Source organism: Gluconobacter sphaericus NBRC 12467 (genome assembly GCF_006539125.1).
GTDB lineage: Bacteria > Pseudomonadota > Alphaproteobacteria > Acetobacterales > Acetobacteraceae > Gluconobacter > Gluconobacter sphaericus.
Genome location: NZ_BJMK01000001.1, coordinates 341,393 through 399,063 on the forward strand (window position 1 = coordinate 341,393; position 57,671 = coordinate 399,063).

The 57,671-nt window shown below is 61.1% G+C and carries 44 protein-coding genes and 2 pseudogenes (1 of these 46 cut by a window edge); 23 read left to right on the forward strand and 23 right to left on the reverse strand.

Annotated features, from left to right (window positions below; translation table 11 throughout):
* The 3 genes and pseudogenes from GSP01_RS01620 to gltB form a co-directional block, all read left to right on the forward strand.
* Positions 1–755: the 3' portion of a complex I NDUFA9 subunit family protein gene (locus GSP01_RS01620; protein ID WP_228123655.1), read on the forward strand. 271 nt of this gene lie to the left of the window's left edge; 755 of the gene's 1,026 nt are visible here — the last part of the coding sequence; the start codon falls outside the window, past its left edge; the stop codon is at positions 753–755.
* A 152-nt stretch (positions 756–907) separates the two neighbouring features.
* Positions 908–2,348, forward strand: a pseudogene (locus GSP01_RS01625) (NAD(P)-dependent oxidoreductase).
* On the forward strand, positions 2,345–6,865 hold the full coding sequence (gene gltB / locus GSP01_RS01630; protein ID WP_141349938.1) for a glutamate synthase large subunit: 4,521 nt from the start codon (positions 2,345–2,347) through the stop codon (positions 6,863–6,865). The pseudogene GSP01_RS01625 and the gene gltB overlap by 4 nt, the downstream one beginning before the upstream one ends.
* A gap of 23 nt (positions 6,866–6,888) precedes the next feature.
* Here gltB and GSP01_RS01635 read toward each other — a convergent pair whose 3' ends face one another.
* Entirely contained in the window at positions 6,889–8,022 is a 1,134-nt protein-coding gene (locus tag GSP01_RS01635; protein ID WP_141349940.1) for an acyltransferase family protein, read from the reverse strand.
* 112 nt (positions 8,023–8,134) lie between these two features.
* Here GSP01_RS01635 and GSP01_RS01640 point away from each other — a divergent pair, with 112 nt between their 5' ends.
* On the forward strand, positions 8,135–9,943 hold the full coding sequence (locus GSP01_RS01640) for a M3 family oligoendopeptidase (RefSeq protein WP_141349942.1): 1,809 nt from the start codon (positions 8,135–8,137) through the stop codon (positions 9,941–9,943).
* Between the two features lie 8 nt (positions 9,944–9,951).
* Positions 9,952–11,313 carry an ABC1 kinase family protein gene (locus tag GSP01_RS01645; protein WP_141349944.1) on the forward strand — a complete coding sequence of 454 codons (1,362 nt, stop codon included), beginning with the start codon at positions 9,952–9,954 and terminating at the stop codon, positions 11,311–11,313.
* A 113-nt stretch (positions 11,314–11,426) separates the two neighbouring features.
* Here the strand turns inward: GSP01_RS01645 and GSP01_RS15040 are convergent.
* The 3 genes and pseudogenes from GSP01_RS15040 to GSP01_RS01660 form a co-directional block, all read right to left on the reverse strand.
* Positions 11,427–11,582 (reverse strand): annotated as a pseudogene (locus GSP01_RS15040) (IS5/IS1182 family transposase); the annotation flags it as partial.
* A 246-nt stretch (positions 11,583–11,828) separates the two neighbouring features.
* Positions 11,829–14,048, reverse strand: a complete 2,220-nt coding sequence (locus tag GSP01_RS01655) for a TonB-dependent receptor family protein (protein ID WP_228123697.1) — start codon at positions 14,046–14,048, stop codon at positions 11,829–11,831.
* 680 nt (positions 14,049–14,728) lie between these two features.
* A complete protein-coding gene (locus GSP01_RS01660) occupies positions 14,729–15,142 on the reverse strand; it encodes a hypothetical protein (RefSeq protein WP_141349946.1) in 414 nt (137 codons plus the stop codon).
* A 169-nt stretch (positions 15,143–15,311) separates the two neighbouring features.
* Between GSP01_RS01660 and uvrB the strand changes: the two genes are divergently transcribed.
* The 3 genes from uvrB (at position 15,312) to gshB (ending at position 19,430) form a co-directional block, all read left to right on the forward strand.
* A complete protein-coding gene (uvrB, locus tag GSP01_RS01665) occupies positions 15,312–17,522 on the forward strand; it encodes an excinuclease ABC subunit UvrB (protein WP_373320103.1) in 2,211 nt (736 codons plus the stop codon).
* A gap of 104 nt (positions 17,523–17,626) precedes the next feature.
* Complete coding sequence (gene greB / locus GSP01_RS01670; protein WP_141349948.1) at positions 17,627–18,148, forward strand: transcription elongation factor GreB; 522 nt, start codon at positions 17,627–17,629, stop codon at positions 18,146–18,148.
* Positions 18,149–18,452: 304 nt separating this feature from the next.
* Positions 18,453–19,430 carry a glutathione synthase gene (gene gshB, locus GSP01_RS01675; RefSeq protein WP_141349950.1) on the forward strand — a complete coding sequence of 326 codons (978 nt, stop codon included), beginning with the start codon at positions 18,453–18,455 and terminating at the stop codon, positions 19,428–19,430.
* 9 nt (positions 19,431–19,439) lie between these two features.
* On the opposite strand, the gene GSP01_RS01680 is transcribed toward gshB, so the two are convergent.
* Positions 19,440–19,634 carry a hypothetical protein gene (locus GSP01_RS01680; RefSeq protein ID WP_141349952.1) on the reverse strand — a complete coding sequence of 65 codons (195 nt, stop codon included), beginning with the start codon at positions 19,632–19,634 and terminating at the stop codon, positions 19,440–19,442.
* A 164-nt stretch (positions 19,635–19,798) separates the two neighbouring features.
* Between GSP01_RS01680 and GSP01_RS01685 the strand changes: the two genes are divergently transcribed.
* The 3 genes from GSP01_RS01685 to GSP01_RS01695 all read left to right on the forward strand — a co-directional run bounded on the left by GSP01_RS01685 (position 19,799) and on the right by GSP01_RS01695 (position 22,679).
* A complete protein-coding gene (locus GSP01_RS01685) occupies positions 19,799–20,479 on the forward strand; it encodes a class I SAM-dependent methyltransferase (RefSeq protein ID WP_141349954.1) in 681 nt (226 codons plus the stop codon).
* Between the two features lie 86 nt (positions 20,480–20,565).
* The gene (locus GSP01_RS01690; protein WP_141349956.1) at positions 20,566–21,732 is read left to right on the forward strand and encodes a cbb3-type cytochrome c oxidase subunit I; all 1,167 of its coding nucleotides are present in this window, start codon (positions 20,566–20,568) and stop codon (positions 21,730–21,732) included.
* Positions 21,729–22,679 carry a heme o synthase gene (locus tag GSP01_RS01695; RefSeq protein ID WP_141349958.1) on the forward strand — a complete coding sequence of 317 codons (951 nt, stop codon included), beginning with the start codon at positions 21,729–21,731 and terminating at the stop codon, positions 22,677–22,679. Before GSP01_RS01690 ends, GSP01_RS01695 begins: the two co-directional genes overlap by 4 nt.
* A gap of 198 nt (positions 22,680–22,877) precedes the next feature.
* Here GSP01_RS01695 and GSP01_RS01700 read toward each other — a convergent pair whose 3' ends face one another.
* From GSP01_RS01700 to GSP01_RS01720, 5 genes are all read right to left on the reverse strand, one after another.
* A complete protein-coding gene (locus tag GSP01_RS01700; protein ID WP_141349960.1) occupies positions 22,878–23,828 on the reverse strand; it encodes a Tim44 domain-containing protein in 951 nt (316 codons plus the stop codon).
* Positions 23,828–25,159, reverse strand: coding sequence for a TldD/PmbA family protein (locus tag GSP01_RS01705; RefSeq protein ID WP_141349961.1), 1,332 nt, complete (start codon positions 25,157–25,159; stop codon positions 23,828–23,830). The genes GSP01_RS01700 and GSP01_RS01705 overlap by 1 nt, the downstream gene beginning before the upstream one ends.
* Positions 25,156–26,421, reverse strand: a complete 1,266-nt coding sequence (locus GSP01_RS01710; protein WP_141349963.1) for a M16 family metallopeptidase — start codon at positions 26,419–26,421, stop codon at positions 25,156–25,158. The genes GSP01_RS01705 and GSP01_RS01710 overlap by 4 nt, the downstream gene beginning before the upstream one ends.
* Positions 26,422–26,484: 63 nt before the next feature.
* Complete coding sequence (thrC, locus tag GSP01_RS01715; RefSeq protein ID WP_141349965.1) at positions 26,485–27,885, reverse strand: threonine synthase; 1,401 nt, start codon at positions 27,883–27,885, stop codon at positions 26,485–26,487.
* 23 nt (positions 27,886–27,908) lie between these two features.
* The gene (locus GSP01_RS01720; protein ID WP_141349967.1) at positions 27,909–28,892 is read right to left on the reverse strand and encodes a hypothetical protein; all 984 of its coding nucleotides are present in this window, start codon (positions 28,890–28,892) and stop codon (positions 27,909–27,911) included.
* 518 nt (positions 28,893–29,410) lie between these two features.
* Between GSP01_RS01720 and GSP01_RS01730 the strand changes: the two genes are divergently transcribed.
* Positions 29,411–31,090 (forward strand): tetratricopeptide repeat protein, encoded by a 1,680-nt coding sequence (locus GSP01_RS01730; protein ID WP_141349971.1) that lies wholly within the window; start codon positions 29,411–29,413, stop codon positions 31,088–31,090.
* Here GSP01_RS01730 and GSP01_RS01735 read toward each other — a convergent pair.
* The 4 genes from GSP01_RS01735 to GSP01_RS01750 all read right to left on the reverse strand — a co-directional run bounded on the left by GSP01_RS01735 (position 31,071) and on the right by GSP01_RS01750 (position 38,542).
* Entirely contained in the window at positions 31,071–33,920 is a 2,850-nt protein-coding gene (locus GSP01_RS01735; RefSeq protein ID WP_141349973.1) for a [protein-PII] uridylyltransferase, read from the reverse strand. The genes GSP01_RS01730 and GSP01_RS01735 overlap by 20 nt on opposite strands.
* A gap of 8 nt (positions 33,921–33,928) precedes the next feature.
* Positions 33,929–36,568, reverse strand: a complete 2,640-nt coding sequence (mutS, locus tag GSP01_RS01740) for a DNA mismatch repair protein MutS (RefSeq protein WP_141349975.1) — start codon at positions 36,566–36,568, stop codon at positions 33,929–33,931.
* 95 nt (positions 36,569–36,663) lie between these two features.
* Positions 36,664–38,220, reverse strand: a complete 1,557-nt coding sequence (gene murJ, locus GSP01_RS01745) for a murein biosynthesis integral membrane protein MurJ (RefSeq protein ID WP_141349977.1) — start codon at positions 38,218–38,220, stop codon at positions 36,664–36,666.
* Positions 38,221–38,296: 76 nt separating this feature from the next.
* Positions 38,297–38,542, reverse strand: coding sequence for a hypothetical protein (locus tag GSP01_RS01750; protein ID WP_141349979.1), 246 nt, complete (start codon positions 38,540–38,542; stop codon positions 38,297–38,299).
* A gap of 135 nt (positions 38,543–38,677) precedes the next feature.
* Here GSP01_RS01750 and GSP01_RS01755 point away from each other — a divergent pair, with 135 nt between their 5' ends.
* A complete protein-coding gene (locus tag GSP01_RS01755; protein WP_255320844.1) occupies positions 38,678–39,037 on the forward strand; it encodes a DUF4112 domain-containing protein in 360 nt (119 codons plus the stop codon).
* Here the strand turns inward: GSP01_RS01755 and GSP01_RS01760 are convergent.
* On the reverse strand, positions 39,031–39,525 hold the full coding sequence (locus GSP01_RS01760; RefSeq protein WP_141349981.1) for a glutathione peroxidase: 495 nt from the start codon (positions 39,523–39,525) through the stop codon (positions 39,031–39,033). The two genes, GSP01_RS01755 and GSP01_RS01760, sit on opposite strands and share 7 nt — an antisense overlap.
* Before the next feature lie 157 nt (positions 39,526–39,682).
* On the opposite strand from GSP01_RS01760, the gene GSP01_RS01765 reads away from it, so the two are divergent.
* The gene (locus GSP01_RS01765) at positions 39,683–40,888 is read left to right on the forward strand and encodes a NupC/NupG family nucleoside CNT transporter (RefSeq protein WP_141349983.1); all 1,206 of its coding nucleotides are present in this window, start codon (positions 39,683–39,685) and stop codon (positions 40,886–40,888) included.
* A gap of 94 nt (positions 40,889–40,982) precedes the next feature.
* Positions 40,983–41,507: a superoxide dismutase[Cu-Zn] gene (gene sodC, locus GSP01_RS01770; RefSeq protein WP_141349985.1), complete on the forward strand. Its 525-nt coding sequence runs from the start codon at positions 40,983–40,985 to the stop codon at positions 41,505–41,507.
* A gap of 9 nt (positions 41,508–41,516) precedes the next feature.
* Here sodC and GSP01_RS01775 read toward each other — a convergent pair whose 3' ends face one another.
* Genes GSP01_RS01775 through tsaD form a run of 3 tightly spaced genes read right to left on the reverse strand, consistent with a single transcriptional unit; the run spans position 41,517 to position 44,427 of the window.
* On the reverse strand, positions 41,517–42,491 hold the full coding sequence (locus tag GSP01_RS01775) for an NAD(P)H-dependent glycerol-3-phosphate dehydrogenase (protein ID WP_174787511.1): 975 nt from the start codon (positions 42,489–42,491) through the stop codon (positions 41,517–41,519).
* Between the two features lie 2 nt (positions 42,492–42,493).
* Positions 42,494–43,333: a 23S rRNA (adenine(2030)-N(6))-methyltransferase RlmJ gene (locus GSP01_RS01780; protein ID WP_141349989.1), complete on the reverse strand. Its 840-nt coding sequence runs from the start codon at positions 43,331–43,333 to the stop codon at positions 42,494–42,496.
* Positions 43,330–44,427, reverse strand: a complete 1,098-nt coding sequence (gene tsaD / locus GSP01_RS01785) for a tRNA (adenosine(37)-N6)-threonylcarbamoyltransferase complex transferase subunit TsaD (RefSeq protein ID WP_141349991.1) — start codon at positions 44,425–44,427, stop codon at positions 43,330–43,332. The genes GSP01_RS01780 and tsaD overlap by 4 nt, the downstream gene beginning before the upstream one ends.
* A gap of 43 nt (positions 44,428–44,470) precedes the next feature.
* Here tsaD and hemC point away from each other — a divergent pair, with 43 nt between their 5' ends.
* Together hemC and GSP01_RS01795 are read left to right on the forward strand one after the other, a co-directional pair.
* The gene (gene hemC, locus GSP01_RS01790; RefSeq protein WP_141349993.1) at positions 44,471–45,544 is read left to right on the forward strand and encodes a hydroxymethylbilane synthase; all 1,074 of its coding nucleotides are present in this window, start codon (positions 44,471–44,473) and stop codon (positions 45,542–45,544) included.
* 26 nt (positions 45,545–45,570) lie between these two features.
* Positions 45,571–46,227, forward strand: coding sequence for a uroporphyrinogen-III synthase (locus GSP01_RS01795; RefSeq protein WP_141349995.1), 657 nt, complete (start codon positions 45,571–45,573; stop codon positions 46,225–46,227).
* Here GSP01_RS01795 and secB read toward each other — a convergent pair whose 3' ends face one another.
* Positions 46,228–46,749, reverse strand: a complete 522-nt coding sequence (gene secB / locus GSP01_RS01800) for a protein-export chaperone SecB (RefSeq protein WP_141349998.1) — start codon at positions 46,747–46,749, stop codon at positions 46,228–46,230.
* Positions 46,750–46,864: 115 nt separating this feature from the next.
* Here secB and GSP01_RS01805 point away from each other — a divergent pair, with 115 nt between their 5' ends.
* From GSP01_RS01805 to GSP01_RS01825, 5 genes are all read left to right on the forward strand, one after another.
* Positions 46,865–47,740: a Tim44/TimA family putative adaptor protein gene (locus tag GSP01_RS01805; RefSeq protein WP_228123654.1), complete on the forward strand. Its 876-nt coding sequence runs from the start codon at positions 46,865–46,867 to the stop codon at positions 47,738–47,740.
* 12 nt (positions 47,741–47,752) lie between these two features.
* Positions 47,753–48,895 carry a murein transglycosylase A gene (mltA, locus tag GSP01_RS01810; protein WP_141350000.1) on the forward strand — a complete coding sequence of 381 codons (1,143 nt, stop codon included), beginning with the start codon at positions 47,753–47,755 and terminating at the stop codon, positions 48,893–48,895.
* Positions 48,892–49,710 carry a DNA-methyltransferase gene (locus GSP01_RS01815; RefSeq protein ID WP_141350002.1) on the forward strand — a complete coding sequence of 273 codons (819 nt, stop codon included), beginning with the start codon at positions 48,892–48,894 and terminating at the stop codon, positions 49,708–49,710. The genes mltA and GSP01_RS01815 overlap by 4 nt, the downstream gene beginning before the upstream one ends.
* An 81-nt stretch (positions 49,711–49,791) precedes the next feature.
* A complete protein-coding gene (locus tag GSP01_RS01820) occupies positions 49,792–51,282 on the forward strand; it encodes a cytochrome-c peroxidase (RefSeq protein WP_174787512.1) in 1,491 nt (496 codons plus the stop codon).
* 467 nt (positions 51,283–51,749) lie between these two features.
* Positions 51,750–53,258, forward strand: a complete 1,509-nt coding sequence (locus tag GSP01_RS01825) for a glycosyltransferase family 61 protein (RefSeq protein WP_141350006.1) — start codon at positions 51,750–51,752, stop codon at positions 53,256–53,258.
* A gap of 63 nt (positions 53,259–53,321) precedes the next feature.
* Here GSP01_RS01825 and GSP01_RS01830 read toward each other — a convergent pair whose 3' ends face one another.
* Both GSP01_RS01830 and GSP01_RS01835 read right to left on the reverse strand, forming a co-directional pair.
* On the reverse strand, positions 53,322–54,515 hold the full coding sequence (locus GSP01_RS01830) for an alpha/beta hydrolase (protein ID WP_141350008.1): 1,194 nt from the start codon (positions 54,513–54,515) through the stop codon (positions 53,322–53,324).
* A 128-nt stretch (positions 54,516–54,643) separates the two neighbouring features.
* Entirely contained in the window at positions 54,644–54,853 is a 210-nt protein-coding gene (locus GSP01_RS01835) for a hypothetical protein (RefSeq protein ID WP_141350010.1), read from the reverse strand.
* Between the two features lie 161 nt (positions 54,854–55,014).
* Between GSP01_RS01835 and GSP01_RS01840 the strand changes: the two genes are divergently transcribed.
* Positions 55,015–55,578 (forward strand): Smr/MutS family protein, encoded by a 564-nt coding sequence (locus GSP01_RS01840; protein ID WP_255320845.1) that lies wholly within the window; start codon positions 55,015–55,017, stop codon positions 55,576–55,578.
* A gap of 5 nt (positions 55,579–55,583) precedes the next feature.
* Here the strand turns inward: GSP01_RS01840 and GSP01_RS01845 are convergent, their stop codons facing one another.
* Together GSP01_RS01845 and hemF are read right to left on the reverse strand one after the other, a co-directional pair.
* Positions 55,584–56,666 (reverse strand): hypothetical protein, encoded by a 1,083-nt coding sequence (locus GSP01_RS01845; protein ID WP_141350013.1) that lies wholly within the window; start codon positions 56,664–56,666, stop codon positions 55,584–55,586.
* A complete protein-coding gene (hemF, locus tag GSP01_RS01850; protein ID WP_141350015.1) occupies positions 56,663–57,580 on the reverse strand; it encodes an oxygen-dependent coproporphyrinogen oxidase in 918 nt (305 codons plus the stop codon). The genes GSP01_RS01845 and hemF overlap by 4 nt, the downstream gene beginning before the upstream one ends.
* Positions 57,581–57,671 lie beyond the last annotated feature (91 nt).

The window sequence follows — 57,671 nt, forward strand, 5'->3', positions numbered from 1 at the left end:
TGGGTTCGCTGGAGCGTCTGTTCAGTGGAGCTGATGCGGGAATCAATCTTGTGTCGATCATGTCGCCGGATGTGAAGGCGATGCATCGCGTCAATGTGGAGGGTGCGCGTCTGGCGGCGCTTGCGGCGCAGCGCGAGGGCGTAGGGCAGTATATGCACATGTCTGCCATCGGGGCTTCGATACGCTCGCCTGGGAATTATGGGCGGAGCAAGAGGCTGGCCGAGTGTGCGGTGCGGGAGGTGTTTCCGGAATCTGCGCTATTGCGGCCTTCAGTGATTTTTGGGCCCGACGACAGTTTCTTCAACATGTTCGCGTTGATTGCGAAGCTCTCGCCGGTGTTGCCGGTGTTTGCGGCGGGGACGCGGTTCCAGCCGGTCTATGTTGGGGATGTGGCGCGGGCGGCGATGGCGCTGCTGACGCCGGAGCGTGCGGGCATGACAGTCGAGGCGGGTGGGCCGGATGTGCTGACCATGAAAGAGCTGATGGCGTTCGTGCTGGAGGCGTCGGGTCGTCGTCGGTTGCTGTTGCCGGTGCCGGACTGGGTGGCAAAGCTGGAGGCGGAAATCCTTGAGGCGTTGCCGGGGCATCTGCTGACGCGGGATCAGGTCGTGATGATGGGGCTGGATAATGTGGTGCAGCCGGGTGCGGATGATCTCCAGTCGCTCGGGATGAAGCCGACGGCGATGCGGAGTGTGGTGCCGGGTTATTTGAATGGTAGTGTTTGTGAGACTTGGCGGCGGTTTCGGAAATTATAGGTCCGATATGGACCTAAATAAGTGTGTGAAAAATGCCTCAGGAAGGCTGTGGATGGGGTATTTCCAATGAAGGGTCAGCACTGCTGACTATTATTGGATAAAGTGACGGAATAGCTGCATTCTTACTCGCATGTTTGCAGGAGACACGACGCATGGCCGAACGGATGTTGCAGTTCGTCACCCACCCCCAGGTGCTTCCGGAGAAGCGCGATGCGGCTGAACGCCGTCAGGACTTCGGGGAGATTTATCGTGGGTTCGCGCGCAGCCGGGCGGAAGAGCAGGCGTCGCGGTGTTCGCAGTGCGGGATTCCGTTCTGCTCCGTGCATTGTCCGCTGGGGAACAACATTCCCGACTGGCTGAAGCTGACGGCTGAGGACCGGCTTGAGGAAGCGTATGAGATGTCGTCCGCGACGAATACGTTTCCGGAGATCTGCGGGCGGATCTGTCCGCAGGACCGGCTGTGCGAAGGCAACTGCGTCATCAACAAGGGCTTTGAAAGCGTCACCATTGGTGCTGTCGAGCGCTTCATCACGGAAAATGCGTTCGAGCAGGGTTGGGTGAAGCCGGCACTTCCGGATCGTGAACTTGGGCGCAGTGTCGGGGTCGTGGGGTCTGGTCCTGCGGGGCTGGCCTGTGCGGAGCGGCTGCGGGCGCAGGGTTATGAGGTTCATGTCTATGAGCGTCAGGACCGTGTGGGTGGATTGCTGACTTACGGCATTCCGAGCTTCAAGCTGGAAAAACATGTGGTGGCGCGCCGTCATGCGCTGCTGGAAGAGCAGGGGATCGTGTTCCATCTCTCCACGCCTGTTGGTTCGGGCGAGGGGGAGACGGCGCTTGAGGATCTGCGGGCGCGGCATGATGCGGTGTTTCTCGCGACGGGTGTGTATCGCTCGCGCGATGTGAAGGTGCCGGGGGCTGGTCTTGAGGGTGTTGTCGATGCGATCGACTTCCTGACGGCGTCCAACCGTCGTGGCTATGACGAGGATCCGGGCGAGGATGCGGCGCTTCATGCGAAGGGCCGTCGGGTTGTGGTTATTGGCGGTGGTGACACGGCCATGGACTGCGTGCGCACGTCGATCCGTCAGGGTGCCGAGCGTGTGACCTGTGTTTACCGCCGGGACCGGGCGAATATGCCGGGATCGCGGCAGGAAGTTTACAATGCCGAGGAAGAAGGTGCGCAGTTCGAATGGCTGGGCTCGCCTGAGGCATTTCTCGGTGATGGCAGCGTGTCGGGCGTACGGGTTCTGAAGATGCGACTGGGGGCTCCGGATGCGTCGGGGCGCCGGTCTATCGAGGGCACGGGGCAGCATGACGTGATTGAGGGCGATCTGGTCATCAAGGCTCTGGGCTTTGATCCTGAGGATCTGCCGGGGCAGTTCGCGGCTCCTGATCTGGCTGTGACGCGCTGGGGCACGCTAACGGTGCCGCCGGGTGGCTTTGAGACGAGCTTGCCGGGTGTGTTCGCCGGGGGCGATTATCGTGCGCGGAGCGAGCCTTGTCGTCTGGGCGATCAAGGACGGCCGGGATGCGGCCGATGCGATCCATCATCATCTGACTGAAACAGTAACCGGTTCTCTGGAGGCCGCGGAATGACACAGAATAACGATTTCATCCGCGAGTATGCCGAGAATGTCGAGCGTCTGAAGGGGCTGTATGACCCGTCGCAGGAGCGCGATTCCTGTGGTGTGGGTCTGGTCGCGGCGCTGGACGGCAAGCCGTCGCGCAGTGTGGTTCAGGCAGGCATCGAGGCGCTGGGTAATATCTGGCATCGCGGTGCGGTGGATGCAGACGGTAAGACCGGCGATGGCGCGGGTATTCATGTAGAAATTCCGCAGGATTTCTTTGCCGAGGCGATCCATAATAGCTCCAGCGACGATACGATTGATGGTCGTATCGCAGTGGGCATGGTGTTCCTGCCCAAAACCGATCTGGGCGCGCAGGAGCGTGGCCGTCAGATCATTGAGACGGAAATTCTGAACTTCGGTTACGGGATTTATGGCTGGCGTCAGGTGCCGATCGACACGGCGTGCATTGGCGAGAAGGCCAACCAGACGCGGCCGGAGATCGAGCAGATCATGATCCGCAACCGGCTTGGCCGGTCCGAGGACGAGTTCGAGCGTGACCTGTATGTGCTGCGTCGGCGGATCGAGAAGCAGGCGACGGCGCACCAGGTTGATCTGTATGTGTGTTCGATGTCCTGCCGTTCGGTAATCTACAAGGGTATGTTCCTTGCTGAAAACCTGACGGATTTTTATCCGGATCTGCTGGATGAGCGGTTTGTGTCGCGGTTTGCGATCTACCATCAGCGGTATTCGACCAATACGTTCCCGACCTGGAAGCTGGCCCAGCCGTTCCGCAAGGTGGCGCATAACGGCGAGATCAACACGATTTCGGGCAATACGAACTGGATGCGTTCGCATGAGACGCGGCTCGCGCATCCGGATCTGGACCCGTACATGGCGGATCTCAAGCCTGTCGTGCAGGCTGCTGGCTCGGATACGGCAGTGCTGGACAATGTGTTTGAATTGCTGACTTTCGCCGGGCGTGATGCGCCTATGGCGAAGACGATGCTGGTACCGGCATCGGCGGGCGCGAACTCCGCGATGTCCGATGCGGCGCGGTCGTTGTTTCGGTATTGTAATGCGGTGATTGAGCCGTGGGATGGTCCGGCGGCGTTGTGTGCGACGGATGGGCGTTGGGTTGTGGCCGGGCTGGATCGCGCCGGGCTGCGTCCGCTGCGATATAGCATCACGCAGGATGGTCTGCTCATCGTGGGCTCCGAGACGGGGATGGTCCGGGTGCCGGATGCGCGGGTTAAAAGCCGCGGGCGCCTTGGTCCAGGGCAGACGCTTGCGCTGGATCTGAAGGAAGGGCGGCTTTACCAGTCTGAAGAGTTGCTCGAGATGCTGGCGTCACGTCAGGATTTCCAAGGCTGGGTGAAGCGCATCCGCGATATCGAGCCGATCGTGCGCGATGTTGTGGAGCCTGAGGCGCTGGACGCCGATCTGCTGCGGAGGCATCAGGTCGCGGTCAGTCTGACGCATGAGGAGCTGGAGACCATTCTGCACCCGATGGTGGAGAATGCGGCCGAGGCTCTGGGGTCGATGGGCGATGATACGCCGCTTCAGGTGTTGTCCACGATCTATCGCGGGTTGGCGCATTATTTCCGTCAGGGGTTCAGTCAGGTAACGAATCCGCCGATCGACTCCCTGCGCGAGACGCGAGTGATGAGCCTGATTACGCGGCTGGGTAATCTGGGGAACATTCTCGACCAAGCGCCGGAGCAGTGCGATCTGTTGCAGTTGCCGAGCCCGGTTCTGACGATTGGTGAGTTTGACGAACTGCGGAAGGTCTGCGGCGAGAATGCTGGCGTGATCGACTGCACTTTCCCGGCCGAAGAGGGCGAGGAAGGTCTGCGGGCGGCGATTGCCTCCATCCGGGCGCAGGCGGAAGATCATGTTCGCGGCGGATGCACGCATCTGTTCCTGACGGACGACAATACGGATGCAACGCGGGTTGCGATTCCGATGATCCTCGCGACCGCGGCCGTGCATATCCATCTGGTGCGTAATTCGCTGCGGACGTTCACGTCGCTGAACGTGCGGACGTCCGGGGCGATCGACGTGCATGCGATTGCCGTCACGATTGGTGTTGGTGCGACGACGGTGAATCCGGCGCTGGCGCAGTATTGCGTGGCGGACCGGCTGCGGCGCGGGCTGTTCGGGAAGATGTCTCTGCGTGAGGCGATGGAGCGGTATCGCAAGGCCGTGGACAAGGGTCTGCTCAAGATCATGTCCAAGTCGGGCATTTCGATCATCTCGGCCTATCGGGGCGGGTATAATTTCGAGGCAATCGGGTTGTCCCGCGCGCTGGTGGCGGAGTTCTTCCCGGGGATGCCGTCGCGGATTTCGGGGATCGGTCTGCCGGGCATTGCACGCAATATCCTTGGCGCACATGCGGCGGCGTGGAACCGGAAGGTCGAGGCACTTCCGGTCGGCGGACGCTATAAACTGCGCCGTCAGGGTGAGACGCATGCGTTCTCGGGGCAGCTTGTGCACATGCTCCAGAGTGCAGTGACGGCGAATAGTTTCACGCTGTACCGGCGTTATGCGGATGCGGTGCGTCAGATGCCGCCTGTGGCGCTGCGGGATCTGCTGGATTTCAAATCGGCCCATGCGCCGGTTCCGGTGGACGAAGTGGAGAGCATCACGCAGATCCGGCGTCGTCTGGTGGCGCCGGGAATTTCGCTCGGCGCTCTGAGCCCCGAGGCGCATGAGACGCTGGCGATTGCCATGAACCGGATTGGTGCGAAGTCCGATTCCGGTGAGGGTGGCGAGGATGCCGAACGGTCCAAGCCGCGTCCGAACGGGGACAATGCGTCTTCGGCGATCAAGCAGGTGGCGTCCGGGCGTTTTGGCGTGACGGCGCAGTATCTGAATGACTGCCGCGAGATCGAGATCAAGATGGCGCAGGGTGCGAAGCCCGGCGAGGGCGGGCAGCTTCCGGGCTTCAAGGTGACGGAGCTGATCGGGCGTCTGCGTCATGCGACGCCGGGGGTGACGCTGATTTCGCCGCCGCCGCATCACGACATCTATTCGATCGAGGATCTGGCGCAGCTCATTTACGATCTCAAGCAGATCAATCCGACGGCGACCGTCACGGTCAAGCTGGTGGCGCGGACCGGCATTGGTACGATTGCGGCTGGTGTGGCGAAAGCCAAGGCGGATGCGATCCTGATTTCCGGCCATTCTGGCGGGACGGGTGCGAGCCCACAGTCTTCGATCCATTATGCGGGTCTGCCGTGGGAGATGGGGCTGTCCGAAGCGCATCAGGTTCTGATGCTCAACCGGTTGCGTCATCGTCTGGTGCTGCGGACGGATGGTGGCATCAAGACGGGTCGTGACGTTGTCATGGCGGCGATGCTCGGTGCGGAAGAGTTCGGCATTGGTACGGCGGCGCTTGTGGCGATGGGTTGCATCATGGTGCGCCAGTGCCACTCCAACACCTGTCCGGTGGGTGTGTGTGTGCAGGACGAAAAGCTGCGGGAGAAGTTCGGGGGATCGCCTGAGAAGGTTATCAACCTGTTCACGCTGATTGCGGAAGACATTCGGCATATTCTTGCGGAACTGGGCGTGCGATCGCTCGAAGAGGTGATCGGACGTACGGATATGTTGCGTCAGGTGTCGCGTGGCGCGGATTATCTGGATGATCTGGATCTGAACTCCCTGCTGGTTCAGGCCGATCCGGGCGAGCATGCGCGTTACTGCACCCGTGAAGGGCGTAACGAAGTGCCGGAGACGCTGGACGGGCAGATCATTCCCGATGCGACGGCGCTGTTCGAACGTCGGGAAAAGCTGCACCTGCATTACACCGTGCAGAACACCCATCGTGCGATCGGTACGCGGGTTTCTGGGCTGATTACGCGCAAGTTCGGCATGAAGGAGCTTCCGGAAGGGCAGCTCACGCTGTCGCTGCGCGGGTCTGCCGGCCAGTCTCTGGGGGCGTTTGGTGTGCAGGGGCTCAAGATCGAGGTCGAGGGCGATGCCAACGACTATGTCGGCAAGGGGCTGTCGGGGGCGACGATTGTTGTCCGCAAGTCACCGGCGGCGCAGTGGGCATCCGAGCAGAGCGCGATCATTGGCAATACGGTTCTGTACGGGGCGACGGCGGGGACGCTGTTTGCGGCCGGGCAGGCGGGTGAGCGCTTTGCGGTCCGCAACTCGGGGGCGACGGCCGTGGTTGAGGGCTGTGGCTCGAATGGCTGTGAATACATGACGGGTGGGACGGTTGTGATCCTTGGGGAGACGGGCGACAATTTCGGCGCCGGTTTCACGGGGGGCATGGCTTATGTTCTGGACGTGAAGGGTCGGTTCGAGGCGCAGATCAACCCGGATACGGTGATCTGGAGCCGTGTGCCGGCTGGCAGTCGCTGGGATCAGGAGCTTCGGGCACTTGTGGAGCGGCATGTGGCGGAGACGGGCAGCACTTATGCTGCGGATCTGCTGCATTGCTGGGAGCAGACGCTGGAGCGGTTCTGGCATGTTGTGCCGCGCGATTATGCGCGGATTATCGGCTACGTTCAGGAAGACCTGTCCCAGCTTTCGGCCTGAACAAACGTTTTACCCCTGTCTGGTTACCTCTGTCTGGGACGGAGTTTCAGGCAGGGGCGTTCCACAAGGTGCCATGACAGGATCGCGCCGCCGAGGGTGGTGAGGATCGTGAGGAGCAGGGCGTATCTGCGTTCGAGGCCGTAGCGGGTCTGAAGGTCGCTCGCCATCATCACTAGCGGGAGATGGCACAGATAGAGCGCGTAGCTGTGGGTGCTGATGCTGCGGACTGCCGGGCCGATCAGGGGCGGCAGGGTTCGCAGGCGCATCATGGCGGGCATGCACAGGGCATAGCCCAGTCCCATGACATCAAATGAAGCCATGGCGCTGAAGCGCGGGGGCCAGAGTGCACCATCTCCGGTATTGCGCCACCAGACGGTGAGCACGATCGCCGTGCCTGCGGTGGCGAGCAGTGTGCTGTAGCGGGTGACGGCGGGTCTGTACCTGTAAAGCCAGGCGGCGGCGATGCCCCATGCAATTGAGTCGAAGCGGCAGGGGACGATTTTGCTGGTGACTTCGTCCCAGTTGACGTCCGTGGGGAGCGACAGGCGCCAGCAGAGCGGGACGATGAAAAAGGCCGCGAGTGTGGTTCCGAAGGCTGTGGAGGGTTTGATCCGACAGGCGAGGAGCGTCAGTAGCAGGGCGGGGAAGGCGATGTAGAACCATTCCTCCACGCAGAGCGACCAGGTGGCGCCGTACCAGTTCGAGACCATGGGCCAGCCGAGATTTTGTGTCAGGGTCAGGAACCAGGGCAGGGCGTGGCGGGCTTCGTCCCATGGCACGCCGTAAGGGCCGAAATACGCGAGTGGGATGAGTAGCGCGAATAGCCAGAAATAATAGGCGGGCAGGGTGCGCAGCCAGCGGCGGAGCAGGAAGATGCCCCAGCCTTTCACGGATGTTCTGCGTTCCAGCAGGTCCAGCATGATCGTGCCGATCAGGAAGCCGCTGAGGACGAAGAACAGCATGACGCCGTAGAAGCCGAGCACGGCCAGGTGAAACGGGAGGGGCTGGTGCCACCATGCACAGAACAGGCTTCCGTCATGGCAGATCAGGACATCGAGAATGGCGACCGTGCGGACCAGGTCGGGGCCTGCGATTCGTTCGCGCAGGTTTTCAAAGGATGTCAGCGGAACGGATGCCTGAGGAGGGTATATTTGCATGAAGTGGCGGGAGATCCGGAGTTGCGGGCTTTGCGGCGGTTTTACACTACGGTTTTGTCATCAACATCCCGTTTGACGGGGGGGATTGTGGCTTTAAGGTCAGGATATGACCATGCTCTTTTCTGCCGTTGATGGCACATCGAATGCGTCCTCCGGGGAGCAGATGCCTCCCCGTTGGGATCTCTCTGATCTTTATGTGTCGCCGGAAGATCCGGTGCTGGCTTCGGATTTCGATCGCTGGGCCGGGGCGGCGCGCAGTTTCTGCGAAACGTACAAGGGGCGCCTGGAGACGCTGAAGGGTGCGGAGCTGGCGAAGGCGTTTGCGGAATACGAAGCGATCGAGGAGGGCTTGGGGAAGATTGGGTCTTTTTCCAGCCTTGGCTTTGCGGCGCATACGACTGATCCGGTCTGGGGGCGGTTTGCACAGGGTGTGCAGGAGCGGATGACGGAGGTGGCCTCCGATCTGATGTTCTTCACGCTGGAGCTGAACCGCATCCCTGACGAGACGCTGGCGCTGATCTGCGAGGCGCCGGAGATGCGTAAATGGGATGCGTATCTGCGGGATCTGCGGATGTACCGGCCGTATCAGCTTTCCGATGAGGTCGAGCAGGTGCTGATGGACAAGTCGGTGACGGGGCGTAATGCCTGGAACCGGCTGTTCGATGAGACCATGGCGACGCTAAGTGTCACAATTGACGGTGAGGAAAAGCCTCTGGGCGAGGCGTTCAATCTGCTGACGAATGCAGATCGTGCGAAGCGCGAGGCTGCGGCGCAGCAGATCAGTGCCGTGCTGGGCGAAAATTCGCGCCTGCTGACGATGATTACCAATACGCTCGCCAAGGACAAGGCGATCGGGGACAAGCTGCGGGGTTATCCGCGTCCGACGAGTTCGCGCAATCTGGCGAATATGGTCGAGGACGAGGTTGTTGATGCGCTGGTTGGCGCGGTGGACGAGGCTTATCCCCGGTTGGCGCACCGGTATTATGCGCTCAAGGCGAAGTGGCTCGGACTGGAAAAGCTGGAGCACTGGGACCGCAATGCGCCGCTTCCGGGTGTGGATGTGCGGAAGATCGACTGGGAGCAGGGCAAGGAGATCGTACGGAACGCCTATGCCGGGTTTGATCCTGCGCTGGGTGAGATCGTGCAGAAGTTCCTGACGCATCCGTGGATTGATGCGGCTCCGGTCGCGGGGAAATCTTCGGGGGCCTTTTCCCATTCCTGTGTGCCTTCGGTTCATCCCTATATTCTGATGAACTATCGCGAGCAGCCGCGTGACGTCATGACGCTAGCGCATGAGCTGGGGCATGGCGTGCATCAGACGCTCGCTGGGAAGGCGCAGGGCTATCTGAACGCGTCTACGCCGCTGACGCTGGCGGAGACGGCCTCGGTGTTCGGCGAGATGCTGACGTTCCAGTCGCTGCTGGATGCGGAGAGCGATCCGAAGCGTCGCCGTCACATGCTGGCGGCGAAGGTCGAGGATATGCTGAACACGGTTGTCCGGCAGATCGCGTTCTACCAGTTCGAAGTGAAGGTTCATGACGAGCGGGCGAAGGGCGAGCTTTCGCCGGAGCGTCTGGGAGAAATCTGGCGTGAGGTTCAGGTGCGGAGTCTCGGACCCGTATTCCACTTCACACCGGATTATGATCTCTACTGGTCCTATATCCCGCATTTCGTGCATTCGCCGTTCTATGTTTATGCGTATGCTTTCGGGGATTGTCTGGTGAATGCGCTTTATGGCGTTTATCAGGAACAACCTGAGGGTTTTGCTGCGAAATACCGCACCATGCTCGAAGCGGGCGGGACGTTGCGGCACAAGGAACTGCTTGCGCCGTTCGGACTTGATGCGACAGATCCGGGTTTCTGGCGTAAAGGACTGGATGTGATCTCGGGGCTGATTGATCAGCTCGAGCAGGAGGACTGAGGAGCATCATGGCGAGGGATCTCGACAACACCGGCCTTATGGGGGAGCTGCGTCGTATGGCGCGGACCTCCGGCGCGGTCGGCGGTATTGCGGCACGGATGGCGGGTAACCGTCTGGGCTTCAAGACGGACAAGGGCGTTCATGCAGAGGGCCTGAAGTCGGCGTTGGGAAACCTCAAGGGGCCACTGATGAAGGCGGCCCAGCTTCTCTCGACTATCCCTGGTGCGTTGCCGGATGAGTATGCCGAAGAGCTGGCGCATCTGCAGTCCAATGCGCCGCCGATGGGCTGGAGCTTCGTACGTCGTCGCATGCAGGCTGAGCTTGGCGCTGGTTGGGAAAAGCATTTCCGCTCCTTCAGCCATGAGGCCGTGGCGGCGGCGTCGCTTGGGCAGGTGCACCGGGCGCGTCTGGTTGATGGGCGCGAGGTGGCGTGCAAATTGCAGTATCCGGACATGCAGGCGGCGGTGGATTCAGATCTGCGGCAGTTCCGGGCCGCGTTGGGTCTTTATAAGCAGTTCGAGACGACGATCCGGCAGGACGAGGTTTATACAGAACTTGCGGACCGGCTGCGCGAAGAGTTGGATTACCGTCGGGAAGCGAGCCATTTGCGGCTGTATCGGGACATGCTTTCCGAGACGCCTGAGGTGACGGTTCCGGCGCCGGTTGAGGAACTGTCCACCGGGCGGCTGCTGACGATGGACTGGGTGAGCGGGCGCAGCATGCGGACCGTTCTGGGTGAGAACCTGCCGCTGGAGGGTCGCAATGCGATGGCTACGGCGCTGTTCAAGGCCTGGTACACGCCGGTCTATCGTTATGGTGTCATTCACGGCGATCCGCATATGGGCAATTTCACCGTGCGGGATGATTATGGTCTGAACCTGCTGGATTTCGGGGCTGTTCGGATTTTCTCGCCGCGTTTTGTGGAGGGGATTATTGATCTGTTCAAGGCGCTGAGGGAGAATAACGAGGAACTGGCGTTCCACGCTTACAGCAAGTGGGGATTTGTTGGGATTTCGCGTGAGACGGCGAGTGTCCTGAATGAATGGGCGCGGTTCTTCTACCGGCCGCTGATGACGGATCGTGTGTGTTCCATGCAGGAGAGCAATGATCCGGCTGAGGCGCGTCAGGTTCTGGAGAAGGTCTATGACGGGCTGAAGCGGACGGGCGGTGTGAAGCTGCCGCGTGAGTTCGTGCTGATGGATCGTTCGGCGATCGGGCTGGGGAGTGCGTTCCTGCGTCTGGAGGCGCGTCTGAACTGGCATAAGATGTTCGAGGAGCTGATCGAGGGCTTCGACGTGAACGTGCTGGCAGCGCGTCAGAAAGAGGCTCTGGTGAAGGCGAAGGTGCCGCCGGCGCTATCTTCGCTCTGAGGGTTTGGGGTTCATGGAATAAAGGGCGCTTTCTTTGTGGGAAGCGCCCTTATATTATTGATGTCATGGCTTGGGGATGTGCTTGGGACGTTGGGGGGATCGAATGGTGGTCACCTGCCTTTGCTTCCGTCAGAATACGCCAGAGCTTGGTTCAGATCCGGACGGAAGACTTCACAACCCACAGTTCGTGAAAACGCTGCGAGTTGGTCGCGCAGTCCATTCAGCTGAATAAGTTTCTCTTCAATATCAAGAAAATTGGATTGCTTTATTATCTATTCTTCTAATTAACTCAGAAAAAATGTACTTACAAATTGGGTATAAATTGGGTTTAAATACTTGGATAAATGCGATATATGGCACGTGTGTTTTTGTGTTAAATAGAACATCATAATGAGCAGCAATAATGGGGTGAGGAATAGCATCGCAATATATATGTGAGCTGTTTTGATGCAGAGGGTTGTGTTTGCAGGACAAAGTCTGGCGCCCATGAAGGTCGCCAGACTTTGATGACTGGATTAGAACTGTGCTGCGACGGTTCCGAAGAATTCGCGCGGGGCTGCGACGAACAGGTTGGCGTTGTCGTCACCCGCTACGGATGCTGCGCCATAGACGCCACCGATATAGTTCTGGTTGTACAGGTTGGTGATTCCGAAGGAGGTCTTCAGGCTCTGGGCGAAGCCGACCTTGCCGAAATCGTAAGCAACGTTGAGGTTTGATGTCCAGTAAGCCGGGATCTGCTCATCGTTGGTGTAGGTCATCTGACGTGCGCTTGTGTACGTCGTGTTGAAGTTGAAGGTCGCGTGGTGCCACGTGTAGCTCACGTCAGCCTTGTACATGAACTTCGGGTAGTAGACCTGCTGCTTGCCTTTGATGTTAACGTAACCGCCGTTATACGGCAGATGCGTGTCTTCGTAGGTGGCATCGTTCCAGCTGAAGCTGTTGGTGATGGCCAGACCGGGCAGTGGACGGAACGTACCGGCGACGTCTGCGCCGTTCATGGTTTCACGACCTACATTCATGAATGAACTGTAGGTGTTGCCAGTTGAGCCGCTGGTGATGGCAGCAAGGCGGTTATAGTAATCGGTGTGGTAAAAATCGGCACTTCCGGAGAAGAAGTGGGAGTTGAACCGGTATCCGACCACGTAATTCCAAGTACGCTCGGGGCGCAGGGATTTTTTGTTTTCGTCAAAGACCGTCTGTGCGGGGTTGGAGGCGCTTCCGAGGCCGGACCAGGGTGAGCCGCTGGAGCTCTGGGCCGAGTAGTCATAGGCGCGCATGTTTTCAGCGATATCGAAATAAACTTCGTGCTGATTGAGGAAGTGGTAGTCAAAGTTGAAATGCGGGAGGAATGCGTTCGCGGCTGTCAGGTTGCCGGAAGCAGGGTGGCTGTAATAGACGCCCCATGAAGAGAGCGTGCTGGTGTTATCGACGCTGGTTCCACCATGTGTTGTCTGCAGCAGGGAGCGGAAGCCTGCTTCAACGGTCATGCCCGGAATGATCTGGTATGTGTCCTGCAGATAGAACTGGAACGTGTTGGTGTTGAAGGAATCCGCCCACCAGGTCGTGCCGTTTTTGAAGTCGGCGATGGAAGAATGCGGTGTATTGACGCCGTCTTCATACATCATCATCGGGTAGTTGAAGCGATCGTTCTCGTACCAGATGCCGGTCTTGATATCGTTGTGATGACCGGCATGGATGTCGAAGTTCTGGACGAAACCTAGACGGCGGACGTCGGGATGACCGGTTTCCATCGCCATCGGGACCTGTGAGGTCGGCGAGATCAGGAACGGGTTGGTGGCGCTGTAATCACCGTTCGAGACATGCGCGTAGGCGATTGTCTTGGATGTCACGTTGGGGAAGAGCTGGAATTCGCCCGTGATGGCTGAGAGGTAGTTTCTCTGGGTCTGAGTGCCGTCATAGGCGTAATCGCCGATTTCGTCGTTCGACAGAACGCCTTCAAGACCAGCGGGGACACCGCCATTCTGGGCGTAATAGGCGTATTCCTTGGCGAGGGCGTAATTGGGTTTCAGATAGGTCGTGTTGCGTCCCATCTTCTGCCACATGTTCTTCGTCAGGCTGAGGTAGTTGTACTGCTCGAAATTCGAGTAGTCGAAGACAGCTGTGATCTTGCCGCGGTCACCGACGGGCTGGACCAGTTTGAAATTGGCCTGCTGCTCCTGCTGGTCCCCGTATCCTTTCCAAAGATCCTGATCCGTGCGGGCATAGGCGGCGTAGAATTTGGTGCCGCTGGCGTTCAGCTTGCCACTGTCGACCCGGCCGAAGGTTCTGAAGCCGTTATAGCTGCCGAAGAGCTGGCTGATCTGACCGCCGGCTTTGTCGGACGGATCCGCTGAGGTGAAGGTGATGGCGCCGCCAAGGGTCTGTGCCGAGGGTGTGTCCAGAGCGCCTGCGCCCTGGGACATGGTCAGGCTGCTGATGTTTTCCTGGATTTCCATCTGGTCGACACCGAGGCCGTTCCAGTTATGGAAGCCCTGGCCGCCCATCGGGATGCCGTCGAGCGAGACGCCGAGCTGGGTCTGGTTGAAGCCGCGGACATAGAGAGTGTTGGCGACCGTATCGAGACCGAAAGCGTCATCGGAGGCGAAGTTCGCGCCGGGTGTTGTGAGGGCGAGGATCTGCATCGGGCTGGTGCCGGCGACGAAGTGATCCATTGTTTCTCGTGTGACGACTTCCACCGCGCTGTGAGAGCCTCTGCGCTGTGCATGAATGGTCATGTCTTCGGAGCCGGACGCCACTTCTACGTGTTTGTGGGTACGGGCAGGCTGCGTGCGGTGTGCGGGCGCTGTGGTCCGGCTGTGATTCGAACGATGCGGATGCGTTGTATGACTGGTAGTTGCGGCGTGAGTCGGGCTGATCAGAAGGCCGATCAACGCGACACCGGATAAGAGATATCGTCCCAAGTCTGAATGCACGGGTTGGTCCCAATTCTTGTCCAAGTAAATCCTGAAAGTCACGCTACGTCATAAAAATGAAATATCACAAGATATTTGCCGAAAAAATCGTGCAGTTTTTCCGTTATGTTTCATAAATACATCACCTTCCGTCTCAGTTCAGTAGGAAGGAGGGGCGTTGTTTTTTATGAATACAGTTAAATATATAGTCGGTATTCAAGTGGAATGATTTTTATTAATTTCATTATTAAAAACAAATTCTTGAAAGAATTTTAATTTATACCAGCACGAATGGCGTCGGTTTGTAATGAGAGCGTTCTATTTTCGTATACGATTTCTTGGGAGCTCTTTGAAATCCGCTCTGGGAGACGGTTTTTTCTGTGGAATGAAGTCTGACGCGGGGAGAAGACTTGACCCGGTGATCAGCCGGGTCGGGATTGGGTGCCTGTGGGGGTACCGGGTAGGGGTACTGAAAAAATCAGTTCAGAAATATCAAGCGAAAATCAGAAGATTTCCTTGATCAGATCGTTGCCGATGCTGAATCCGGCACCGGCTTCGACAGAACGGGCGAATCCGGAATTGAGGATGTTCGAAATGAAATTGTTGTCCGGTACGGACTGGACCGGCTGGACAGGGGCCTGCTCTGTCGGGGCCTGATAGGTGGGCTGTGTACTGTAGTCCGGTTGGGCATTGGCGAGGGCGGCGTGGAGCTGTTGCAGGAGGTTTGTGACCTGCTGCTGTTCGGCCTGGAAGGCGAGGGCGAGTTCGCGCAGGTCGAGGGACCATTCGCGGGCCTGCATGTCGCCGGTCTGGGCTGCGGCCTGCATTTTGGACCCCAGGGCCTGAAGGGCCTGGGCGGACTGCTGTGCCTGTTGCTGGAGTTGGTTGTAGGTCTGCTCGATTGTCTGGACGTCCATGACGGTTCTTCCTTCAGAGATGCGGGAGTGTTGATACCTCTGGGGAACGAGTCTCTCCATCCCTTTCAGCAATAAGTTGTCATAAAGATACGCAGGTGGAATGCTGTCTTTATGGAAGAGGGTAGGGAAGGCTCTTGCTGTCCGTGATGCGCTTTCCCATCTTGGCATGATGGCCATAAAAGAATCCTCGTCCGTCCGTAATGCGACTGCAATGCCGATGACCCAGTTTTTGCCGGAGCGGCAGCCTGCGAAAGCGAAGACGCGTAAATTCGTTGTTAAATCGGATTACGAGCCCGCGGGCGATCAGCCGACGGCGATTGCGGAGCTTGTGCGGGGCGTTGAGGGCGGTGAGCGGGACCAGGTCCTGCTTGGCGTTACGGGCTCGGGCAAGACGTTCAGTATGGCGAAAGTCATTGAGGCGACGCAGAAGCCGACGCTGATTCTGGCGCCGAACAAGACACTTGCGGCGCAGCTTTACGGGGAGATGAAGCAGTTCTTCCCGGATAATGCGGTCGAGTATTTCGTATCTTACTACGATTACTACCAGCCGGAGGCGTATGTGCCGCGGTCGGACACGTATATCGAGAAGGACAGCCAGATCAACGAGCAGATCGACCGGATGCGCCATGCCGCCACGCAGGCTCTGCTGGAGCGTAATGACGTTATTATCGTGGCGTCCGTCTCCTGTATTTACGGTATTGGCTCGGTCGAGACGTATTCGAAGATGGTGGTGCGGCTTGAGGTTGGCGGGTCCATTGACCGAGAGCGGCTGATCAAGGCGCTGGTGGAGTTGCAGTACCGGCGCAATGACGCGGCGTTCGAGCGCGGGACGTTCCGGGTGCGGGGCGAGCAGATCGACATCTTCCCGGTGCAGAACGAGGACCGGGCCTGGCGCGTGTCGCTGTTTGGAGACGAGATCGATCAGATTGTGGAGTTCGATCCGCTGACGGGGAACAAGACGGCGGATCTGGCGGAAATCAGCGTTTATGCGAACTCGCATTACGTGACGCCGCGGCCGACGCTCAATCAGGCGATGATCGGGATCAAGAACGAGCTTCGGCAGCGTTTGGCGCAGTTTACCGAAGACGGAAAACTGTTGGAGGCGGAGCGTCTGTCGCAGCGGACCGCTTTCGATCTGGAAATGATCGAGACGACCGGGGCGTGCAAGGGGATCGAGAACTACTCGCGCTATCTGTCGGGGCGTGGGCCAGGGGATCCGCCGCCGACGTTGTTTGAATACCTACCGGAAGATGCACTGCTGATCGTGGATGAAAGTCACGTCACGGTACCGCAGATTGGTGGCATGGAGCGTGGGGACAGGGCGCGGAAAAGCGTGCTGTCGGATTATGGGTTCCGTCTGCCGTCTTGCATCGATAACCGTCCTTTGGCCTTCGGGGAGTGGAATGCGTTTCGGCCACAGTCGATTTTCGTGTCGGCGACGCCGGGGCCGTGGGAAATGGAGCAGACAGGCGGTGTGTTTGCCGAGCAGATCATCCGTCCAACGGGGCTGATTGATCCGGTGACGGATGTACGGCCTGTCGAAGGTCAGGTCGATGATCTGCTGCATGAATGTCGGGATGCGATCAGCAAGGGTGGGCGCGTTCTGGTCACGACGCTGACCAAGCGGATGGCCGAGGATCTGACGGACTATCTGGGCGAAGCCGGCATCAAGGTCCGGTATCTGCATTCGGATGTGGATACGCTGGAGCGGATTGAGATTATTCGTGATCTGCGGCTTGGGGCGTTTGACGTTCTGGTGGGGATCAACCTGCTGCGTGAGGGGCTGGATATTCCGGAATGTTCGGTCGTGGCCATTCTCGACGCCGACAAGGAAGGGTTCCTGCGGTCCAAGACATCGCTGATCCAGACGATCGGGCGTGCAGCGCGCAACGTCGATGGGCGTGTGCTGCTCTATGCGGACAAGATGACGGACAGTCTGAAATACGCGATCGAGGAGACGGCGCGGCGTCGGGCCAAGCAGACGGAATGGAATGAGGCGCACGGGATTACGCCGATGACGGTGCGCTCGAAGATTGGCGATGCGCTGTCGTCGGTGTTCGAGCAGGACTACGTGACGGTGGCGCCGGACGGGTCTGGTGATACGGAGCAGTTTGTTGGCAAGTCGCTGCCGGCGACGATCCAGGATCTGGAAAAGCGGATGCGGGAGGCTGCGGCCAATCTTGACTTTGAACAGGCTGCGCGTCTGCGCGACGAGGTCAAGCGTCTGGAGGCGATCGATATGGGGCTGGAGCCGCCACCGATTGCCTCCTCGACTGCCGGGCGGCCGGGAGCGCGGAAGGCGCCGAAGACGCCTGTGCCGCTGGGGCCTGGTGGGGGCGGCTACGATCCGGCGAAGAAGAAGCGTGGCCGGGGGCGCTGATCCGGGCCATACGGTCTTTTCGTTTTTTGGACGTGGTTGGTTTTTTCAGGATCTGAACATGGGTTTTTCGTTGCGGGTTCCTTCGTTTTTGGCAGGTTGGGCGCATGGCTGAGAAGACGCCGCTGTCGCATTATCTGTCGCCGAAGGGGGCTGCCGTTATGCGCGCTGAGCTGAAAGAGCTGGCGCAGAAGGAGCGGCCGCGGATTGTGGAGATCGTGTCCTGGGCGGCGGGGAATGGCGATCGCTCAGAAAATGCGGACTATCAGTACGGCAAGCGCCGGTTGCGGGAGATCGACCGGCGGATGCGGTTTCTGGGCAAGCGGTTGGAAAATGCGGTGATCGTGGATCCTGCGGCCCAGACGACGCGGGATCGTGTGTTTTTCGGGGCGACCGTGACGTATGTGGACGAGGATGACGTCGAGCATACCGTGACGATCCTTGGCGTGGACGAGTCCGATCTGGTGCGCGGGGAGGTCAGTTTGGTGTCGCCTGTTGCGCGGGCGCTGATGCGGACGCGTGTGGGCGATGTTGCGATGTTGCAGACCCCGCGTGGGCCGGTCGAGATCGAGATTCTGAAGATTGTTTATCCGGTGGCTGCGGCGTCTTCTGACGAGAGCCATGCTTAATCGTATGCTCGGTCGCGAGGGGCAGGGGCTGCCTGGTGGCGCGGACTGTAACGGGAATATAGGCGTGTCTGCGGAGAGAGCGCTTTCTGCTTGTATTTCGAATTTTGCAGTCTGATGGGATGTTTTTTCGGCTGCGAGAGGTTGCTTCCTGTCGGAATCGCTACGCCGGACGGAGGGCTTGGAATATGGCGTGTCTTGAGGCGGTCAGGGGTGGGAATTTCGCAGAAGAGGGATTTTGAAAAACCGGGGCATGCGGTTACAGAGGACTGGACCACTCCTCTTTTCTCCCTGCCGGAGTTTTCCGATGTCCCGTTCTCTTCGCGTTGCTGTTCAGATGGATCCTCTGGAGTACGTCAATATTGATGGTGACTCCACGTTTGCGATGATGCTTGAGGCGCAGGCACGCGGCTATGAGCTGTGGGTTTATCCGGTGACGACGCTGAGCCTTGTCGAGGGGCAAGATAAAGGTGGGCGTGTGCAGGCCCGCGCGCGTCGTGTCGAGGTGCGGCGCGAGCGGGGCAATCATGCGACGTTCGGTGAGGAGCAGGTGCTGGACCTGGGGCAGACGGATGTGATCCTGATGCGCCAGGATCCGCCGTTCGACATGGGCTACATTACGGCTACGCATATACTTGAGCATGTGCATGGCGTGGGTGAGGGGCGGTCGCTGGTGGTGAATGATCCGGTGGCCGTGCGCAATGCGCCAGAAAAGCTGCTGGTGACGCATTTTCCACATCTGATGCCGCCGACGCTCGTGACATGGGATACGCGTGAAATTCTGGCGTTCCGCGAGAAGTATCAGGACATCATCGTCAAGCCGCTTTATGGCAATGGCGGATCGGGGATTTTCCGGATCAAGCCGGATGATGAGAATCTTGGTGCGTTGCTGGAGATGCATTTCGCGCGTTCGCGTGAGCCGCTCATGATCCAGCGTTACGAACCGGCCGTGCGTCAGGGGGACAAGCGCATCATCCTGGTGGATGGCGAGGCGATTGGCGCGATCAACCGGGTTCCAGCGACGGGTGAGGCACGGTCGAACATGCATGTGGGCGGTCGGGCCATGAGCGTGGAACTGACGCCGCGGGACAGGGAAATCTGTGAGTCGATCGGGCCGTATCTGCGCGATCATGGCCTGATTTTCACAGGGATCGACGTGATTGGTAACTGGCTGACGGAAATCAACGTCACATCGCCGACCGGCCTGCAGGAGCTGGACCGTTTTGATGGGATCAACAGCGCCGGGCTAATCTGGGATGCGATCGAGCGGCGTGTTCTGGCCTAAGGCGCGCGGTCAGGATTGATCGTCTTTGGGCGGGGGCGTGTAGCTGAACGGAAGCTGGTCTTCGGATGCATTGTCCTCGACGGGGACGGGGCGGTCTTTCCCGAGACGGTTGCTCAACCAGGCGATAACCTGCTGGCGGAAATACAGGAAATAAATCCCTGTCCAGATGATGAATGTGATCCCTACGAGGGAATAAATCAGCACTATTGTTCTCCTCGGGCCTGTCTGAAGCACCGCTTTGAAACGTCTTGCGCACTGCGTGTCTTGCCAGATGCATATCCGGGAGGGCAAGAAGGTGCCAATTGAACATGTTCCGGACAGCTCTGGCCTGCTGAGGGCCGGGCGGACAAAGAAGGTCGCATATCATCATGTCCTCAACCCTTTCCCCGCGTTCGGCACTGGACGCGGAAGCCGTCAAGACGGCTTATCGTCGATGGGCCCGCGTTTATGATACTGTTTTTGGCGGTATTTCGGGGTACGGACGTAAGAGAGCAGTGGCTGCGGTCAATGCCCTGCCAGGCGAGAGGGTTCTGGAAGTCGGCGTTGGAACGGGGCTGGCCCTGCCGTCCTATTCCCGCGACAAGCGGATCACGGGAATCGATCTTTCCGAAGACATGCTGGAGCGTGCACGCATCCGCGTTCTGCAGGACCATCTGACGAATGTGGATGACCTGCTGGAAATGGATGCAGAAGCCACGACGTTCGAGGACGACAGCTTCGATATTGCCGTTGCAATGTTCGTCGCCTCTGTCGTGCCGCATCCGGACCGGTTGCTGGCCGAGCTCAAGCGTGTCGTGAAGCCGGGTGGGCATATCCTGTTCGTCAACCACTTCCTGGCGACGGGCGGTCTGCGTCTTTCGGTCGAGCGGGGTATGGCCCGCGCGTCGCGTTCGCTGGGCTGGCATCCGGATTTTGCCATTGAATCGCTGCTGCCGCCGGAAGATCTGCGCCGCGCCACGCTGATGCCGGTTCCGCCGGCGGGGTTGTTTACACTCGTGACATTGCCGCAATGCGAGAGTAAAAGCGACGCAGCAGCCCTGGTCGCCTGATCGGCGTTTGGTTCCGCACCTGTGTCGGCGCCGAGTATTCCGACGCTCGCTGCGGTATTCCTAGTTCAGGGACCGACTACGAGATCATGACTTATCAGGCCGTCGATACTGCCCCAGCCCGTTCTAGCCGCCGAGTCGGAACGTCTTTCATTCTGCTGGCACTTTTTGCCGGTTTGCTGGGCGGGTCGTTGGCTCTGCCAATGCTTCAGACACATCCCACGAGTGGTCAGGCGTTTTGCCACGGTATTCTCATGACGTTCTTCGTCATGTGCCCTGCCGCGCTGGGTGGTTTTGGCCAGTGGCTTCTACCGTCTGCGCTGGGGATTAACCGGACGGTGCTTCGGGGCCTGACGATGGCCGGGTTCGGGTTTCTGTCTTCCGGGGTCGTGCTGCTTCCGGTTCTGCCGTTCGTAGCTCTGCTGTTGTGGTCGGTCGGGATCCTGGCTGTAGCGATTGATGTGATCACTACCTGTGTTGAGGGACGGACCTGCCGTTTCCGCGACATGTCGCCGCTGGCCTGGTCGCTGTTGGCGACCGCTTGCAGCGTTGTTCTCGTGGCGCCGGTTCTGGCAGCGGTTGTGACGCGCGGCATGATGGACGGGATTACAACCACGGCCCTGATCGAGACGCTGCATCTTCCGGAAACTGCTCTGATGCTGACGCCGGCTCTGGGGCTGGTGGCGTCAGCGCTGCTGTCGCGTTCGTCCGATGGGGGCGCTTCCTGGGTAGTGGCGCCTTATGTTTTTGGCATCATGGGTATTGGTGGTCCGCTGCTGTGGATGGACGGGCTTTATGGCTCGCTTCCCGCTGGCGTGACGGCCAGCCTTGTTGTTGTGACGCAGATCGTGCCGTCGATGGTACTGATTTGTGCGCTGTGCCGGGATGTGTGGCAGCAGAAGCGGGATCTGGATGGTGCCGCACTCTGGGCGATTGGCAGCATTCTGCTTTTCACGGCGGGATGGCTGTCTGACTGGCTGCCGGGACATTCGGGCGATCATACGGCTGTGGCGTTCGGTGGTATCATGGCGCTTTGCGGCGGCTTCTATGCTTGGGTTGAGATGCTTCTGCCCCGTCGGATCCCCGTGATGATGAGCCGGCTGCACGCCGGGCTGATGTTGGTCGGGGCGTTCTGTTCGATCGTGCCGGGCGTTATGATCTATGGTGAGGTTCTTATGGGGATCAGTCTTCTGGCCTTTGGGCTGGTCGGGCTGTTCCTGCTGAGGGAGACCGGGCGTGCCCGGGTCTCGGCATGAGCGATATGGCGACACCTTTGGCCCCTTCGGGGGTTTTTTCCGTTCCGGGCAAGGATGGTGATCCGTCCCTGCGTGAATGGTTGGCGCTTCTCAAGCCGCGCGTGATTTCACTGGTGGTGTTTACGGGCGCTGCGGGCATGGCTGTGGCGCCGCGCTGGCCGTCCATTCCCATCGGACTGATTACTATTCTGTGCATCTGCATCGGGGCAGGCGCCGCGGGTGCGATCAACATGTGGTATGATCGCGACATTGACGCGATTATGAAACGGACGGTCGTGCGGCCCATTCCCGACGGGCGGATGCCGGAGCAGGCTGCGCTGGTTTATGGCGTTGTGCTGTCGGCTCTGTCCGTGGTTGTGCTGTGGCTGGCGACGAATGCACTGGCGGCCGGCATCCTCGCATTCTCGATTTTCTTTTACAGCGTCATCTACACGATGTGGCTCAAGCGGAGCACGCCGCAGAACATTGTGATTGGTGGGGCTGCGGGTGCGTTCCCGCCGATGATCGGCTGGGCGGCGACCATGAATTCCATGGCTGTGCTGCCGGTGGCGATGTTTGCGATCGTCTTTCTGTGGACCCCGCCGCATTTCTGGTCGCTGTCACTTTATGCGTGCAAGGATTACGGCAAGGCGGGCATTCCGATGCTGCCGGTCGTGAAGGGTGCGCGTCATACGCGGTGGCAGATCCTGATATACACGTTCATTCTTACGGCCGTCTCACTGGTGCCGAGTTTCGTGCATGAGGTTGGGCTGACCTATACGGTTGTGACCAGTCTGCTGGATTTGGGATTTATTCTGTGTGCGTTCCGGGTCCTGATGGATCAGCAGGATGCGGAAGGGGTGAGCCTTACGGCAGACAAGCCGGCGCGTTTCGCGTTTCGGTATTCGCTGGCCTATCTTTTCCTGCTGTTCTGTGGGCTACTGGTTGACCGGGTTCTGATCGGATGAGCATGACCACTGATATTGATCTTGCCCGCAAGCGGCGTCTGAGCAGGATTACGGGGATTGTTGGCGGTGTGGTACTACTGGCTGTCATCTTTTACGTGATTACGCTGACGCGGCTGTAATAGCCGGGATTTTGCTGCTTATTCAGGCAATAAAAAAGGCCCGGGGATTTCCCGGGCCTTTTTCTGTTTTGGGGTTTGCTCAGCCAGCTTGCTGGATGGCGGAGAGGATCCAGTTGCCGCGACCATCGGCGCGGACGAAGGTCCAGAGTTCGGTCACGGTGACGGGCTCGGTAGAGCTGCCGTCGATGACGTTGCCCATGGAGTCCGTGGTGACGTCCGTCATGGAGTAGCGCATGGCGACTGTGGCGTAGGTCAGGCTACCTTCGCGCCAGGCTTCGGAAAGGTCGCCTCGTTGGAACTGAACGTTGGAGACGATGTTGCGTGCGCCACGGCTCGCGAGATCGGAAAGCTGGGCGTTGAAATAGCCCGTCATTTCCGGGGTCGCCATGCTGGCGAGGGCGCGCATGTTCTGTGCGCTCCAGGCGGCCTGGATGTCGAGCAGAAGGCGCTGGAAGCTCAGGTAGTCGTCATTGGTCAGTGTCACAGGTGTGCTGCCGCCTGCGTTGCCGAAGGGGGATGCGCCTGCGGAAGAGGGCATGCCTAGCGGGCTGCGCTGACCACGGTTACCGAACATGCGCAGGACGAAGGCGATCAGGCCGCCAATGATGAGAACCTGTAACAGGAAGCCGAAGAAAGACGTGCCGCCGGTCATGCCGCCCATAACGCCGTGGCCGCTCAGCAGACCGAACAGGCCTGCGCCCAGGAAGCCGCCTGCAAATCCGCTTAGGAACGGATGGCGGACAGGGTAGGAGGGTCTGTAGGCGGGGGTGCCGTAACCGGGCATCGGGCGGCCTGGAAAGCCATAGCCCGGTGAGCCATAATTGGGCGACGGACGTGGGGTGGCGGACTGGTCCATCGGGCGGGCCCAGCCGGGCGTGATGGATGTGCGCGGCGGGGCGCTCCAGGTGTGGGAGCCGCGGCTTCCGATGGAGCTGCCGCCGCCCGGGCGCGCATCCGCTGTTCCCAGCGCGCCGAGGCTGACAGCGCAGAGGAGGGCGAGGGCGGTCGTAGAAAGTCGGAATTTACGCATCAAAGTCCTGCAATGTTCATGCCGTCGATCCGGATGCTTGGCGCGTTAACGCTCTGCCGGAACATTAGATCACTGCCCGGAATCATGCGGGCAAACATGTCTTTCAGGTTGCCCGCGACCGTGAGTTCGGCGACGGGTTCGGCAACTTCGCCGTTGCGGATCATGAAGCCTGAAGCGCCACGGCTGTAATCGCCGGTCAGCATGTTGACCGACGAGCCCATGAGCTCCGTGATCAGGATCCCTTCACTGATATCGGAACGCAGTGCCTCGGAAGAAAGGGTTCCAGGTGCGAGATGAAGATTTGTCACACTTGGGGAGGGCGGCGAGGCGACGCCACGGCTGGCGCGGCCGTTCGTGGGCATGTTCAGCTGGCGACCGCTGCGGGAGTCGAGCAGCCAGGTCTGGAGGATGCCGTTCGTGATCAGGTCCAGCGGCAGGGCAGCGCAGCCTTCGGCGTCGAAAGGACGGGAGGCGGCGCCGCGGATACGGCGGGGGTCGTCATGGACGGTCAGGCCTGCAGAGAGGATCTGCTTGCCGAGGCTGTCCTTGAGGAAGGATGTGCCCCGTGCGATGGCGGCCCCGTTGATGGCGCCGACCAGATGGCCGAGCAGCGTGGCGGAGACACGCGGGTCGTAGATCACGCTGTAGGTGCCGGTGCGGGGACGGCCGGGATTGACGCGCGCCAGCACCCGTTCGGCGGCTTCGCGGCCGATGATGGTCGCGCTTTCGAGGTCTTCGAGATGTACGGCGCTGCGATAGGCGTAGTCGCGCTGCATCGTGGCCCCCTCACCGGCGAGGACGCTGGCGCTGGTGGAGTGTGCGGTGCGGCTGTAGGCGCCGAAGAAGCCTGCCGAGGTGCCGAGTGCGACCGAGGTGCGGCCGTGACCGGCGGAGGCGCCGTTGGTGTTGGTGATGCCTTCGAAGGACAGGGCGGTGTCTTCGGCTTCGCGGGCGCGGGCGAGGAGGTCGTCCATGCTCGGCGAGGAACTGCATTCGAGGTCCAGTCCGGCGGCGTCGAAATGGCCCTGAAGGGCAGATTCGGCGAGGCCGGCATACTGGTCTTCGGGGACGACCAGGGCCATTGCGCAGGCCTGTTCGGCCAGACGGTCGAACTCGGCCTTGTTCAGAACGCTCGTCGAAACCGTGGCCGCGCGCTTGCCACGGAAGACGCGCAGGCCGAGGGCAACGCTCTCGGAACGCTCGATGCCTTCGGGGACGCCCTTGCGGACGAGCGCGGATTCAGACTCGTCGCGGACGAGAATAGCGTCCGCGCGGTCTGCGCCATGGCGGCGGGCTGCGGCGAGGAGGGCTTCGACGGGCGTTGCGGTCATGCGGCGAGCCTTGCTGTGATATCCTCGAGCGAGGGCATGTTGCCGACGGGGCCGATGGCGGTGAAGGTCGGTGTGCCGGAGAAAATGGTGCGGGCGACGCGCAGGATGTCGGCTTCCGTCACGGCATCGATTTTCGCAACGGTTTCGGACGTCGGGACCGGGCGGTTATGGACCTGGATCTGGCGGGCGAGCTGTTCACAGCGGCTGCCGGTGCTTTCCAGCGACATCAGGAGCGAGGATTTGAGCTGGGCACGGGCGCGGGAGAGCTCCGCTTCGCTCAGGCCGTCCTGAAGGCGCTTGAGTTCGTCGATCATGACGGGGACGAGTTCGGCAGCCTGCTCCTCGCCCGTGCCGGCGTAGAGCCCGAACAGGCCGCTGTCGCTGAAGGGAGAGGCGAAGGAATAGACGCTGTAGACCAGGCCGCGGCGCTCACGGATTTCCTGGAACAGGCGTGAGGACATGCCGCCGCCGAGGAGCGTCGAGAGGATCATGACCGCGTAATGGTCGGGGTGCATGTAGCTGACCGACGGGAAACCCATGACGAGATGGGCCTGATCCAGTTCGCGGGTCGTGCGCAGTTCGCCGCCCTCATATGCGGCCGCGCGGGGGCGGGGCGTCTGATGGGTGGGGAGGTCGCGGAAGTGTTCCTTCACCAGATCGACGACCTGCTGATGATGCAGGTTTCCGGCGGCGGCGATGGTGACGTTGTGGGTCGTGTAATGCTCACGCATGTAGGACATGAGCGTGTCACGCGTCATGGTCGAGACGAGGTCTTCGGTGCCCAGTGTGGGGCGGCCCATGGGCTGTTCCGGGAAGGCACGTTCCTGGAACTGGTCGAAGATGATGTCATCGGGCGTGTCGTTGGCCTGACCGATTTCCTGAAGGATCACGCCGCGTTCACGCTCGATTTCAGCGTCCAGAAACGTGCTGTGGGTCAGGATATCGCCGATGATGTCGACACCGAGCGCGAGGTCGTTCTTCAGCAGCTTGACGTAATAGGCTGTGGTTTCGCGGGCGGTATAGGCGTTGATGTAGCCGCCGACATTTTCGATGTCTTCCGCGATCTGCGCGGCCGAGCGACGCTCGGTGCCCTTGAAGGCCATGTGTTCGAGGAAGTGGGAGACGCCATTATTGGCGGCGGTCTCGTCGCGGGTGCCGATGGAGACATAGGCTCCGAAAGACACGGTTTCAACGCGGTCCATCTGTTCGGTGATGATGGTCAGGCCGTTATCGAGTCTGGTGACTTCAATCGTATCGGGCATGAGGTTCCGTATTGTCGCAGGAAGGCAGGCCCCCCGGTTGGGGAGCCTGTATTATTCTGAGGATCAGCCGCGCTTGATATGGGCGCGGACGGCGTCCTGAAGGCCGGCAATCTGGCTGTCCATGCACTCGTAACGTTCGGTGCGCTCGAACAGGTCGGACAGGTGCGGCGGAAGTTTGGGGTGGATGCCGGTGGCCGCGACCACGGCGTCCGGGAACTTGGCGGGGTGGGCTGTGGCGGCCGCGACCATGGGGATGCCGGGTTCCTGGAAGCGTTTGCCGACGGCGAGGCCGATCGCGCTGTGCGGGTCCGCGAGGTAGAGGCTTTCGTTATAGAACAGGCGCATGGCTTCGCTGGTCTGTTCGTCGGTGAGGGTCATGCCCTCGAAGAGCTCGTTCATGCGGGTCCAGGCGTCATGCGGGACGGCCATGCGGCCGGTTTCGCGGAACTCCCGCATGATGGCGGCGCAGCGTGTGGCGTTGCGGTCCAGCAGTTCGAACAGCAGGCGTTCGAAGTTGGATGACACCTGAATGTCCATCGATGGCGAGAGGCTGGGTTCGACAGTACGGACGCTCATGTCGTTGTCGATGACGAAGCGCGTGAGGATGTCGTTGCGGTTGGAGCCGATGCAAAGCTTTTTGATGGGTAGGCCCATCTGCTTTGCTGCCCAGGCAGCGAGGACGTTGCCGAAATTTCCGGTCGGGACCGAGAAGGAGACTTCGCGGTCCGGTGCGCCGAGGGCGAGGGCTGCGCGGACGTAATACGGGATCTGGGCTGCGATGCGGGCCCAGTTGATGGAATTGACAGCTGAGAGCGAGACCTCGTCGCGGAAAGCGTGGTCGGCGAACATCGCCTTGACTAGATCCTGACAGGTATCGAAATCGCCCTCGACGGCGATGTTGAGGATGTTGTCATCCTGAACGGTCGTCATCTGGCGGCGCTGGACGTCAGAAGTGCGGCCCTTGGGATGCAGGATGACGACGGAGAGGCGTTCGCGGCCACGGCAGGCCTCGATGGCGGCCGAGCCAGTGTCGCCGGAGGTCGCGCCGACGATCGTGACATGGCGGTTGCGCTGGGTCAGGACATGATCGAACAGGCGGCCGAGCATCTGCATCGCCATGTCCTTGAAGGCGAGCGTCGGGCCGTGAAACAGTTCGAGGGAATAGAGATCCTGCTCGACTTCGACCAGTGGAACCACGGCGGCGTGGTCGAAATCCGCGTAGGCGTCACGCGTCATCCCGCGCAGGGTTTCGACGTCGATCGCGCCTTCGGTGAACAGGGCGATGACTTCGGCGGCGAGGTCCGGATAGGAGAGCGTACGCCACTCGCGCAGGGTCTGCGGGCTGATCTTTGGCCAGCTCTCCGGCATGTAGAGACCACCATCTCCCGCGAGGCCGGCGAGAAGGATGTCAGAGAAGTTCGGGGCGTCGGCGGTCAGCTCGCCGCGGGTCGATCGGTAGCGCATGGGGGATTTTATATCACGTCCTGTCAGAGCAAGGCGATGCGGAGAATGTGGGTTGTGCCATCTTCCGTGACCAGAACGGCCATCTGATGGCTGTCGGAGATGGCGGGCGCGCCCGCATCGAAGAGGCGCGGGTCCTTCAGGATCCGCAGCGGGATACGGTCAGGGCCGAATTTCAGGATGCTGCCGATGGTGATGTCGGACAGGTAGAAGACGTTGTCTGGCGTCAGGGTTGCGCCGCCGAGACTGGGTGTGGTTCGCCATTCGGTGATGCCGTCGAGCTGTTCGACTGCGGTGAAGTCCGTGTCGGTCAGGAGTGCGGTATCGATGCGGGACATGGGGCCGCAGGCGGGCTGGTAGAACAGCCACTGGCCTTTCGCGTCCAGCATAAGGAAGCGCACATTGCCGCCGGCCATGGGATGTCCGTCGGGGCCCATGCGCGGCTGGTTGTTGCGCAGGAGCGGGTGGCGGCCGGTGAGGGACATGTCATAGGGCAGGAAGCGGGTGGCCTTGCCGGTCTGGAGGTTTGCCACGACGAGGGCGGGTTTGCCTTCGTCAGCCAGATAGGCGTGGGTATCGTGGATCTGAAGGGCGATCAGATTGCTGCCCTGGACCGTGGCGCCACTCAGGGGAATACGGGACAGGACCGATCCGTCCTGCGACATCCGGAGGAGGGCCGGCTGTGCACCGGCTGTCAGGCCCCACAGATCAGTGCCGGACCGGGTCAGTGTGACCAGGTGGTCCGTGAGCTGATTGGGGCCGGGAAGGGGAGAGGCCGTATTGGTGGCGTCGATCCGGACGGGATGTCCGTTGGCGTCGAGGGCCAGATAGGTTCCGTTTTCGGCGGCGAGCAGCGTTGTGGGCTGTAGGCCCGGGATCGTTGCGTCTGCTGTGATGGACGCCTGAACGGGAGCGTCCTGCCAGGGATGATCCGCTCTGGCGGGGGTGGCCATGACGGCCAGTGCCGCAAGGCCAGTAGTGGCGGCGACGTGCAGGAGACGGGTTTTCATGCTTCTGACATTGCTCTGCTAACCGTCTTTGGCAAGTCAGAAGTGCAGTCAGGAGTCCACTTTTGACTTGGATGGGGCGCTGATTTGCGGTTCCTGGCCTTCAGTAATCGGACTTTTAATGGAGCTCGGGATGTGATTGACCGCGAAAGGTGCGGGCCTTGGGTTGGAAAGCCAGGGTGCAAGTTCATGCTCGACCGGAAAAAGGACGGCAGCGTGCATCAAGAGGGCGGCTTCGACGGTCAGGCACTCGATTGACCATCGGTTATCAGGCATGCGGGAGATGTAATGACCTGAAGCAGTCCGCCGCACCTCGATGGGGAATGTCCGGGTGGTCATTCCCTGTCGGACCGTCGCGTACACCAGACCCGGTACCGGACCTGTTCTCTGTTCAAGATGCATCGTCTGAAAACCTCTGGCATGGTACTTGGATTTACGATTTGACCAAATAACTGTGAAAACTTCGTTAACGTCTGTCTATCTGGATTTTGTGGCAATTTCTGAGCACAAAGAGTTAATTAATGTCTCTGTTTTCTGCCGATCCGACCGAAGCCGCCTTTGTCCGCTTCCGTGCAGGAGACCTCGTCGGCGCGGAGGAAGGTTTTCGTAATATCCTGGCCAGGGAGCCGGGGCAGCCCGACGCCCTGCATGGGATGGCCTGTCTGGCGCGTGCGCGCGGGCAGGATGCTACGGCTATCGCGCTGGTGGGGCTGGCGTTGCAGAAAAATGGCATCTCTCCTGATCGGAAGGCCAGGATGCATATTACGCTGGGGCTTGCGCTTATAGCTCAGGGGCATGCCGAAGCGGCGCGCGCGGCATTGAATGTATCAGTAATTCTGCAGCCGTCCGATCCGCGTGCGCATGCGGCTCTGGGGGAGGCTTTTGAAAGGCTGGGGCGTCGGGGCGAGGCGCGTGCGGCGCTAGAAAAAGCAGTTGCTCTCTCAGCAGATGACACTGTCGTGAGAACGCGTCTCGGAGCGTTATTCCTGGATGACGGGCTGGCGGAGCAGGCAATCGGACAGTTCCGGAAAGTCGTGCAACACAGGCCGCAGGATGGGCACGCGCTGGCTAATCTGGGGGCGGCGTTATTCGTCAGAAATGCGTTCGACGAAGCGGTGACAGTCCTGTCAAAGGCCTGTGAGCAGGGTGCGCGAACTGCGGAGACCCTCAACAGTCTGGGGCTGGTGAAGATGGCGCTGGGCGATCTTTGCGCGGCCTGTGAGACGTTGCAGGAGGCACTGCAACTCCGGCCTTCGGATGGGCGGATCGCCAACAGTCTCGGGACAGTGCTGATGGAAATCGGACGTCTGGAAGAGGCCGAGGCGCTTTTCGGGGCGATTGTGATGCGCGAGAGCGGAGAGGAGGCAGATCGGGCGCGCTTCAACCGTGCGACCATTCTGCTGGGACAAGGGAAGTTTGCGGAAGGTTGGCGGGATTTCGAGAGTCGCCGGTCCCTGCTGCGTCTGGTTTCGGATGTTCCGCAATGGGACGGCTCGACGGGAGAGGAGCCTGTGGCTGTTGTGGGGGAGCAGGGGCTGGGCGATGAGGTGCAGTTTTTGCGCTTTCTGACACTGGCGGCAAAGAGGCGTCCGTTGCGGCTGAGGTTACGGGCTGCTGCGCTGGCGGAACTGATGCCGGAGCTGGATCAGGGGCGGATTTTGCCAGCCGAAGGGCCGGTGGTGGCAGAGGTTAGTCTGCTGAGTTTGCCGGCGGTGCTTGGGATGGATGATGTGCCGTCAACGGAACCGTATCTGGCGGTTTCGGAAAAGCCGGAGGCCAGGCGGATCGGGGTCTGCTGGTCGGGGAATCTGTCCTATCGGTTTGATCGCCGGCGGTCGGTTCCGGTTGGGTGTCTGGACGCGTTGCAGCAGGTTCGTGACGTACGGTTCGTGGCGCTTCAGCCGGGCGATGCGCCGGGCTGGATGGAGCGGGTGTCACTGGAGGCGCCTATGGATCTGGCGCGGGAGGTGGGGCGGTGTGCGCTGGTGGTCAGCGTGGATACGTTGGTGGCGCATGTCGCGGGTGCGCTGGGACGGCCGTTATGGTTGCTCAATCGCGAGGGGGGCGACTGGCGGTGGAAGGATGTGGATTGGTACGGGGGTGTCCGGCAGTTCCGGCCACCCTCCGGCGCGGCGGTTACCGCGGGATGGGAGGCCGTGCTGCGGGAGGTTGCGCAAGCGCTCAGTTCGCGGGTGCAGTGACCGGAGAGCTTGTGAGAGAGGCGAGCAGGGTTTCGCGCAGGCCGGCGAGGCGGACCGGATCGGTGATCTTTATGCCCAGAAGGTCCCGCACATAGAATACGTCCACGGCGCGCATGCCGTAGGTCGTGATATGGGCCGAGGAAATCTGGAGTGACGCGCTGCTGAGGGCGGAGGTGACGTCGTGCAGCAGGCCGGGACGGTCGCGGCCGTTGACTTCGATAACCGTGTGACGGTCTGAAGCCGTATTGTCGATGACGACGCGGGGCGGCACGTGGATCGCGCGCATTCGGCGTGATGTGCTGTGATGGTTGGCGTCTTCGATGCCTTTGCGGATGTCGAGGCGACCTGAGAGGGCCTGTTCCACGAGATGGTTCAGGCGGCCGAGCTGGTGTGGTTCCTCGAAGGAGCAGCCTTCGCCGTCCTGCACCCAGAACGTGTCGAGCGCCATGCCGTCGCTCAGTGTGTGAATGCGGGCGTCGACGATGGATGCGCCTGCTACGGCGAGAGCGCCCGCAATCTGGGAGAACAGGCCCGGATGATCGGCGCAGAGCACTGTGAGTTCGGTGACGCCGCGTTCGGGAATGGGGTAGGCTTCGACCGTGACCGGAGAACGGTAGCGGTCTGAGTCATGGACCATGCGGGCGTGGCGCATCTGCGTGTCGGTGTCGAAGCCGAGCCAGTAGCTCGGATAGCCAAGGTCCAGAAAACGGTCGATGCTGCTTTCTGGCAGGGTGCCCGTAAGGCCGTCACGGGCAAGTTCGCGGGCATGGTTGACGCGGCTGTCGCGTTCGGTGGCGGCCAGTCCGCCCTCCAGTACCTCGGCGACGCGGGAGAAGAGCTCGCGCAGGAGGGTGGCTTTCCAGGCGTTCCAGACCTTCGGGCTGACGGCGCGTATGTCGGCGATGGTGAGGAGCAGGAGGAGACGCAGACGTTCGGGGGACTGGATGGTGTCGGCGAGGTCGAGGATCGTGCGGGGATCGTCGATGTCGCGGGTGAAGGCAGTCTGGGAGAGGAGAAGGTGATGCAGGACCAGCCAGGAGACGGTATCGGTTTCTTCGGGATCAAGGCCGAGCTGCGGACAGATCGTGAGCGCGAGGTCGGCGCCGATTTCGGAATGGTCGCCGCCGCGTCCCTTGCCGATATCGTGCAGCAGGACGGCGACGTAAAGCGCACGTCGGGACCGCAGGTCGCTGGCCAGTGTGTAGGCCAGGGGGATTTCGTCCGCCATGCGACCGGCTTCGATCTGGCCCATCATGCGCACGGCTTCGACGATGTGCTCATCAACCGTATAGATATGATAGCTGTCGAATTGCATCTGCCCGACAACGCGGGACCAGTCCGGTAGGAGGCGGCCGAGAAGGCCGGTTTCGTTCAGGATCGGGAGCCAGAACGGAACGGCTTTGGTTTCGTCTGCACTCGGCTCGCAGAGCAGATCCAGAAAGATTTTCGCGGTTTCGGGATCGTCGCGCAGGGCAACGGCGTGGCGTTCGTTGCGGATAATCTGCTGCATCGCGATGGGATGCAGGGGCAGGTCGTGGCGGCGGCCGCAGTCGAGCAGGCGGAACATCTCGCGGGGCTGCGATGCGAAGGTCACGGGCTCGATGGGGGAGACGCGGCCGGCAATGGTCTGGAACTCTTCGGGGCCGGGGATGATTTTGGGCGGCTCGCCGGTGGTCTGGTCCTGAAGATGCATCAGCACAACGGGTTGCAGCACGCTGGTGAGGCGCACGACATCACGGGCCGTCAGAAAATAGTGCCGCATGAATCGCTCGACGCCGCGCTGGCGGCCGTGCGTGGCATAGCCCATGCGGCCGCCGATGACGGGCTGGACGTCGAAGGTCAGTCGTTCCTCTGCGCGACCGGTGATGTAGTGCAGGTGCAGGCGGACCGTCCACAGGAAGTCCCATGAGCGGCGGGCGCGCAGGGATTCGCGGTCTGTCAGTAGACCGAAGGAGGCGAAGGACGGTGTCTGTGGGGCTTCGGCGGGCTGGCCATTGCGGTCCGGGGTGGAGACGGCGCAACCCAGGGCAGCACGGCCCATCCAGTTCAGGGTTTGCAGGTCGCGCAGGCCGCCGCGGCCTTCCTTGATATTAGGTTCGACCATGTAAGGATTGTCGCCAAATCGGCGGTGACGCTGTTCGCGTTCGGCGATCTTGCCCATGACGAACTCGCAGAGCCGATCGTTTTGCAGATCGATGCCCAAGGCGCAGCGCAGATCGCGGGCGAGGTCGCGATCACCGTGCAGGAAGCGCAGATCGAGAAGGGCGGTGCGGATGGTGAGGTCGCTGTCGGCGTCGCGGACGCATTCGGCGATGGAGCGTGTGGCGTGGCCGACGCGCAGGCCGAGATCCCACAGGGCGTAGAGGATAAATTCGATCCGGGCGGTCATGGCCGGGGTCGGATCACCGGGGATCAGGAAGAGGATGTCGATGTCGCTGAAGGGGGCGAGAAGTCCTGCACCGTACCCGCCGGTGGCGCAGAGACAGAGGGTCTCGCCGGGAGCATCGTGTTTCTGTGCGGCGAGTTCGGCCAGCGCGCAGACTATGTCGTCGGCCTGATGGGCGAGGGCGCGGGCGGCGTCGATTCCCGACATTCTGCGCTTTTCGAACTCGCGACGGACAGTGGCGTTACCGCTGCCGAGATGCCGCCGCAGGATCGAGAGGACGTTCTCGCGGGTCGTTTGCCCCTGTGCCGCAGCCGCGTCGAGAGCGGTTTGCAGGGAGGATGCCGGGTCGCACGAGGGGGGGGCGGTTCGGTCAGACAGGGGCTTATCCGTATCGTCAGCGAAGGAGAGGGAGGGAGTTTCGCCCCAGAAAGAGGTTTCTTTCAAGTGCCGTTTCATAAGGCGAGGCGTTTCAGTTCGTATAGCGCATCCAGCGCGTCCCGGGGAGAGAGTTCATCGGGGTTCAGAGCCCGGAGCGCGTCTTCCAGCGGGGTGGGTGCGGGGGGCGTTATGGTGTCGGTCTGAAGGGGTGTTTCTGGGGGCGTCACGGCTTCGAAAAGCGGCAGCGACGAGCGGGAATCGGCCTGTTCGCGCTCGAACTGGGTGAGGAGGCGGCTGGCGCGGTTAACGACGGCTTGAGGGATTCCGGCCAGTTTTGCGACATGCAGGCCCCAGCTCTTGCGGGCGGCACCGGGGCGGACCTCGTGCTGGAAGATCACTTCGCCACGCCATTCTTTCACGGCCATCGTGTAGGGGGAGAGGCGGGGTAGAAATTCGGTCAGGGCCCCGAGTTCATGGAAATGCGTTGCAAAGATTGTTCGTGAGCCGAGCTGTGTGTGCAGGGCTTCGAGTGTGGCCCATGCGATGGACAGGCCGTCGAGGGTTGCAGTGCCACGCCCGATTTCGTCCACGACGACGAGGGATTTTGGACCGGCCTGATTGAGAATCGCGGCTGTCTCGGTCATTTCGACCATGAAGGTCGAGCGGCCCCGGGCGAGGTCGTCCGCGCCGCCGACGCGTGAGAACAGGCGGTCCACGACGCCGATCTGGGCGGATTTTGCCGGAACGGGAAGACCGGCCTGTGCAAGAATGACGGCAAGAGCGGTCTGACGCAGGAATGTCGATTTGCCCGCCATGTTCGGGCCCGTGAGCAGCATGGCACGGTGTTCGGGCGGCAGGGCGCAGTCATTGGGGATGAAACGGGCATCCGCGCTTCCCGATTCGGCCAGTGCGGCTTCGACGACCGGGTGGCGGCAGGCGACGAGGTTGAATTCCGTGCCGTCCGTGACGGTGGGGCGGCACCATGAGCCGCCTTCCGCGAGCAGGCCGCAGGAGCGCAGGACGTCTGCGAGAGCCAGAAATTCCGCGACATCATCGAGGGCCGGGGTTTGCAGGATACGGGCGCAGAGCTCGGCGAAGATGCGGCGTTCGAGTGCAGAGGCTTTGTCGGCGGCTTCGAGGATGGCGCGGTCCAGGCCGGCGAGTTCTTCTGTCGAGAAGCGGGCAAGACTGGCTGTGCCCTGACGGAAGGACAGCTCCGGGTTGTCGCGGAGTTTTGTGCCGGCTGCGGACGGGACTTCGATGACGTAGCCGAGCTGCGCGTGGTGTTTGATCTTGAGGTTTGAGACGCCGAATTTTTCGGACAGGTCACCCTGCATGTTGGCGATGATGCGGCGGCTTTCGTCACGAAGGCCGCGATAGCGGTCCAGTTCCGTGTTGTAGCCGGGGGCGATGAAGCCACCGTCTTCAATGCGCGCGGGAAGTGTTTCGGCGACGGCAGCCTGAAGCTGTTCCAGCAGGGTGTCGGCGCGGCCGTACAGGCCTGCGGTGAGGGTGCGGATCAGCGTGGGGGTGTTCTGGTCGCAGACGGGCTGGAACAGGGCGGTGATGTCGTTGGCGGCGATTAGCGTGTCGCGGATGGCGGCGAGATCACGCGGCTGGCCGCGACCGGCCGAGATGCGGCCCAGGGCGCGGGCGGGGTCTGGCGTGCGGCGCAGGATGTCGCCGAGTGCGCCGGACAGGCCGGGAATGGATTGGAGCCAGAGCCAGCCGTTCTGGCGGTCCGTGATTGCGGTAGCGTCAGTTAGGGGCGAGGCGAGCCACTGGGCGAGGAGGCGGGAGCCTGCGGCTGTGGCGGTGCGGGTGACGGCGCCGAGGAGGCTGTGTTTCGTCTCTCCGTCGCGGGTGCGCAGGATATCGAGGCTGGCGCGGGTGGCGGGGTCGATGCCCAGGACGCCGTCCGTGCCCTGCGGGATGGGGCGGGAGAGACGCGGGAGTGCTCCGGCCTGACTGCGCTGGACGTAGTTCAGGGCCATGGCGCAGGCGATGGCCTGTTCGGGCGGGAAGTCCCCCAGGGCGTCGATCTGGGCGACGCCATAGGCGCGAGCGACGAGGGTGCGGGCGCTGTCGAGTGTCGGCGGGACGGCGACGGGGGCCAGGCGGGACGCGTAGTCCGGCGGGATCAGGTCGGGTTCGGACAGGATCTCGGCGGCGTCGAGCCGGGCCATCAGTTCCGGCAGGGCGGTTTCGGGGACCGAAGCGGTTTCGAAGGCGCCGGTAGAGATGTCGATCCACGCCGCGCCGATTGTTTTCGTGCGTTTTTCGGGGCTGCGGGCAATGGCGAGGAGCAGGTTGGCGCGTCCGGCTTCGAGCAGTTCGTCTTCGGTCAGGGTGCCGGGGGTGACGACGCGGACGATGGCGCGGGACAGCGGGCCTTTCTGCGGTTTTTCGCCTTTTTTCGGGGGTGTCTGGGTCTGTTCGGCGACGGCGACGCGGAAGCCACGACGGATCAGGCGCGACAGATAGGCCGGGGCGGCGGCGACGGGCACGCCGCACATGGGGATTGGTTCGCCTTGGTGGGTGCCTCGGGCGGTCAGCGCAATATCGAGCGCCATGGCGGCGGCCTGCGCATCGGAGAAGAACAGCTCGTAGAAATCGCCCATGCGGAAGAACAGGAGCGCATCAGGTTCCTGATGTTTGAGGTCGAACCACTGGGCCATCGCGGGGCTGGCATTTTCGGCGGTGGGCAGGGGCATGAAGGTGCCGATGGGTCCGGCCTCCGGGCTGTTACTTCGGGAAGGGGGTGGGAAAATAACGTCTCACCGCCGGTGTGTGAACCGGCGGGATGGGGTCAGCGGGTGCGTCGGCGGTTCAGGCGTGACTGGAAAGCCACGGTGATGTCGCGCAGGTGCACCACTTTGAGGGCGTCGAGCATCACGGCATAGACGAGCATGCCGAAGAGGATCAGGGCTGTCAGCATGCCCAAACGCCAGACGCCGTGCCAGTAGGGGAGGCCCGGGGCGGCGAGTTTTTCGGCGGCGGCGACCCACAGGGCCATCATGATGCCGGCACCGGTGATGCGCAGGGCGCGTCCTTTCAGGAGCGGATCGGCGATGAAGAGTCCGCGCCGGTGCAGGATGACGGCGAGCAGCGTGCAGTTGACGAAGGCGGCGATTGTGCTGGCCAGCGGCGGTCCGATATGGCCGAGTGGGCGATAGAGCAAAAGGTTGAGGACGAGGTTCAGTCCCAGCGTGAAGAAGCCAATGCGGACGGGGGTGACGGTGTCACCTTCGGCGAAAAAGGCCGGGGAGAGGACCTTGATGAGGACGAAAGCAGGCAGGCCGAGCGCGTAGGCCTGGAGGCATTGTCCGGAGAGGATGGCGTCGCTGACGGTGAAATGGCCGTAGCCGAAGAGGGCGGCCATGATGGGAGAGGACAGAACGATCATGCCGATCATGGCAGGGAGCGTCAGGAGCAGCGTGTAGTCGATGGCACGGTTGAGGCTCGAATGGACGGCGGCGCGGTCTTTATTGGCGATGTGGCGCGTTAGAAGCGGCAGGAGAGCCGTGCCGGCTGCCGAGCCCAGAACACCGAGCGGGAGCTGGTTGATGCGATCGGCGAAATACAGAATCGAAGGTGTGCCAACGGGTAGGTGTGTGGCGATGATGGTGTCGACGGTCAGGTTGATCTGGGTGACGCCGGAGCCGACGAGGCCGGGGCCCATGCGGCGCAGGAGGGCGCGCATGTCGGCTGACAGGCTCGGCCATGTCAGATGTGGGGCCATGCCAGCACGTCGGGCGGCCCAGTACAGTGCAGCGAGCTGGACGATGCCGGAAAGCGTCACCCCCCAGGCGCTGACGACGGCGGTGTTGTGCCAGACCAGTGCGCCGAGCAGGATGGCGGCGATGCCGATAATGTTGAAGGTGACATAGGCAGCGGCTGCTGCGGTGAACTTGCCGAGGCCGTTCAGCACGCCGGAGACGAGCGCTGCGCCGCAGATCAGCAGCATGTAAGGGAACGTGATTCGCGACAGGTGCACTGCGGTTTCGAAACGGGTGCCGGTGAGGCCCGAGCCGATGCATTCCACGACCAGCGGCATGAAGATTTCAGCCAGGATGGTCAGTAAAGCGAGCCAGAGCATCAGTCCGGACAAAGCCTGTCCCGCGAAGCGCAGGGCGGACTGATGGCCTTTTGTTTCGTAGCGCTCGGTGAACATCGGCACGAAGGCGGCGTTGAATGCGCCTTCGCCGAAGAGGCGCCGGAACATGTTGGGTAGCCGAAGCGCGATCAGGTAAGCGTCCTGAACGGGGCCGGCACCCAGGAACGCGGCGAGAAGCTGGTCACGAACGAGGCCGAGGACACGCGAAAGCATTGTCCAGCTGCCGACTGTCAGGAAATTGCGAAGCATTTCCTGATCCTAGCCGATCATTCAGCGTCGCGACATATCCTCTGTTCCACGAAAAGTGCGGTGGGACGGATGGGATTTAGCGCAGGACCGTCTCGCGGCTACGCAGGGTCGTTTCGGCTCTGGCGGGCTGTTGGATCGTGGGGCGGATCGCGGCGAGGCCGATGCAGAGCAGCGTGACTTCAAGCATTAGCATGGCGCTGGCCCAGAAGAGGCCGGACAGGCCGAGAAAGGTCGTGACGTGATGAGCCACGGCCGGGGTCAGTGCGCCGAGGGCGGCGACGACCAGAAGGGGCAGGATGGGGCGGAGCGGTGAGTCCTTCATAAATGTCTCCTGTCACATTTCTGACTTGAAGTGTGGCGGCTTTCGATACGGTTGTTCAAGGAAAAAAGACGAACTTTCCTGTCGTTGTTGTGTGATAGGGGGTGCCATGATCGATTTTCAACGATTGCCCTGCCTGTGAGTGTTGCCGAGCTTCGCATGCGGCTGGAGCGGATTCGACGTCTGGCTTGGTTTCTGAACGCTGCCTCGCGGATTCCGGGGCTTCGATTGCGCGTGGGGTTGGATACGCTGCTGGGGCTTCTGCCCGGAGGCGGCGCGCTGATCGGGACGGCGCTGTCGCTTTATATTGTCTGGGAGGGGCGGCGAATGGGTGTCGACCGCCAGACCGTGCAGCGGATGTTGGGCAATGTGGCGATCGAGGCCGTGGTGGGCCTCGTACCGCTGGCGGGGGATCTGTTTGATACGGTCTTCAAGGCCGATCTGCGGAATATTGCGCTGATCGAAGCCGCGCTTGCGGGGCGGCTTGGGGGTCAGTGATCCAGCAGGACCTTGCGGATGGCTTCCTCGACGCGGTTTGATGCGGGTTTGGCCAAGGGTGTGAACCAGTTGGCCAGGTTGCCGTCACGGTCGGTCAGGTATTTGTAGAAATTCCAGCGCGGGCGGGCCAGGAAGCCGCCCTGCTTGTCCAGCCACTGGAACAGCGGCGCGGTTTCAGGGCCGCGCACATGCTGGCGGGCGGTCATGGGGAAACTTACGCCATAATTGCGGTGACAGAAGTTCTTGATCTCTTCGGAGGAGCCGGGTTCCTGCTGGCCGAAATCGTTGGACGGTACGCCGATGATCATCAGGCCTTCGGGATAATCGCGGCCGTAGCGGGACCAGAGATGCTGGAGGTCTTCATACTGTGGCGTGAAGCCGCATTTCGACGCTGTGTTGACGATCAGCAGTGGCCGTCCGCGATAGGCCGAGAGGTCGATCGTGTTGCCGGACAGGCCGGGGAGGCTGAAATCATAGGCACAGGTCATGGGGCTTCTCCCTATCAGTCGGCGGCATCCTAGCGGCTCGGGGGCGTTCAGGCGAGAGAGGAGGGGTGGACAGAACGTGACATGATGGACAGGTTCAGGTCGTTCCGGGTCCGGTTGCGGGTGCGTTGTTCTGTTTTTTGGTGAGGAGTTTGCCTGCGTGATCCTGCGCGTCCTTGTCGGCATGGCCGGTCTTTTGATTCTGGGTGTGCTGCTGTCCACCAACCGCCGGGCCATCGACTGGCCGCTTGTCGGGCGGGCGCTGCTGTTGCAGGTGCTGATTGCGGCTGTGGTGCTGTGGGTGCCTGCGGGGGCGCACGGGCTGCATGTGGTGTCGGACGCGGTGACGAAGGTTCTGTCCTTTGGTGACGTGGGCAGTGCGTTCCTGTTCGGCGGTCTTGTTGGGCCGAAGATGAACGGGCTGTTTGGTAATGACAGTTTCGTTTTTGCGCTGAAGGTCCTACCCGAGATCGTCTATGTCGCAGCGCTTCTGGGGCTGTTGCAGCACTGGGGCGTGTTGCAGTTTCTCTCGCGGATCATTGGCGGGGCGCTGTCGCGGGTTCTAGGGACGACGGGGCTCGAATCGTTCTCGGCGGTGCTGACGATCTTTCTGGGGCAGAGTGAGATGCCGATCGCGCTTCAGACCTGTCTGGCGGAAATGTCGGAAGGGGAACTGGCGACGGTGCTGTGCAGCGGGACGTCGTCGATCGCGGGATCTGTGCTGGCGGGATATGCGTCGCTCGGTGTGCCGATGGAGAACCTGCTGGCGGCGTCTTTTATGGCGATACCGGGCGGTTTGCTGTTTTCGCGCATTCTGTTTCCGGGGCCGCGCCGCTCCGATGCGCAGATTGCAGGCGCAGATCACGGGCATCACAGTATGTTCGAGGCCATTGCGGATGGGGCGATGAATGGTGCGAAGATCGCGGTGGCGGTTGGGTCTGTGCTGATTGCGTTCGTGGGGTTGATTGCTCTGGCAAACGGGCTTCTTGGTGCGGTGGGGCTGTCTTTGGCGTGGATTCTGGGGATGGTGTTTGCGCCGTTTGCGTGGCTGCTTGGGGTGCCGTGGAATGAGTGTGTAGTGGCGGGTGGTCTGCTGGGGCAAAAGATCGCGTTCAATGAATTCGTGGCTTATGTGAACCTGTCGCCGTTGATCCACGCGCATGCGCTGTCGCAGCGGACGATCACGATCCTGTCCTTCGCGCTGTGCGGGTTTGCGAATATCTCGACGATCGGGATCCTGATCGGGGCGTTCGGGAGTGCGGAACCGCGTCGGCGGACGGATGTGGCGTCTCTGGCGGTGCGGGCCGTGGTGGCGGGGACGCTGTCCAATGCGATGAGTGCGGTGATTGCAGGGCTGTTCGTCTGATGTGCGGGCGTGTTCACGAATCTCTGATCGATGGGTTGGCGCGACCCGGATAAGATGCGAATGGTTATCATCTTTTCCTGAAGTGAGCTTCTCCATGCGTTGTTCCGGTTTTCTGACCCTTCTTCTGGCCTCTGTGATGGCTGTTCCCGCTCTGGCCTGTGCAGCGGATCATGTGAGCGGGGAGTTGAAGGGGGCGGACGGCGCCACGCATGGGATTGTGGATGTGACGGGGGCGCCGAAGGGCGTTCTGCTGCGTCTTCAGGTGCAGGGGCTGACGCCGGGCTGGCACGGAATTCACTTCCACGAAAAGGGAAGTTGTGCGGCTCCGAAATTCACCAGTGCGGGGGCGCATGTCCATACGGTGAAGCCGGTTGTGCATGGTCTGTTGAAGGCGGATGCGAATGATGCCGGGGATCTGCCGAACCTGTATGTCGCGGCGGATGGAACGGCGACAGTGGAGCTTTATTCCACGCTGGTGTCACTGAAGGGTGAAAATGGTCTGCCAGCGCTGATGGATGCGGATGGGGCGTCCGTGATCATTCACGCCAAGCCGGACGACTATCAGACCCAGCCGATCGGCGGTTCGGGAGACCGGGTAGCCTGCGCCGTTCTGCACTGAAGCGCGTCGTTATTCCCGGGTCGGGGGGCGGTCCAGGAGAAGGTGGCGCGCTTCCTCGATCGAGACGCCGTCGTTGAGAAGGCGGGTGACGGTTTCGATGATCGGCACCCGCACATTGTGTCTGCGGGCGAGGGCAAGCATGGCCGGCGCGGTCAGAACGCCTTCTGCGACCGTTGTGCGTGAGGCGAGGATGTCTGCCAGCGGGCGGCCTTCGCCAAGTTCCAGTCCGACACTGTAATTCCGGGAGCCGCGTCCCGTGCAGGTCAGGATGAGGTCGCCCATGCCTGCGAGGCCTGCGAGGGTGCTGGCGCGGCCGCCTGTGGCTTCGGCGAGGCGCCCGATTTCAGCGACGGCGCGGGTAATGAGGGCGGCGCGGGCGTTTTCGCCCAGGCCCGCGCCAATTGTGATCCCTGCGCCGATGGCGATGACGTTTTTTGCAGCACCTGCGAGCTGGACGCCTGCGGCGTCATCGCTGGCGTAGAGGCGGAAGCTGGATGTGTTGAGAAGCGCCGTGAGTTTCTGCGCCAGCGTGAGGTCTGCGCAAGCCAGCGTTGCGGCGGCGGGGAGGCCTTTCGCGATTTCGATGGCGAAGTTGGGGCCGGAGAGAACGCCGGTCGGGCGGTTTGGCATGGTCTGCGCGAGGACGTCGAGCGGCAGGAGGGATGTGGCCTGTTCCAGCCCCTTGCAGCAGGTTACGACGGGGACTGCGGGATCAAGCTCGGTCTGAAGGCGGGTGGAGACGTCGCGGGCGGTCTGGACCGGGGTGACGAGCAGGACGACGTCTGCGCTGCGGGGAAAGTCACCTGTGATGGTGACGTTTTCGGGCAGGGTGATGTCGGGTAGGCGGGGGAGGCTGCGGGTTCCGGGGGGGGCGGGATTACGCATCCAGAGGGTCACGTCCGCGCCTGTTGCTGCTGTGGCGCAGGCCAGCGCCGTGCCCCAGGCTCCGGCGCCGATGACGGCAATGTGCGGACGTGTGGTCATGGTTATTCTTCCGCCAGTCGTTCGATGTTGATCTGGATATTTTCGGCGTCGGGGGAACGCAGGCCGGTGGCGAGGGCTTGCAGAATATTGCGGGCGTCGTCTTCGAAGCCGAAGGGGGCGTTGACGACCAGCAGGCCGCAGCCGTTCAGGCGTGACGGATCGACGGGCGGCCGCAGCAGCAACTCGCAGGCGAGCATGTCCCGGATGCCCGCGTCCTGAAGGGCTGTGTAGAACGCACGAACGGGTGTGCGGTGTTTGATTGGGTACCAGACGGCGACGATCCCGGCGCGGAACCGGGTGCGGATCAGGGTGATGGCCTTGGCGCAGCGGGCGAAATCGTCCGGTTTTTCAAACGGCGGATCAATGAGAACGAGACCGCGCTTGAAATCCTTCGGCGGAAGGAGCGCACGCAGCGCCTCGTAGCCGTCACGGTGATGGACGGCGGCTTGCGGGTCTGCATGGAAAAGGCGGCGAAGGGGCCGGACGTCTTCAGGGTGCAGTTCGCAGGCGATGAGCTGGTCTTGCGGGCGCAGTTCGGCGCGGGCGAAGGCTGGGGAGCCGGGGTAGCGGTGCCGGTCCTGCACGTTGGGGCGGACGGCGTCGAGGTAGTCCGTAAGGGGTGCAGGGGCTGGCTGTTCCAGAAGCTGGCCGATGCCTGCGTGCCATTCGCCCGTCTTTTCGGCTTCTTCGGATGACAGGTCGTAACGGCCGCATCCGGCGTGGGTGTCGAGGACGACGAAGCCTGCGGGTTTGCGTTTGAGTGCCTTGATGAGGGCAAGAAGCAGAGCGTGCTTCATGCAGTCGGCGAAGTTTCCGGCGTGGTAGATGTGACGGTAGTTCAAGAGATGTGTTCCGGGGTGGCGGGGGTGCGTTCAGACAGGGGCCAGCGGGGGCGCGCTGCGGTGTCGATTTCGTTGGGTGTCTCGCCCGCATGGAGGCGTTCGAGGGCGGCCCAGGCGACCATCACCGCGTTGTCAGTGCACAGGCGCAGGGGGGGAGCGAAAAAGGGGATGCCGTAATTTGCGGCGACCTGTTCGAGGGCGTGGCGCAGGGTTTTGTTGGCAGCGACGCCGCCCGCAACGACGAGGGCGGTGGCATTCGGAGTGAGGGCGAGGGCGTGCTCGGCGCGGTCGGCCATCACGTCGGCGACGGCGCGCTGGAAGGATGCGGCGACGTCTGCGGCGAATTGACGCGGAAGGGCATCGCGGCTGCCGGTCGGATCCTGTGTGTCGATCAGACGGCTGACGGCGGTTTTCAGGCCCGAGAACGAGAAATCGCAGCCTTCGCGGCCCTTGAGGGGGCGAGGAAGCGCATAGGCATCGTCCCGGCCTTCGGTGGCGAGTTTTTCCAGCGCGGGGCCGCCGGGCCAGCCGAGGCCGAGCATCTTGGCGACCTTGTCAAAGGCTTCTCCGGCAGCATCATCGATTGTGCCGCCGAGACGGACATAACGGCCGGTTTCTTCGACCGAAACGCACTGGCAGTGGCCGCCCGAGACCAGCATTGTCAGATAAGGGAAGTGCAGATCCGCGCCGAGGCTGGGGAGGCGCGGGGTGAGGATATGGGCCTCGATATGGTTCACGGCCATGAAGGGGCGGTGCAGCGCCATGGCCAGTCCCTTGGCGTAGGAGCTACCGACGATCAGGCCGCCGATCAGGCCGGGGCCGGTCGTACCCGCGAAAGTGTCGATATCGGCCAGCGTCAGGGAGGCTTTTTTCAGCACTTCCGCCACCAGCGTGGGCAGGGCGTCCAGATGGGCTCGGGCTGCGATTTCCGGGACAACGCCGCCGAGAATGGCGTGGTCGGTCTGGGAGAGGACGCCTTCGGCCAGGATCGTGCCGTCGTAAGCGAGAATGGCGCAGGCCGTATCATCGCAGGAGGTTTCGATGGCCAGAAGGGGGCGTGTGGGCATGGACGGACGTGTTGCGGGGGCTGACATGGGGCTTATTATGGCCGAGTCTGTCATATCATGACAGTCCTGTATGAATGGGCTAAAGCTGCCGCTCATGAACGCTCCCGTCCTGCCTTCCGAGGCGCTCCAGAGAGTCGCCGCGGAAGCCGTCCGCCGCTCCCATGCCGCTGAGCCGCCTACCGGCCGCAAGCTCCCTCTTCGTGTCGGGTCGCGGGCGTCTCCGCTGGCGCTGGTCCAGACACGGAATTTTCTGACGCGACTGACGCGCTTCTGCCCCGTCCTGCGCGATATGGGGGCGTTTCAGGAATACCAGATCAGTACTGAGGGCGATCGCAATCAGGTGCAGCGTCTGGCGGAAATCGGTGGCAAGGGGCTCTTTGCCAAGGAAATCCATGAGGCGCTGGTGGCCGGGCGGATTGATTTCGCGGTGCACAGCCTCAAGGATCTGGAGACCAATCTGCCACCGGGTCTGGTACTGGCGTGCACGCTCAAGCGCGAAGATGCGCGCGATGCGCTGATTCTGCGGGATCGTGATGTGGTAGTTGATCCGCAGCGTCCTTATGACTGTCTGCCGGAGGGGGCACTGATTGGCTGTGCGTCGGTGCGTCGTCAGGCGCAGATGCTGCATGTGCGGCCCGATCTGCGGTTCTGCCTGTTGCGCGGAAATGTTCAGACGCGGCTGGACAAACTGCGGGCCGGAGCCTGTGAGGCGACGCTTCTGGCACTGGCCGGGCTGCGGCGTCTGGGCATGGAAGACCGTGTGGATGTCGTGCTGGAGCCTGACCAGATGCTGCCAGCTTCGGGTCAGGGTATTGTGGGCGTGACGGTTCGTGAGAGCGATCTGGAACTGCGCGAACTGCTGTCCGCGATCGAAGATCCGGAAGCGCGGGCCGTTTCGACAGCCGAGCGTGCGCTTCTGGCGGAACTCGATGGGTCGTGCCGGACGCCGATTGGTGGTTATGCCCGGATCGAGAACGGTGTGCTCAAGCTGAGCGGCATGATTGCGAGCGAGGACGGGACTTTCCTGCTCCATCGCGAGATCGAGGGTGCGCCGCTTGAAGCGGCCCGTCTGGGTACCGAACTTGCCGACGAACTTCGTCGCGATACGCCAGCCCATATCTTTGATGAAATGAGACGTCCCTGACGTTTACCCGTCCTGAACCGGGTCGCATGGTTCTGGTGACCCGGCCGGAGCCCGGACTGTCCGCTACGATGGCGGAGGTCCGGGCACTCGGCTGGGAGGCTGTGGCGTGTCCGATGCTGGACATCACGACATTTGAACCTGTTGCGCCGGGTGAGTTCCGGGCCGTACTGGTGACGAGTGCCAATGCGTTACCTGCGCTGCGGGACTGGCCTCGGGACCGTCTTGTTGTGGCGGTGGGCGCGCGGACGGCGGTACGGGCGCGCAAAGCCGGGTTTATGAATGTCGAGGCGGCGGACGGGGATGCGCTGGCTCTGGCGGCGTTCTGCCGGGCGCGGGGCGTTGTGGGCGCGGATGTATTGCTGGCCAGTGGCGAGGGCTATGGCGTGGAAATGGCGCGGGATCTGGGTGTGCAGCGGATCGAGGTCTATGCGGCATCCATGTGTGTCTCTCTGCCGGAGACGGCGCGGGATGCGCTACGGAACAGACGCGTTGAGGCGGTGTTGCTGTATTCGGGAAAGACGGCCGACGCGTTCAGGGGAGCGCTGGGGGCCGAAGACGTCACGGCGCTGTCTGCCGTGCGGGCGCTCTGTCTGTCAGAGGCCATTGCCGCGCGCCTGAACCCGAAGGAATGGCGCGCGGTGATGTGGCCCGATCCGCTGGAGCAGCTCGGGCCGGTAGTCTGATCAGGCTTCGCCGGCGGGTTCCGGGAACTGCTGGGCGCGCTTGGCCTGCCACAGGGCAACGAAGTCGATCGGCTGCAGCACGACGGGCGGGAAGCCGCCGTCACGTGTGACATCGCTGACGATGGAGCGGACATACGGGAAGATCAGGCGGGGAACTTCAACCAGCAGGATCGGTTCGATGAGCTCCTGCGGCGGGTTGTTCAGCGTCACGACGGCGGCGTAGGTCAGTTCGGTGATGAACACCGTGCGACCGGCCTGGCCACCTTCCTGCGCCGGCGGCTCGGCGGCTTCGGCGCGGACAGCCAGGGCGACTTCATAGACGGCCTGATCTTCTTCCAGGCGGTTGGCCTGGACGTCGATGTTGACGGAAATCTGCGGAGCAGAGCGCAGTGTTGCGAAAATGGAAGCGCCAGCCGGCACTTCGAAGGACAGGTCCTTCGTGTACTGCAGGTTGATGGCCAGCGGCATGGCCGGCACGTTTTCCTGGCCCAGGGTAGCGTTGTCGGTGGTGTTCTCTGACATACAGTCTCCGGTTCCGCAGGGGCTGGGCCCATGGCGGACATCGATTGGAACGATTGCGATTTCTCGGCGGTAGCATGATGTCCGCTGTCCGCCAAGACACGGTTCTGGCGGACAGATGGTTGAGATCGGACGGATTGCACCCTATCTACAGGTCAACGGATCTTTAACCGAACACTGCGAAACACAGGCCTTCATGTCTTCTGACGACATCCATCTCCCCGCCGGCCTCATGGCTCATGCGGGTCATTATTTTCCCTGGGACCTTGTGGTCCTGTTCGTGCTCGCCGTGGCGCTGGGGGTGAGGTTGTACCGTGTTCTTGGCCGGCGTGTCGGGATGCAGGGGGTGCGGCAGGAACGTCCAAGGGGCGGGTTTGGTCCGGGTGTGCAGAAGGGTGTGGCTCCGGATGCCGCACGTCCGGGCGTTCCGCCGCCGCTGCCCGGGCAGTTTGCAGGGAAGCCGGGGGCTGCTCCCGGGGTGTTTGATCAGGCTGTGCCGGATGTTGCGTATGAAATTCCTGCGCCTGCCACGCGGGTCGGGACGGTTCTGGGTGAGATCGGGTCCGTTTTTCCAGGATTTTCGCCTGATGGTTTCCTGAAGGAAGCCGAAGAAACATTCCGTCAGGTGGTTCCGGCTTTTGCGGTCGGTGACCGTACGACGCTGGAAAAGCTGCTGACGCCAGCCTCCGTGGACTCTTTTTCCGCGGCGATTGATGCGCGGGTGCAGGCGGGCGAGACGCAGCGGAGTGATCTGCGCGGGATTGAGAGCCTGTCCATTCTGGATGCGATGCTTGTGTCTGCGGAAGACGGGACGCGGGTCGGCCGAATCGAAGTGAAGATCGTGTCGCGTCAGGTGAATATCCTCACGGATCGTGAGGGTGAGCCACTGGTCGGAACCGAGGCCGTGACAGAGTTCCATGATTTATGGTTGTTCGAGCGTGTGGCGGGGCAGTCCGATGCACGGTGGCGTCTGGCGGCGTCGCGTCCGGCCTGATCGCGTTATCCTATGAAAAAACTGCTGACTCTGCTGACGCTTGGCGCGCTGTGTGGATGCACGCCCCAGAATGCGCCGTCGTCGCTTTCGCTCTCTCCTGTTGGATATGATTCGCTTGCCGGATGGGAGCAGGAGGATTTCACCTCCCTGATGCCACTATTGCGGGATGAGTGTCATCGTCTGTCGCAATTGCCACCCGAGACGCTGCTCGGCGGGAGCGAGGCCATAACCTATGGGCGTCATGCTGCCGATTGGAGCAATGCCTGTGCGGCGCTGGAGACGGCTTCGGATGCACGGACTTATCTGGAGACGTGGTTCCAGCCTTACGAGGTGGGGACGGAGGCGTTCTATACGGGGTATTTTGAACCCCAGATCCAGGCTTCCCTGACGCGGGGTGGTGCGTATCAGACGCCGGTTTACGGGCATCCGCGTGATCTGGTCCGGGCGAAGGCGACCAATGGGCAGATGGTCAGCGGGCGCTGGGTTAACGGGCAGTTTGCGCCGTATTATGACCGTGCCGCGATTGATGGCGGAGCACTGGCGGGGCAGGGGCTTGAGATCGCCTGGCTGAAAAGTCCGGTAGATCTGTTTTTCCTTCAGATTCAGGGTTCGGGACGCCTCATCCTGCCGGATGGCGGGCAGGTGCGTGTGAGCTATGACGGTCGCAACGGGCAGGCTTATGTGCCGCTCGGGCGTGTTCTGGTGCAGGACGGGGAACTGCCGGCGGATGGTGTCAGCATGGACAGCATCCGGAACTGGCTGGAGGCGCATCCGGACCGGATGATGTCCGTTATGGAGCGTAATCCGAATTATGTGTTTTTCCGTCGCGATGACGGCAATCTGGCTCAAGGGCCGAAGGGAGCGTTCGGGATGCCGCTGACGGCTGGACGTTCCGTGGCGGTCGATCGGTCCATGGTGCCGTTTGCGATGCCGCTGTGGGTCGAGACGAAGCTGCCTTATGGGACGGGTCAGCCGGTGACCTGGGATCATCTGGTATTTGCGCAGGATATTGGGACGGACATCAAGGGTGCCGGACGGGCTGATCTGTTCACGGGCTGGGGGGCGACCGCACAGTCCGTGGCGGGGAATCTGCATGCTCCTGGCCGGATGATGATCTTTCTTCCGCGACCGCCTGCGGATTCTGCGGCGCAATGATCCGCAGTCGCCGGGAGAAGCTCGGTGTTCATACGCTGATCCGGGGGGACTGTACGACGGTTCTCAAGCGGATGCCGTCGCAGAGTGTGGACGTGGTGGTGACCTCGCCGCCGTATAATCTGGGGGTGCCGTACCGGACGTATCAGGACAGGCTGCCGGAGGATGCGTATCTGGACTGGCTGGAGGATGTCTGCACCAGTCTGTGCCGGGTGATGAAGGATGACGGCTCGTTCTTTCTGAACATTGCGGGGTCATCCTCGCAGCCCTGGCTGCCGTTCGAGTTGATGACGCGGCTGCGCAAGCTGTTCGTACTTCAGAACCACATCACCTGGATCAAGTCGATTTCGGTGGGTGAGATTACTTACGGGCATTTCAAGCCGCTGAATTCGGCGCGCTTCGTCAATCGCAACCATGAGCATGTGTTCCATCTGACGAAGACGGGGAACGTGCCGGTGCAGCGGCTGGATGCAGGTGTGCCATTTACGGACAAGAGCAATATCGTGCGGCGGCAGCACATCACGGACCGGCGGTGCCGGGGTGATACCTGGTTTATTCCTTATGAGACGGTGCGCAGCCGTAAAGAGAAGTTCAGCCATCCGGGAACGTTTCCGGTGGCACTTCCCGAAGCCTGCATCCGGTTGCATGGGCTGCGGCCGGGTGGGGTGCTGCTGGATCCGTTCATGGGATCGGGCACGACGCTGGTGGCGGCGGAACGGATGGGCTGTGTGGGGATCGGGATTGATACCGATACGTCTTATGTGAACGTGGCGCGCAAGCGGGTGCGGGCTGCGATCGATTATGAGGACGAGGATTAATCGACAGCACCTGTTTTTCTGACAGGTTCAATCACTTTGACTTGCAATGCCATTTTCCCACATTGTCACGACACCGTGAGTATGAGGAGAAAAGTGGTGCGTTCCAGCGTGATTACAAAGGGAATTGCCGGTTTGATGGCGCTGGGCGTTGTCGCCTGGGGCGGGACTGTCACTTATCTTGAGCATTTCGATCATGCTGGAGCACCGCAGCTTCCTGCCAGCAGCCCGACGCGTCAGGACCCGACGGCCATGGCGGCGTTCACGGCTCTGCGCGAAGTGCGCTGCGATTACTGCCATACGCAGAATGCGAACCTGCCGTTCTATTTCAGTCTGCCGCTGGCCAATCAGATCATGAAGCGCGATCTGGTGCAGGGGCAGCGCCATTTCGAATATGCGCCGGTGCTGGCTGCATTGCAGCAGGGCAAGCCGCCTTCGGTTGAGCAGCTTTCCCGTATTGAGGAAGTCATCACTCAGAACCGGATGCCGCCGGCGGCCTATCTGCTAATGCATCCGCATGCGCATCTGAACGAGAAGCAGCGCGCGGACATTCTGAACTGGGTGCGTGAACAGCGTGAGCGTTACTATGCGACGCCGGGTGTGGCGGCCCAGTTCCGTGGTGAGCCGATCCAGCCAATTCCCGAGAGCGTGAACGTGGATTGGAAGAAGGCCGAGCTTGGCCGGGCACTGTTCTTCGACAAGAGGCTGTCCGGTGATGGCACACTTAACTGTGCGAGCTGCCATGGTTTGAACAAGGGCGGCGTGGACAATCTGACGACGGCAACGGGCATTGGGGGCCAGAAGGGGCCGATCAATGTGCCTAGTGTCTATAATTCTGTGTTCAGCATGGCGCAGTTCTGGAATGGTCGCGCTAAGGATCTGGCGGAGCAGGCGGCTGGTCCGGTCATGAATCCGCTCGAAATGGGTTCGCATGACTGGGCGACGGTGGCCGAACACGTTCGCAGCACGCCTGCCTATGCCGGGCAGTTTGAAGCAGCTTTTGGCTCTGATGTGATCGACAAGAACACGATTACGGCGGCCATTGCAGAGTACGAAAAGACGCTGATTACGCCCGACAGTCGTTTTGACCTGTATCTGAAGGGCGATGCGAAGGCGATTACGGCACAGGAAAAGCGCGGCTATGAGCGGTTCAAGGAAATCGGCTGTTCTGGCTGCCATAGCGGTATTGCCGTGGGGGGCGACGCCTATGAGATCCTTGGTTTGGAAGGGCCGTATTTTGAGAACCGTCATACGAAGCTGACGGATGCTGATGAAGGCCGTGTGGCTGTGACGCATAAGGAAATTGACCGTGAGCGCTTCAAGGTTCCAAACCTGCGCAATGTCGAGCTGACGGGGCCTTGGCTGCATGATGGCTCGGCGACTACGCTGGAGCAGGTCGTGCGGGAGATGGCACGTTATGAAACGCCGGATCATGACATTGCTGATCAGGATGTCACGGATATCGTGGCGTTCCTCAAGACGCTGACGGGTAAGTATGAGGGCGTTCCGCTGAAGGATGTGTCGGCTGACCAGCCATTGCAGGCTCCTATGTCGGGTTCTAATGCCCCGAACTGACGTTTTAGGATTTTAGTACTACAGTTACATTTTTCTGAGAGTTCTGAATCTGTGGATAACCCTGATTCAGAACGAGATGAATGGCACGATGTCAGCGGAGCGTTTTGGGGCAACGAGCCGCGCAAGAGCAGTTGAATGTGGGCGGAAGCGGTAGGAGACCGGGGGCGTGGCGCTAGCAGGTGCTGCTGGGCCGGGCTTCCGAGGGGGCCGTTAGGTTCAGGTATACCTCTTGCGTATCAAAATAAAAACGTAAATGTGGTGCTAGTAAAAATCCGGAGGAAGGCAAATACTCCGGATTTTTTTGTATATACAGAACCGTTAATATGGATGACGATTGTATAAAGTGGTTTTTATTGTGAATTAAATTTTTTGGTTACTTCTTTGTGGGTTTTAATAAGCGATATGGACAGCGGGGAATAGCTTCGCTATCGGTTTGAAACAGAACTATTTTCAGAACAGGATATGATATGAGCGATTATATCAAGGATTGCATCAAATATGATATTTCCGGTTCTGTTTTAGAGGGTTTTCCGGAAGCTTTTGAGCGACGCAATGTTCTGTACGTGCCGCGACGAGAGGGCGGTTTGGACAAGGACTTTGGGTTATTTGATGAAACAGGCCGACAGATCCTAGGAAATGCTCTTTTTTCAAGTTATCCGCCTGTATTGAAAACACAGGCTCTGACGACGCAGAAAAAGGGAGAGGCAGCCTCCTACCAGGACAGGCCTGTTGTGTATGGGGGGTGTATTGGCGACCATTACGGCCATTTCATCACGGAATGTCTGAACACACTCTGGTATTTTTCAAGGGAATGCTCACCGGAAACGCTGGTGCTTTTCCATAGTGACATGACCGTTGAAGAGATTTTTTCCAGACCATGGATGGTCGATCTGCTTCGTTATGCAGGGGTCCGAAAAGAACAGATTATTATTCCTCGTGTAGCATTGAGATTTTCTTCCATTACCATACCGGGGCAGGCTTTTTCTGAAGATGGTTTTGTTTACACGGGCTATGCAAAATATCTGAAATCGCTGTCGTTGAAGGCGGTCCAGGAAAGCAGTTTTGATTTCCAGGGGATGGTGTATCTCTCGAGGGCTAACCCTCTCTACGATAGTCGGCTGCCCTGTAACGAAGAGGATCTCTGTGCCGAACTTTCGGGGCGTGGAGTAAAAGTTGTTCGACCTGAAGACCTGTCTGTTGCCGATCAGATCAAGATATTTAACGCCAATATTGTCATAGGGCCTATTGGTTCGGCTTTTCATACATCGATCTTTGCGGGGGTGCCGAAAGGCATAGCCATCTGCCCGCAAGAGCGGCCTATTGCGCGTTCATACGAATTGATGGATGCGGCGCATGATGCCGAGATACGCTATGTATACAGTGAGGATAAAGTAGATCCTTCCACGCTTGCGGAAGTTCTGGTGAATGCTGCGGGGTTACAGGCATATTGGAAAAAAATAATAGAAAAATTGAGGCTGGGATTTCTAGAGCGAAAAAACAGAGGAAATATTTTCTTTGTAGGCCATGAGAATATTCTTTTTTCGAGAGATGCGAAGGAATCCGGGGATTATGACGTTCTTGTAGCCACCGTGGGTAACAGGTCATTTATTTTTGCAAATCAGCCTTCTTTGCCCCCCTTTTTCATTGAAAAAGAATTAAGCGAGACGAGAGTTATCTCCTATCTGAGATTCGAAGAAGAAAGCGGTATCGGATTCCAAAATCCGGTAAATAAGAAATGGCTGAAAGCAATTCCGTCGGAATTAAAGAAACATCTTCATTGCGATGCGGACCACGTTAATGATTGGGAACTGTTCCGACTGAAATCTGTGGAGCATCCGGATTTCTCCGGTGATCTGAAAGTTCTTCTGGAAGCGTTATCTTATCTTTCTGACACGGGAGATGTGGCTGGGTGCCTGACGATTGCGCCCTTTCTTGAGGATGCGCTTCAGCGGTTTGAAAGCTCCGATTGTCAGTAGAGTTTTCTCTTCTGACAATCGTGCCGCCTGCGGGGATTGAAGAGAGGCTTTATTTACCTTGGTTTATTGAGGAACAGGATTGCACTGCGGGGTGACGGGCTGGCCTGTCATGACGGCTGTTGTGAAGAGGGCGGAGTCCGGCAGGGAGGCGTTGACTGTCTGGCTGTGGTCCAGCCCCTTGTAGATATGGGCCTGTACGGTTGAGCCCGCGGCGCAGGCGGCTTTGACCAGACCCAGCTGAAGGGCGGGGGGCACGTCGCGGTCGTCCGTTCCGGTCCCGGTGAAGAGGGGCTGGGCCAGTTTGAGGGTCGGGAACGTCATGGCTTTCAGGGCCGGGCTCATGGCCTTGAGGAAGGTTGGCTGCAGGCTGTTCTGAAGGGTCAGGCCTGCGTCTTTTGCCTGTTGGGACAGGGAGGTCAGGCATTCATGGGCGGCGTTGCGATAGACGGGCAGCGCCTTGGCCGTGAAGGCTTCTTCCGGACGGAAATGGGGATCGCGTCCTTCCAGTCCGGCGGCGAGATAGAGGACGTAATTGATTAGTGGGCTGTAGCCCGCGTCGGGCTGTGAAGCGGCCTTGAGAAGGCCTCCGAGGAGGTCGGGTGTTACATAAGGCGCACCGGTTGCAACGGTGCCGCGGATGTTGAGTTCAGGCGCGTAGGTTGGCGCATAGGCGGCCGTGGCGACGGCGGCAGCGCCCCCCTGTGACTGGCCGACGATCATGATCTGGTTTTTAAGATCCGGGACGTTGGTGAGTGCCGCGCGGACACTGTCGAGAACGCTGTAGGCTTCGACGCGGGTATCCAGATAAGCGTGGGTGCCAGGTGTGCCGAGACCCTGATAATCCGTGGCAACGATGGCGAAACCGCGCTTCATCCATGTGGAGAGATAGACGCTGTTGCGGTCGCTGTAGGGATTGAGCGACGGGGCGCAGCTGTCATCGACGCCAACGGTGCCGTGGGCCCACGCAACGATCGGCCAGCCGCCCTGCGGGGCCGGTCCGGCGGGCAGGATGATTTCGGCGGTGACGGGCACGAGACCTTTATCGGTGATGCCGTTCGTCGAGAGATAGGTAATGCGCAGGGCGCGTCCGGCGTCCGGAAGGCTGAGAGCAGCGGCCAGAGGGGCTGAGGCCGTGATGGTGCCTGGCTTGTGGGCTGTTGCCGGTGCTGCGGCATGGGCGCCGGGGGCAAGAGTACAAACGCAGAGGGTCGTGCTTGCAAGAAGAGGCAGGATCTTGCGCAGAAGTGGCCGGGACATGGGAAATCCTTTTGTCAGTCTCGCTTCACGGAGCCGGTGAAGGTTACATCGGACGAGAGCGAGACTGACGGCATGTCCTAGAACGTCAAGTGAATTTACGAGTTTCAGGGTGGATTGGCTGTCTTGGCTCAGTCGTCCCGGGCAAGGCGCTGGTCAGCGGCTTGGTCGATCCGGTCGCGTTCCTCCATTGTGAGGAGGCCGCGCTTGTATTCCTGTGTGGCGCGCGCCTTGGCGTTGCGGGCGCGGGCGCGGGTGTCGATCGGGTAGGCACGTTTTTCGGTGAGGCCGAAGGCGCTGTCGGGCAGGGCGTTGCGTTCTTCCTGTGTGAGATGGCTCATTGTCTTCTCTTCCGGAAATGAAACCTGACACTCACCGTATCAGTGCGATGCAGGGTCTGAAATCCTGAAAGAACATTGTTCAATGATACCGGAACCCGTTACATGCTCGGGACCTGAATTCCCTGTCGGGAGAGGCAGGTTGGACAGCAAGCGGGGGTGGTGTGGCGAAGCGGGATTTGAGGGAGGACGAGGCGACGTTGTGGCGGATGGTTGTCCGTGACATCAAACCGTTGCGTTCTCCGCGTGCGCCGCGCCGTGCAGCGCCTGCGGCGAAGATCGAGCCGCCTGCGCCTATGCCTGAGGCTGCGCGGTCTGTGCCTGTTGTGACGCGCCGGTCGTTTGTGCCCGCGCCGTCTGTGAAACCTGCGCCGCGACCAGTGGAGTTATCTGTTGGCGTGCGTGCTCCGGGGTTGGATGACACGAGCTGGAAGCGTCTGTCACGCGGGAAGATGAAGGTGGATGCGCGGCTCGATTTGCATGGATATGTCGTGCAGGAAGCGTTTGAGCGGCTTTATGATTTTATGCAACGTGCGCGGGTGCGAAACTGGCGCTGCGTTGAGGTCGTAACCGGGTTGGGGAGCGGGCAGACCAGTGGGCTGATTCGCCGTGAACTCCCGCTCTGGCTCCAGCGGGGGGATCTGCGATCCATGGTTCTGGCTGTTGTGCATCCCCATGAGGCCAATCACGGGTCGGTCCGGATTTTGCTGAAAACCCGCCGCCGCTGAGGCTGTCAGAGGTGGCGGGTTTCCTGCCCTTCGCGCCAGCGCGGAATATTGACGGCAAGCCAGCGGCGCAGGGCCAGGGTGGCACCCAGGTCCGGAACCGTTCGTGACAGGAACGGCGCAGCGTTTTCGCCGGTTGCCAGCTTGAAATGATGCAGATCGGCCCATCGGCGTACACCCGTATCAGCAGAGGTGGCCGCGCAGGCATGGCTCCATTGCGTGACGATTTCGGGTGGTGTCAGCATGGGAAGAGCGATGGCCATGGCTGTGTCGGCAGCGGCGGAGACGGCCTGCCACGCATGATAGAACGGCCCTTCGGGGGCTCGGTGTCGGGCCTGCTGATAGGCTTCCAGAAAATTGGGAATGGTCGTCGAATGCGTGTCGGTCAGGTCGCCGGTGTAATAGATCGCGCTCGTGCCTTCTGGCAGGTTGGCGAGGACGTCATCAAGCGGTCGGTCGAGCGTGTAAGGAGAAATCTGAACAGCATCGACGGTACCCTCATGCAGGGCTGACAGGGCGTTCGATGAATCGACATAGCCGGACACGGGAATGGGGCGCAGGCCGAGGAGGGAGAGCCCCATCAGGGCGTTCAGTTCCGGGCCGTCGATATGCGAAACCGCGAGGCGGACCGGATGGTCGTGGAAGAAGCCCGTCAGGCGGCTGCGCAGGGTCTTGTGCAGTTCCGCGCGCGCGATGACGACGGTTGTGGTGGAGGCCACGAGGACCGGGATCCAGCGACCGAAATCGTAATGGACGCGGGAATCACCGGTCAGGGACGCGAGCAGTGTGGCACCGGGAAGGGCCAGGGCGGTGTTGCCGTCAGGCGCGCTGTTAGCGTCGAACAGGTTGGCGGCACGGACGCCGTCCTGTCCGATGTCGGGTGTTAGTTCGAGTGGTGTCTCCAGCCCCAGGGCGTGGGACAGGGGGCCGCTTGCGAGTTCGGCAAACTGTCCTGGGGTGGAGGCGAGCGTGCCGCCCAGAAGGAGCTTGACATCCGTCAGGGTGCCGGCCCGTGCAGGGATATGCGTGGAGGAAGCGGCTCCAGTCAGAGCCGCCAGCCCCTTCAGGGCTGCACGTCGGGTCAGTCTCACGGCCAGCGGACTTCCGGCGGCATGCTCATGAGGATGGCTTCGGTGTTGCCGCCCGTTTTCAGACCGAACAACGTGCCGCGGTCATGTAGCAGGTTGAACTCGACGTAACGGCCGCGGCGAATAAGCTGGGCGTCACGGTCGACTTCGGTCCAGGGGGTGAAGATGCGTCGGCGGACGATAGTCGGATAGGCGTCGTGGAAGGCCATGCCGACGTCTTTGGTGAAAGCGAAGTCCAGATCGACGTCGCCGGTGTGGAACTGGTCGTAGAAGATGCCGCCAAGGCCGCGCGGTTCGTTGCGGTGGGAGAGGTGGAAATAGCGGTCACACCATTCCTTGAAGCGGGGATAATGCTCTGGGTCGTGGCGGTTGCAGGCGTCTTCGAAAGACTTGTGGAAATAGGCTGCGTCCGCCTGGGCTTCTGCGCTGTCGGGGAACATCGGGGTGATGTCGCCGCCGCCGCCGAACCAGCCTTTTGTCGTGACGATCATGCGCGTGTTGAAATGCGCGGCACTGACATGCGGGTTGCAGGGATGGGCGACGAGGGAGACACCGGTTGCGAAGAAGCGGGGGTCTTCGTCGGCGCCGGGAATGTTCTTGCGGAATTCGGGAGAGAATTCGCCCCAGACGGTCGAGACGTTGACTCCGACTTTTTCGAACACGCGGCCACGCATGACGGACATTACGCCGGCGCCGCCTTCGGGGCGGCTCCAGGCGGTGCGTTCGAAACGGCCCGGGGCTGTGCGGTCACGGAGGACCTGCGAGCCACCTTCAGCGGCTTCGTCTTCCAGTTTTTCGTAAGACGCGCAGATACGGTCGCGGAGGGTTTCGAACCAGGTTTGGGCGTCCTGCTTGAGGGCGTCGTGAGGTACGTCTGGACGAACGGTTTCGGCGAAACCGGGGCTGATCTGGTCCATTTTTTCTTCCCCCGTCTATACAGGACAAAACTTTGTTACGCGCAGTGTCCTAGCAAATCGCGCCGCTGACGAACAGTTGGCTGATGCATGC

Coding starts and splice junctions, on each gene's coding strand:
- GSP01_RS01695 (WP_141349958.1), top strand. CDS start 21,729: ATGAGCGATATGGCGACACCTTTGGCCCCTTCGGGGGTTTTTTCCGTT.
- thrC (WP_141349965.1), bottom strand. CDS start 27,885: ATGCGCTACCGATCGACCCGCGGCGAGCTGACCGCCGACGCCCCGAAC.
- GSP01_RS01760 (WP_141349981.1), bottom strand. CDS start 39,525: ATGACCTGTGCCTATGATTTCAGCCTCCCCGGCCTGTCCGGCAACACG.
- GSP01_RS01815 (WP_141350002.1), top strand. CDS start 48,892: ATGATCCGCAGTCGCCGGGAGAAGCTCGGTGTTCATACGCTGATCCGG.
- GSP01_RS01655 (WP_228123697.1), bottom strand. CDS start 14,048: ATGACCATTCATGCACAGCGCAGAGGCTCTCACAGCGCGGTGGAAGTC.
- secB (WP_141349998.1), bottom strand. CDS start 46,749: ATGTCAGAGAACACCACCGACAACGCTACCCTGGGCCAGGAAAACGTG.
- GSP01_RS01830 (WP_141350008.1), bottom strand. CDS start 54,515: ATGTCCCGGCCACTTCTGCGCAAGATCCTGCCTCTTCTTGCAAGCACG.
- GSP01_RS01775 (WP_174787511.1), bottom strand. CDS start 42,491: ATGACCACACGTCCGCACATTGCCGTCATCGGCGCCGGAGCCTGGGGC.
- GSP01_RS01720 (WP_141349967.1), bottom strand. CDS start 28,892: ATGAAAACCCGTCTCCTGCACGTCGCCGCCACTACTGGCCTTGCGGCA.
- uvrB (WP_373320103.1), top strand. CDS start 15,312: ATGGCCATAAAAGAATCCTCGTCCGTCCGTAATGCGACTGCAATGCCG.
- gshB (WP_141349950.1), top strand. CDS start 18,453: ATGTCCCGTTCTCTTCGCGTTGCTGTTCAGATGGATCCTCTGGAGTAC.
- mutS (WP_141349975.1), bottom strand. CDS start 36,568: ATGCCCCTGCCCACCGCCGAAAATGCCAGCCCCGCGATGGCCCAGTGG.
- tsaD (WP_141349991.1), bottom strand. CDS start 44,427: ATGTCAGCCCCCGCAACACGTCCGTCCATGCCCACACGCCCCCTTCTG.
- GSP01_RS01645 (WP_141349944.1), top strand. CDS start 9,952: ATGGCGAGGGATCTCGACAACACCGGCCTTATGGGGGAGCTGCGTCGT.
- mltA (WP_141350000.1), top strand. CDS start 47,753: ATGAAAAAACTGCTGACTCTGCTGACGCTTGGCGCGCTGTGTGGATGC.
- GSP01_RS01690 (WP_141349956.1), top strand. CDS start 20,566: ATGACTTATCAGGCCGTCGATACTGCCCCAGCCCGTTCTAGCCGCCGA.
- GSP01_RS01730 (WP_141349971.1), top strand. CDS start 29,411: ATGTCTCTGTTTTCTGCCGATCCGACCGAAGCCGCCTTTGTCCGCTTC.
- GSP01_RS01685 (WP_141349954.1), top strand. CDS start 19,799: ATGTCCTCAACCCTTTCCCCGCGTTCGGCACTGGACGCGGAAGCCGTC.
- GSP01_RS01835 (WP_141350010.1), bottom strand. CDS start 54,853: ATGAGCCATCTCACACAGGAAGAACGCAACGCCCTGCCCGACAGCGCC.
- GSP01_RS01820 (WP_174787512.1), top strand. CDS start 49,792: ATGAGGAGAAAAGTGGTGCGTTCCAGCGTGATTACAAAGGGAATTGCC.
- hemC (WP_141349993.1), top strand. CDS start 44,471: ATGAATGGGCTAAAGCTGCCGCTCATGAACGCTCCCGTCCTGCCTTCC.
- GSP01_RS01825 (WP_141350006.1), top strand. CDS start 51,750: ATGAGCGATTATATCAAGGATTGCATCAAATATGATATTTCCGGTTCT.
- GSP01_RS01640 (WP_141349942.1), top strand. CDS start 8,135: ATGCTCTTTTCTGCCGTTGATGGCACATCGAATGCGTCCTCCGGGGAG.
- hemF (WP_141350015.1), bottom strand. CDS start 57,580: ATGGACCAGATCAGCCCCGGTTTCGCCGAAACCGTTCGTCCAGACGTA.
- murJ (WP_141349977.1), bottom strand. CDS start 38,220: ATGCTTCGCAATTTCCTGACAGTCGGCAGCTGGACAATGCTTTCGCGT.
- gltB (WP_141349938.1), top strand. CDS start 2,345: ATGACACAGAATAACGATTTCATCCGCGAGTATGCCGAGAATGTCGAG.
- sodC (WP_141349985.1), top strand. CDS start 40,983: ATGCGTTGTTCCGGTTTTCTGACCCTTCTTCTGGCCTCTGTGATGGCT.
- GSP01_RS01700 (WP_141349960.1), bottom strand. CDS start 23,828: ATGCGTAAATTCCGACTTTCTACGACCGCCCTCGCCCTCCTCTGCGCT.
- GSP01_RS01635 (WP_141349940.1), bottom strand. CDS start 8,022: ATGCAAATATACCCTCCTCAGGCATCCGTTCCGCTGACATCCTTTGAA.
- GSP01_RS01750 (WP_141349979.1), bottom strand. CDS start 38,542: ATGAAGGACTCACCGCTCCGCCCCATCCTGCCCCTTCTGGTCGTCGCC.
- GSP01_RS01660 (WP_141349946.1), bottom strand. CDS start 15,142: ATGGACGTCCAGACAATCGAGCAGACCTACAACCAACTCCAGCAACAG.
- GSP01_RS01710 (WP_141349963.1), bottom strand. CDS start 26,421: ATGCCCGATACGATTGAAGTCACCAGACTCGATAACGGCCTGACCATC.
- GSP01_RS01805 (WP_228123654.1), top strand. CDS start 46,865: ATGGTTGAGATCGGACGGATTGCACCCTATCTACAGGTCAACGGATCT.
- greB (WP_141349948.1), top strand. CDS start 17,627: ATGGCTGAGAAGACGCCGCTGTCGCATTATCTGTCGCCGAAGGGGGCT.
- GSP01_RS01795 (WP_141349995.1), top strand. CDS start 45,571: ATGGTTCTGGTGACCCGGCCGGAGCCCGGACTGTCCGCTACGATGGCG.
- GSP01_RS01705 (WP_141349961.1), bottom strand. CDS start 25,159: ATGACCGCAACGCCCGTCGAAGCCCTCCTCGCCGCAGCCCGCCGCCAT.